The organism is Nonomuraea insulae (assembly GCF_042656245.1).
Map to the genome: position 1 here is coordinate 1 of NZ_JBHSPA010000116.1, position 56,592 is coordinate 56,592.

Sequence of the window (56,592 nt, forward strand, 5' to 3'; positions counted from 1 at the left end):
CTCTGCGCCGATGGTACTGCACTCGGGAGGGTGTGGGAGAGTAGGTCACCGCCGGACAATCTTTTAAGGGCTCCGACGCCATAGAGCGTCGGGGCCCTTTTTTGCGTGCAACGAGGGCCACCCCCAGCAGTCGGGGTGGCCCTCTCTTGCGTTCGGGGACCGGAGGCCAATAATTTTGCGGGATGCGTGAGTGGAGGCCGAAGAGGTCCCACCCGCCGGATGTTGATCGCCGCGACTGGTAAGGAAATCGCGCATCGCCGGCACATCTCCGTCATCTGAACTTGTCCTCGTTCACCTTCACCAATTGGCAAGCCATATAGCGGTCCCAGTTGTCCAGCTCTGTCCAGGACCATTTGAGGAGTCGGAAGCGACCCTTCGGCGCGGACCGTCGTCTGATCTGCCCAGAACGTTGCACTTTGGGCGGAGGGATTGATGGCCAAGAGGCACTCGCCGACTGGCACGATGCCGTTCGGGCGCAGTGCACGGCGCATGACTGACAGGGCGCCTGGACGGTCGCCGCCGATCCAGGTGGTATTGGGGCAGGACACGGTGGCATACGGCGCGGGGGTGTCCTCGTAGGCGCCGAGGACGGCTTCTGCTGGACGAATCCGGTCGATGATACGGAGTTTTCCGGTCGGGTTCTGGCGGCGTTCAGAAAGAGCTTGTTGAGGTGGACGCCCGCTGCTGTTGGATGCCATATTCGGGGCTCGTCGGGAAAGGATTTCGCCTTTTTCTTGGAGAAGTCAGGTGGGTGGCTGTTGGGGGTGTAGTGGCAGATCTCGCCGAGGGGGTTGAGCTTGTCGTCCGTCAGCGGGTTCGGAATTCGGTGGCGGGGCTCGGTGATTTCGTGGAAGCGTAGTGACTTGGTGGGGAGTCTGGTCGGCCGGGCGTTAATGGGCGAATCAATATTCGGGTTGCGTAAGGCTCATGTACGTTCCGCGGCTTGCTAGGGTGGAGGGAGCGGGCCACCCCCACGGGTGGCCTTCGTCGCGTAAGGCCCGTGGGCGGGCGGCGACCAGCCACAGTGGACCGTCGTTGAGAGTCCGCTGGGTGAGCCAACGAAATGGACCAGAAGTGAACAGAGATAACGGATCGGACGGCGAACAGCGCGGGCGCGGCGACCACGAGGACAGGCGCTCGGGCGGAGGCGACAGGAGCGGCGGGTACGGCTCTCGCGGGCGAGACTCCGGTGGCGACCGTCCGTTCCGTTCCGACGACAGGCCACGCTCCGACAATCGCGGCGATAGAGGGCCGCGACGAGACGATGAGCGCGGAGCCCGTCGCGACGGAGATGAGCGCCGGCCGTACCGCGATCGGGATGATCGTGGGCCGCGCCGCGAAGGAGGCGTCGGCGAGCGGCGGGAAGGCGGTTCCGGCCCTCGTCGCGAGGGCGGCTTCCGCGACAACCGTGGTCCTCGGCGCGAGGGTGACGATCGTGGACCTCGTGGTGACGACCGTGGCACGTATCGAGACAGGGATGATCGTGGGCCGCGCCGTGAGGGCGGGTTCCGTGATGACCGGGGTCCTCGCCGTGAGGGTGGGTTCCGCGACGATCGCGGTCCGCGCACGGAAGGTGGCTTCCGCGACGATCGCGGTCCCCGTGGCGCCGGTGGAGCTGGTGCTGATCGCGGGCCGCGCCGTGAGGGCGGTTTCCGTGATGACCGTGGGCCTCGTGGCGCTGGCGGATCCGGTGCTGATCGCGGGCCGCGCCGTGAGGGCGGTTTCCGGGACGATCGTGGCCCTCGTGGCGCCGGTGCGTCTCGGGATGATCGTGGTCCCCGTCGTGAGGGTGGTTTCCGGGACGACCGGGGCCCTCGCCGTGAAGGCGGTCCTGAAGATCGTGGGCCGCGTCGTGAGGGCGGCGGTTTCCGTGATGACCGTGGGCCTCGTGGCGCCGGCGGATCCGGTGCTGATCGTGGTCCCCGTCGTGAGGGCGATGACCGGCGTCCGTTCCGTGATCGGGATGATCGTGGGCCGCACCGCGAAGGTGCCTCAGGTGACCGGCGCGAGGGCGGTTACGGACCCCGACGTGAGGGCGGTTTCCGGGACGATCGTGGGCCGCGCCGTGAGGGCGGTTTCCGCGATGACCGGGGTCCTCGCCGTGAGGGCGGTTTCCGCGACGATCGCGGTCCGCGCACGGAAGGTGGCTTCCGCGACGATCGCGGTCCCCGTGGCGCCGGTGGAGCTGGTGCTGATCGCGGTCCGCGCCGTGAGGGCGGTTTCCGTGATGACCGTGGGCCTCGTGGCGCTGGCGGATCCGGTGCTGATCGCGGTCCCCGTCGTGAGGGCGGTTTCCGTGATGACCGTGGGCCTCGTGGCGCCGGCGGATCCGGTACTGATCGTGGCCCCCGCCGTGAGGGCGGTTTCCGGGACGATCGTGGCCCTCGTGGCGCCGGTGCGTCTCGGGATGATCGTGGTCCCCGTCGTGAGGGTGGTTTCCGGGATGACCGGGGCCCCCGCCGTGAAGGCGGTCCTGAAGATCGTGGGCCGCGTCGTGAGGGCGGCGGTTTCCGGGACGACCGTGGGCCTCGTGGCGCCGGCGGATCCGGTGCTGATCGTGGTCCCCGCCGTGAGGGTGGCTTCCGGGATGACCGCGGCCCGCGTCGAGAAGGCGGGTACGGCGGCCGGCGCGAGGGCGGTTATGGCGACCGGCGTGAAGGTGGCTCCGGTGGCGGCCGCGAGGGTGGGCAGCGAGAGTCCAGGCCGTTCTCCAGGGACAGCCGTGATGAGCGTCCTGCGGCGACCCGTGCCAGGTACGGCAGGAGCGACCGCGACGACGCCGCAGAGGCTCCGCCGCGCGAGAAACTGCCCGAGGTGGCCCCCGACATCACCGTGGACGAGCTCGACAAGGAAGTCCTTGAGGAGCTGCGTTCCCTGCCCGGTGACCTCGCCGACCTGGTCGGACGGCATCTGGTGGCCGCAGAGCGGGCGCTCGAGGACGACGATCCCGACCGGGCACACGAGCACACGAAGGTGGCACGCAGGTTCGCGGCCCGCATCGGGGTCGTACGCGAGGCCGCCGGCATCGTCGCCTACCGCGCTGGACACTTCTCGGAGGCGCTGAGCGACCTGCGGGCGGCCAAGCGGATGACGGGTTCGGAGGCGTACCTACCGGTCATGGCCGACTGCGAACGCGGTCTCGGCCGTCCGGAGCGCGCCATCGACCTCGTACGTGCGCCCGAAGCCGAACGCCTCGACCGCGCCGGGCGCATCGAGCTGACCATCGTCGAGTCCGGCGCCCGCCGCGACCTGGGCCAGCACGACGCCGCCGTCATCACTCTGCAGCGCCTGCCTGAGCTGCGCGACCCGCAGCCCAAGCCGTGGTCGGCGCGACTGGCGTTCGCCTACGCGGACGCTCTGGCCGATGCCGGGCACCAGGAGGCGGCCACGGACTGGTTCGGCAGGGCGATGGCATTCGACGAGGACGGGGAGACTGAGGCCGCCGAACGGTACGCGGAGCTGACCGGAGCCGTCATCGAGGACGTCGAGGAGGACTTCGACGAGGAGTCTGACGAGGCCGACTCCGAGGACGCCGACGTGACGGAACCCGAGGCCGAGACGGTCGGAACCGAGGCTGAGGCGGACGAGGCTGAGGCGGACGAGGCTGAAGCGGACGATGCCGTGGCCCTCGCCGAAGCGGGCGACCTCCTGGATGCGGACGCTGCCGACATTCGGGGTGACGCGGCGGAGCAGGCCGATTCTGCCGAGGATTCGGCGCAGGCCGGTTCTGCTGAGGACTTGGAGCAGGGCACCGTCGGCGACGTACTCGATGAGGAGCAACCGGAGGAAAGCGGCTCCGCGTCTGAGGCCCCGGAGGCGAACACGGAGCACTCCAGTCCTGAGGACGCCGAGGATGCTTCGGAGCAGTCCGGTCCTGAGGACGCCGAGGATGCTTCAGAGCAGCCTGGCACGGCGGATGTCGAGGGCGACTCGGCCTCGGAAGCCGTCCCTTCGCGGGGCGAGACCCGGGAAGCGACGGAGCAGGGCGGCAACGCGCCGAGCATCACGCCGGCGTTCATCGAGCCGAACTTCGGTGACGTCCTCAACGACTCCGGCGATACGGCCACGGAAAGGCCCAAGACGGACGACTAAGCCCGCTGCCCGCCGTACCGGCTCCTCAATATTGAGTGAGGCGGTGCGGCGGGACGGGCCTGGGCCGATCTTCGCGTGCAGTGGCGGATTGAGATCCCTTGGCCTGCATGGACGTTGGCCCAGCGCCGAGAAATCCCTGACGTGTGCTGTCCGTGCAGCGATGCCGACGTGCGCTGTCCGCGCAGCGATTCCTGAGGTGCGCTGTCCGCGCAGCGATGCTGACGTGTGCTTTCGTGCGGCGATGCCGACGTGCGCTGTCCGCGCAGCGATCCCTGAGGCGCGCTCTTCGCGCGGCGATGCCGACAAGTGCGCGCCGGCCAACCTCAGGGATGTCCCTCTGAGGAGGGTGTCCCGCCTGCGAATCCATCCGCCCTCGGGCTCAGGCATGCGAACTGGTGTGGCTCCGATCGTCTGTCCATATCACCACCCGTGTCCGACTGCGCGAGATGGTTCTTCTGATCACCTGCGTCCGGGTATGGGCGACGATTCTTCTGGCCTCCTGCGTCCCAACTGCTGGAGGCAGCTTGTCTCACCTCCCGGGTCCGGCTGTCGGGGGCAGGGCAAACTCACCGGCGCTACGGCCTTCCGAGGCGTGTCGCGCCCATACCGGGGTTGTCAAGTCGCGTGTACGAACCGGATTGTCCGCCGTTTGGACCCAGGGTGCGGCGGCAGACGGCGCGTTGACTGGCCACGGTCGTCAGCCAGGGGCGGAGTGCCGTTGTGGTGTCCACGGTTGTTTGTGGGCGGGTTCGCGCCATGATGCCATGGCCGTCGGCCGGGTGAGAGGGGCGTCAGGGCGGGGGCTGTCGCCGGCAGGACTCGTCGGGCGAGGTCATGGGGAGACGCGGTCCAGCCAGTGTAGGATTCCTGCGACGTTCGACGGGGCGCCGCTCAGCAGTTCGAACTGCTCAGCCGTACCGTCATCGGAGGTCAGCGCGCTGTAGCGCTCCTTGGTGCGGTCTCTGACCATGGCGACGGCGTGGTCCAGGTCCATGCCCTCAGACCGCGCCTGCCGCGTGAGATCCACCCAGACACGGAGCTCCTCCGCAGACCGTTCAAGCGTCTCCTGAACGGCGTCTACCGGCCCATAGTGACTGAACAGCAGCCGCTGCGGCCCAAGGGCCCCGAACAGCGCGATCGAGTCGAGTGCGGTCTTCAGGTCGAAGTCCGGCGGAGGGGTCGCGGGGCGCAGATCGCCCGTCTCGGGCAGGTAGACGCCGGCCGCGTCGCCGACGTACAGGTCGCCGGTGGTGGAGTCGACCAGGCCCACGTGGTGTTTGGCGTGCCCAGGGGAGTAGTGGCTGCTCAGCGTACGTCCGTTGCCGAGGTCGATGGCGCCGGTGTCGCCCAGGGCGACGATGCGTTCCTGCTCGGTGGGGGACAGTTCGCCGAAGAGGGTGTCGAGCTTGTCGCCCCACACCATGCGCGCGCTGGCCATGAGACGTGAGGGCTCGGCGAGGTGGCGGGCGCCTTTCTCGTGTACGACGACCTGCGCGGATGGGAAGAACCTGGCGATGTCCCCCACGCCTCCCGCATGATCGAGATGAATATGGGTGACGACGACCGTCGCCAGGTCCTCGGGGCCGACGCCGAGTGAGGCGATCGCGTCCCGTACCACGGGTGCAGAGGTGGAGGTACCCGTCTCCACCAGGCACGGCCGGTCACTCAGGATCAGGTAGCCAGCCGTGATGCCTGTATATCCGGCCATTTTGGTGTCGATCTCATAGACGTCGCCGCCTAGCGCGGTGATGTTGTCCACAGCCACTCCCGAGCGTCCAGCCGTTATCCCCAGAACGGCGTTCTAGCCGACCTGGCCTCCTCCTCATCGTAGATAGTGATCTCCACCAGAGCACCGATAGGAGGACGACCGTGGATCGAAACGAAGTCTTGCTCGTGGGGAGGCTGTCAGCGTCGGTCGAGGAGCACCCCTTGCCGAGCGGCGACACCGTGACGAAGTGGCGCATCATCGTCCGTCGCCGCCGTAACAGACGTGGCGCGGCTCTTACGGACAGCATTCCGTGCGTCACGTTCAACCCCGAAACGGCCGCCGTGGTCCGCGGCCTCAAACCCCGCGACTACATCGAGGTGACGGGGTCATTCCGCTGCCGCGTCTTCGGCCCGTCGGCCGCCAAGACCTGGCGCTACGAGGTGGAGGTGAGCACCGCCAAGCCGTACGAGGCCGAACTCTCCGAACCCGACGACCCCGTTGACGACATTGGCGGCGTGCAACTCGCTGCCCTGATCCCTCGGCAGGTGTCCTACCTGGCACCGACCGGCTGACGGGCTGGCCGCGGGCTCGTATACCGCTGGGCCTGCCCAGGTATCGACCGGCTGACGGGGCTGGTCGCAGGGGCGTGTACGGCTGGGGCCTGCCCAGGTATCGACTGGCTGATGGGGTTGGCCGCGGGGTCGTGTACGGCTGGGGGTGCCCAGGGCATTGACCGGCTGACGGGGCTGGTCGCAGGGGCGTGTACGGCTGGGATTTCCTCAGGCATCGACCGGCGAAACGTGTCCAAGGGCCGGTGCGGATGTCTGTGCCAGTAGACGTGCGCCGGCATGTCTGAGGGAGGGGCATTGCGTGTCCGTGTACCGCCTCACCGTGTGCTGTGTGCCTGGTCGATGTCTCGTGGACGACTGTTGCAGCGCGCGGGGGCTCAGTCGGTTGCGAACGTGCGCAGCACCAGGCCGGTTCTTGGTTTCGGGCCGAAGGAGGTGGATTTGCGGGGCACTCGTTCACCTCCTTCGGCGACGGCCAGCACGTCCTCGATCGCGAGCGGCTTGAGGATCACCGCGGTGCCGCCAGTGCGGATGGCCAGCCGTACTGCGGCGTCCGTGTCGTGGTGGACGATGCGTACCGTTTCGTCGTTGTCACGCATGTCCCACACCACGGGCAGGACGAACTCTGTGAGGACGGAGGTGTTGAGGGAGTTCCAGCGGTCGGAGTGATCGGCCGGCATGGCGCGGGCTAGTTGCACCGGATCCGGGTCGGTGAGCAGGTGCGAGCCGTTTCCGTCGGCGAGCAGAAAGGCGGGCTCCGCGGCCCTTTCGAGTGCGGCGAGGCCGAGCTCCAAGTCGGTGTAGTCGTGCACCTGCCAGGAACTCTTGGCCCTCGCGGCGGCGTCTGCCGCCGGAAGGCCCTGGATGACGCGGTGGATGGCCTTGAGGTCGGGTGGGTACGCGCTGGTGTCCACGAGCAAGGCCAAGCCGAAGTCCCAAGGTCCTGGGGTGGGTTCGCCCGCCCCTGGGCTGGGATCGTCTGCCTGGACGGGCTCGGTCGCAGCGGCATGGCCGGAGACAGGCGGTTGAGCCCCGACGGGATCGGCGGGGTGTGGTCGATTTTCCGGCGAAGTAGAGGAACTTGCCTGTGGCAGGCGGGCTTGATGCGTGCCGCCAGGGGCGGAGGCTTGGGTGGCGCGTTCCTGGCGTTGGAGGACGCGGTACGTCGCGTACCGGTGGTGGCCGTCGGCGATCAGGGCTTGGCGGGGGTGGAGGTCGGCGTTGATCGCGGTGATCTCGGCTGGGTCCGTGATCGCCCATAGGCGGTGTGTCAGGCCGTCTTCGGTGCGGGCGGAGACGAGGGGGTGGCGGTTCGAGGCGACCTCGTCCACCAGACGGGTGGCCGTGCCGTTCTCGCCTTCGTACAGGAGGAAGATGGGCTCGAGGTTGGCCTGCGTGGTGCTCATGAGTGCCAGGCGGTCCGCTATGGGACCGGGGAAGACGTCCTCGTGGGGCAGGATGATGCGCTGTCCCGGATCGGCCAGGCCCACGTCTCCGATCAGGCCTCGTTGCAGGATGCCTGGGCCGCTCTGCTCATAGACGTACAGGGCCGGTACGTCGTCCGGCACCAGCACGCCAGAGTCCAGCCAGGCCTTCAGCGTGTTCCTGGCGTCGGCGTACCGGGATTGGAGCGGCACTTCGCCGGTGGGGGAGGTGGGGTCCGGGCGGAACTGGGGCGGCGTGTGCGAGCCGGCTGCGATCCGCTCGTGGGAGGGGAGATCTGTGGTGCCGGTGGGTTCGTTGACGATGGTTGGTGTGGTGCCGTCTTCGGCGGCGGTTCCGCTGGGGTCGTACCCGGATGGTGTGGGCGTGGTTGTTCCGTGGGGGTCGTATCCGGGTGGCGGGGGCGTGGTTGTTCCGTGGGGGTCGTATCCGGGTGGCGGGGGCGTAGTTGGCCAGTTGGGGTCGTGTCCGGGCGGTCTGGGCGTGGCGGTTCCGGTGGGGTCGTGTCTGAACGGTGTGGGGGTGATTGTTCCGTTGGGGTCATGTCCGGGTGGCGTGGGCGTGGTCGGCCCGTTGGGGTCATGTCCGGGTGGCGTGGTCGGCCCGTTGGGGACCTGTCGGGGTGGCGTGGGGGTGGTTGGTCTGGTGGGGGTCGCGGGGATTGGGCCGACTGCTCCGCTGGGAGGTGCGGTTGGTGCGTCAGAGCTGTTTTCGGGGCGGCTCTGGAAGGTGGGGTCAGGCGGGTGTTGCGCCGGTGGGCAGGAGTCGCCCCGGGGGGAGCAGGGAAGGATGAGACGTACGACGTTGTACGGGTGAGAGTCCAGGAGGACCTCCACGTCGGCGTCGGAGATCAGGTCGTACGGCGGGGAGGTCACCTTGGCGGGATCCTCGACAGCGAAACGCACGCCTCGGAAGGGCCGTAGCACCAGACCGTCCGGTACCGGCAGTTCAGGAGTCCCCATACCGGGAATGCTGCCATAAATGCTTGCGTCTTCCAGAAGTCGCCCCATGGTTGCAGTCGTGCCCGTTCCGCAGCCGGGCGAGGCAGGGTCGCCGTACAGCGATGGAGGAGTTCTCACGCATGGCTCAGGATGGAAACGTGCATGATGAGACCCCGGGCGCTCCCGGGGGTGATGTTTATGACTGGTTCCAGCGTGGGGTCAAGTTGCTGAAAGAGGGGAGCCCCGCTGCGGCCGCGGCTTTGCTCGAACGGGCCGCCGCCGCCGAACCTGAATCGCGCAGCATTTTGGAGGCGTTGGCTCGGGCGCAGTTCAATTCCCGGCAGTACGCCCAGGCGGCGGCCAGTTTCCGGCAGATCGTGGATGCCAATCCGGCTGAGGATTATGCCTACTTCGGGCTGGGGCTGGCGTTGTGGCGGACCGGGGATGTGGAGGCGGCCCAGGAACCGCTGGCCATCGCGGTGGCCATGCGGCCTGATGAGCGGCATTACGTGTCGGCCTTGAAGAGTGTGCGTGCCACCTTGCGTGCTCGCAGGGAAATGTAGCCGGTGGTTGGTATCGGGGATGTAGCCGGTGGTTGGTGTTCTCGGATGTAGTCGGTGGGTGGGTGTTCGGGATGGTGGGCGGCTTCGCGGGTTCTTTGGGGTGGAGGTGGGATGGTCGCCCTTGGTGGCGCCTGGCGGCTCGCCGTTTGACGGGGCCACCCCGCTGACCACTGGGGGCGCGATGGGCAGTGCCGGTGGATCCTTGCGGCGCGTGGCGGGCACCTTCGGCGGTGTTCGGACGGTGTTCGGGCGGTGTTCCGGTGCTCGGGCGGTGTTCGGCGAGGTGGCCCGCTGACCGTTGTTCCGCGTGGCTGCTCGCGAATCGTCGGCTGGTACGGCGGTGTGCTGATCGTTGTTCGCCGAAGGTTGTTTGGTGCGGCGGTTCGGTGATCGCCGCTTTGGTGGGGGCCTGGCGTGGTGGCTTGGCGTGGCCGCGTGGCCGCGTGGCCGCGTGGCCCGGCCCGGCCTGGCCCGGCCCGGCCTGGCGTGGCCCGGCCTGGCGTGGCCCGGCCTGGCGTGGCCCGGCCTGGCGTGGCCCGGCGTGGCCTGGGGTGGCGTGGCCTGGGGTGGCGTGGGGTGGCGTGGGGTGGCCCGGACTGGCCTGGGGTGGCCGTCTCTGGGTGATGAGGTGGTCGGGTGTTCCTTTCCGGGATCTTCGAGCGAGGCGGTACGTGGAGGGGTGTCAGGCGTCGTGGCGCAGGGCGTTGGCCGTGATGGCGGCCTGGTAGTACGCGGCCAGGCCCGGGGCCGTTGCGTCGATGGAGGTGGTGAAACGGGGGTCCGCGACGTACATGTCCCCGAGGCCGCGGTGGATCTCGTACGTGCACTCGTAGCACCAGCGGGAGATGTGGGCCCGGTGTTCCTCCGCCAGGTCCATGGCCAGGTCGCCGTTCGCGGGGGTGCCCGAGCGCATCGCGTCCGCCATGCGGGCGTTGATCTCGGCGGCCTCCGCCATGAAATGCTGCCAGTCCTGCTTCGTGTACGTCGACGAGCGGCGCATCGCGTCCGTCCACGCCTGGGTGCCGCCCCAGCGCTGCTCCGCCTCCGCCGCGTGTTCGTCCGGGTCGAAGCCACCGAACAGTTCCGTGCGTTCTGCTGCCGTGAGGTTGAGATTCGCGGACATGGTCATCCTTTCCGTAGGCGGGTACGGGGGTGACGCTAAAGTCTCACGCAGCGTGAGAGTCAAACGGGAAGAGGCGCTGTGCTGATCGACGGCTATGACACCCTGCTGCTCGACCTCGACGGCGTGGTGTACCTGGGCGCCCACGCAGTGCCCGGCGCTCCTGCGGCGCTGGAGGAGGCGCGGCGGCATGGCGTGCGGCTGGCGTACGTCACCAACAACGCCTCCCGCACACCGGCCGCCATCGCCGCCCACCTGCGTGAGCTCGGCGCGCCCGCCACGGCCGCCGACGTGGTGACCTCGGCGCAGGCCGCCGCGCGACTGGTCGCCGAGAGGGTGCCGCCCGGGGCGAACGTGCTCGTGGTCGGCGGGTCCGGACTGCGCCTGGCGCTACGGGACCGCGGGCTCCGGCCCGTCTCGACCGCCGCCGAGTCGCCCGCCGCCGTGGTGCAGGGGATCGCTCCCGGGCTGTCGTACGGGCTGCTGTCAGAAGGGGCGCTGGCCGTGCGGCAGGGGGCGTTGTTCGTGGCCTCCAACGGGGACAGCACGATGCCGACCCAGCGCGGGGAGTTGCCCGGAAACGGGGCGATGGTGCGGGTGATCGCTACTGCCACCGGTGTTGAGCCGGTTTACGCGGGTAAGCCTGATCCGCCGTTGCACCGGGAGTCGATGATCCGTACGGAGGCTCGGCGGCCGCTGGTCGTGGGGGATCGGCTCGACACCGACATCGAGGGGGCCACCAACGCCGGGGTCGAGAGCCTGCTGGTACTGACCGGGGTCGCCACGGCGGCCGATGTGTTGACGGCGGAGCCTCGTCATCGGCCCACGTACGTCGGGGAGGACCTGCGGGCGTTGCTGCAGCCGTATCCCGAGGTGCGGGACGGTGCTTGCGGGGGATGGCGGGCTCGGTGGGAGGGCGGGGTGTTGCACCTCGATGGCGATGGCAGCCGGATCGACGGGCTGAGGGCCGCTTGCGACGCCGCCTGGGCGACGGCCGGTTCGGGGCGGGTCGAGGAGGACATGGTCAAGCCGGTGCTGGATCGCGTCGGCTGAGAGGAAGACGTGGTCAAGCCGATGCCCGAACGCTGAGGGGACGTGGTGAGCGGGCGCTCAACGCTGAGGGGACGTGGTGAGCGGGCGCTCAACGCTGAGGGGATGCGGTGAGCGGGCGCTCAACGCTGAGGGGATGCGGTGAGCGGGCGCTTGTTCGCGTCGGGTGAAGGGGTGTGGTCGAGCGGGGCCTCGTTCGCGTTGCCGAAGGGGCGTGGTCGGCGCGGGCTTGATCGCGGTGGCCCGCCGGAGTGCGGGTGCTGGGGCGCGGCTCGGGTGCCGCGCGTCGATGATCGGGCCCATTACGCCCATCGCCTAATGATTAATGTCGGCCATCAAAACATCTAGGCGATGGGAGGGTTCATGGCTCCTCGGGCCGGGCGGGTTCAGATGAGTCTGCGCAGGCGCAGCAGGTCGCCGAAGCTCGCGTCGATCTTCACCCGCCCTCCCAGCAGCGCGCGCGCCAGATCCAGCTCCCCGTCCACCAGCGCGATCAGGTCGTCGCTCACGATCGTGAGCTTGACGTCGGCCGCTTTGCCGTCCGCCGACGGCTCCTGCGTGAACGGGTCCAGCCCCCCGTGGTGCAGCCGGCCGTAGAAGATCACGTCGAGGTCGGACACCCGGGCGCTGACCGTGCGCTCGACCACGTGCTTGGCACGGTCCTCCTCGTCTATCTCGTCGAACTGGGCGACGAGCTTGGCCAGTGCCGCCCGGCACTCCTCGACGCTTGCCATGATGCGCATCCTTTCTTCCCTTTGCGGACGGTAGCGTTCCACATCAGTAGCACCCCCGTATGAGCTTCAACGTGTGACACGCCTGCCAAGGTCCCGGGTGCTCGCGGGAGGCGTTACGGTCGAGTCATGAGTGAGGTGCCGGAGCAGAGCGGCGACGAACGCGTCGACGCCATCGTGGCCGGCCTCGGCCGGCTGGGCGAGCTGCCCGTGAGCGAGCACGTCGCGGTCTTCGACGAGGCGTTCTCCGGGCTCGAGAGCACGCTCGCCGCCGTGGATGAGAGCACGCCCGAGGAGCGGGAGCCCGGTGGGGGCGAGCAGACCGTGGGACCCCGGTGAGCCGCAGGATCCGTCTCGACAGTGAGCTCGTACGCCGCGGCATGGCCAGGTCGCGCGAGCAGGCCGCCCAGCTCATCGAGGACGGCCGGGTCAGCGTCGGCGGCCAGCGGGCCCACAAGCCCGCCACCCAGGTCGACACCGCCTCCGCCATCGTCGTGGCCGCCTCCGAGCACGGGCCCGACTACGTTTCGCGCGGAGCGCACAAGCTGCTCGGCGCGCTGGAGGCGTTCGAGAAGTTGTCCGTGGAGGGCCGCCGCTGCCTCGACGCGGGCGCCTCCACCGGCGGGTTCACCGACGTGCTGCTGCGCCACGGCGCCGCCCACGTGCTGGCCGTGGACGTCGGATACGGGCAGCTCGCCTGGTCGCTGCGCACCGACGAGCGGGTGACGGTCATGGAGCGTGTCAACGTACGCGACCTCACGCCCGACATGGTCGGCGAGCCGCCCACGCTGGTCGTGGGAGACCTGTCGTTCATCTCGCTGCGGCTGGTGCTGCCCGCGCTGGCCGGGGTCGCTTCGCCCATGGCGGATTTCGTGATGCTGGTGAAACCTCAGTTCGAGGTGGGGAAGGACCTGGTCGGGGCGGGCGGTGTCGTCCGCGACCCCGAGCTGCGGGCGCGCTCCGTGCGTGACGCCGCGGCCAAGGCGATGGAGCTGGGGCTGAGCGTGCGCGGCGTGACCGCCAGCCCGCTGCCGGGGCCGTCGGGAAATGTGGAATATCTGCTCTGGCTGGGCAAGGGGGAGGGCGTGCCGCAGGTCGCCGACCTCGACGCCGAGATCGAGCGCGCCGTCGCGGAGGGGCCACAATGAAGAGGACCGTGCTGGTCGCCGTGCACACCGGGCGCGGCGCTGCCATCGAGAGCGCCCGGCTGGTCATCAACCGGCTGGTCGAGGCCGGTATCTGCGTCAGGGTGCTGGACGCGGAGGCCGGTGAGATCGGCTGCGGCTCGGCCGAGGCGGTGCCCGCCGATCCCGGCGCGGCCAAGGACGCCGAGGTCATGATCGTGCTGGGTGGCGACGGGTCGCTGCTGCGCGCCGCCGAGCTGGCCAGGCCCGCCGGAACGCCGCTGCTGGGCGTGAATCTCGGGCATGTCGGGTTCCTGGCCGAGGCCGAGGTCGCGGATCTGGCCGCGGCGGTCGACAACGTCGTGGCGGGCCGCTACGACGTCGAGGAGCGGATGACGATCGATGTTCTCGCCCGGCAGAACGGGCGGGTGCTGGCCGACACCTGGGCGCTCAACGAGGCCACCGTCGAGAAGCAGGAGCGCATGCTGGAGGTGGTCGCCGAGATCGACGGCCGGCCGCTGTCCACGTGGGGGTGCGACGGCGTGATCTGCGCGACCCCGACGGGCTCGACGGCGTACGCGTTCTCCGCCGGCGGACCTGTCGTCTGGCCCGAGGTCGAGGCGCTGCTCATGGTGCCCATCAGCGCCCACGCGCTGTTCGCCAAGCCGCTGGTGGTCTCCCCGCGCTCCACGCTGGCCGTCGAGATCCTGCCGGAAACGCCTGGCGGCGTCCTGTGGTGCGACGGGCGCCGCAGGTTCGAGCTGCCGTCGGGGTCACGGGTCGAGGTGCGCAGAGGCGCCGAGCCCGTGCGGCTGGCCCGGCTGCACGGCGTGGAGAGCAACGGGGCGCCGTTCACCGACAGGTTGGTGGCCAAGTTCGAGCTCCCTGTACAGGGATGGCGCGGGAGGGTGCGACCCTGAGTGAATGGAGGGGAGAGCGCGTAGGATCACGTGAGCATGGTGGGCCGCCCCCAGCGGCCCAGCGCGGGCAACGGCGTCAGACACGGCAGTGAACGGGAGTGGGCAGTGCGACCGAGGGTCGAGGAGGTCCGCATCCAGGGGCTCGGCGTCATCGACGAGGCCGTGCTCGAGCTTTCGCCTGGCTTCAACGTGGTCACCGGCGAGACGGGTGCGGGCAAGACGATGGTCGTCACCGGGCTCGGGCTGCTGTTCGGCGGCCGGGCCGATCCTTCGCGCGTCCGGCCGGGGGCCGATCGGGCCTCCGTCGAGGGCACGCTGGTCATCGAGCCGGGCGGGCGCGTCGCGCAGCAGGTCGAGGATATCGGCGGCGAGGTCGAGGACGGCGAGCTGATCATCTCGCGCACCGTGTCGGCGGAGGGCAGGTCCAGGGCCTGGCTGGGCGGCCGCACAGTGCCCGTGGGCACGCTGACATACCTGGCCGACGACCTGGTGGCGGTGCACGGGCAGATGGACCAGCAGCGGCTGCTGCAGCCTGCCAGGCAGCGGGCCGCGCTCGACCGTTACGCCGGCAACGAACTCGTCAAGCCGCTGAGGGCGTACTCGCAGGCGTACAAACGGCACAAGCAGGTGACGGCGCAGCTCGACGAGCTGACCACCAGGGCCAGGGAGCGGGCGCAGGAGGCCGACCAGCTGCGGTTCGGGCTGGAGGAGGTCGAGAAGGTCGATCCCAAGCCCGGCGAGGACGCCGAGCTGCGCGGTGAGGAGGAGCGGCTCTCGCACGCCGACGCCCTGCGCAGCGCCGCGACGACGGCGCACACGGCGCTGCTCGGCGACCCGATGGAGGCCGCGGGCAGCCCTCAGGACGTGGCCTCGCTGCTGGGGGAGGCGCGCTCGGCCGTGGAGGCGGTGCGCGACTTCGACACCGAGCTCGCCGGCGTGGCCGACCGGCTGGCCGAGGCCGGCTACCTGATCTCGGATGTGGCGACGGATCTGGCGGCGTACGCGGAGTCGGTGGAGGCCGATCCGGCGCGGCTGGCCGCCGTACAGGAACGCCGCTCGGTGCTGACCAGCTTGATACGGAAATATGCCCAGGACAGCGCGGGCGTTCTGGCCTGGGCGCAACAGTCGGCCGCGCGGCTGGCCGAGCTCGAAGGCGACGACGAGCGCATCGGGGACCTGACCCGCGAGCACGAGGAGCTGACCGCCCGGGTCACCGAGCTGGCCGCCAGGCTCACCAAGGTGCGCGAGGCCGCCGCCGAGCGGTTCGGCCAGGCCGTGACCGAGGAGCTGACCGCGCTGGCCATGCCGCACGCCAGGGTCATCGTCCAGCTCTCCCAGAGCGCGGAGTTCGGGCCCGAGGGCCGCGACGAGGTGGAGGTGCGGATGGCGGCGCATCCCGCCGCGCCGCCGCTGCCGCTCAACAAGGGGGCCTCGGGTGGTGAGCTGAGCCGGGTGATGCTCGCGATCGAGGTGGTCTTCGCGGGGGCGGATCCTGTGCCGACGTTCGTGTTCGACGAGGTCGACGCGGGGGTCGGCGGGAAGGCCGCGGTCGAGATCGGGCGCAGGCTGGCCCGGCTGGCCCGCACCGCGCAGGTGATTGTGGTCACACATCTTCCGCAGGTCGCGGCGTTCGCCGATCAGCATCTCGTGGTCGAGAAAGCCAGCGACGGCAGCGTCGTGCGCAGCGGCGTCGTCACGCTCAACCACGAGGGCAGGGTACGCGAGCTCTCCCGCATGCTGGCCGGCTTGGAGGACTCCGAGCTGGGCCGGGCGCATGCGGAAGAACTGCTGGGACTCGCGGCCGCAGACAGGTGATCCTGGGTGACATAGCGGACACGCCGCGTCAAGCGTGGCCTCCGCGCTGTTTCACTCTGGCAGGATGGTCTTGATGAAGGTTCCGGGAAGCAGAATGCCGGGCCTCCGCGGTAGGAAGGTCGGGGACCTTCCCGGTGTAACGGCAGTGGCGAGAATCGACCGGCGTACCAAGAGGCTGACAAAACGCCTCCAGTCCGGGGAAATTGCGATTATCGACCATGTTGACGTTGACCGAGTGAGCGCGGAGGCACTCGTCGCGTGCGGTGCTTCGGCCGTGGTCAATGTCGCCACCGGCATCAGCGGCCGCTACCCCAACCTGGGCCCGCAGATCCTGCTGGACGCGGGCGTGCCGTTCGTCGACAACGCCAATCAGGAGTTGTTCGAGCGCGTCAAGGACGGTGATGTCGTACGCGTCTGTCAGGGCGTCGTCTACCTCGACGACGACGTGGTGGGCAAGGGCGAGGAGCAGACCTCCGAGACCGTCGAGTCCGCCATGGCCGAGGCGCGCGCCGGGCTGGCCGTGCAGATCGAGGCATTCGCGGTCAACACGATGGAATACGTCCGCGGTGAGGGCAAGCTTCTCATCGACGGAGTCGGTGTCCCTGAGATCCGCACCCTCATGGAGGGCAGGCATGCCCTCATCGTGGTGCGCGGATATCACTACAAGGAAGACATCGCCACCCTGCGCCCGTACATCCGCGAATACCGTCCCATTCTCATCGGCGTCGACGGCGGCGCGGACGCGCTGCTGGAGGCCGGTTACCTGCCCGACGTGATCGTCGGCGACTTCGACTCGGTCTCCACCAAGGCTCTGACCTGCGGCGCCGAGCTCGTCGTGCACGCCTACCGCGACGGCAGGGCGCCCGGCCTGGAGCGTGTGCACCAGCTCGGTCGCGAGGCGGTGATCTTCCCCGCCACCGGCACCAGCGAGGACATCGCCATGATCCTGGCCGACGACAAGGGCGCCGAGCTGATCGTCGCGGTCGGCACCCACGGCACGCTGGAGGAGTTCCTCGACAAGGGCCGCCCCGGCATGGCCAGCACCTTCCTCACCCGGCTGATCATCGGCAGCAAGCTCATCGACGCCAAGGGCGTCAGCAGGCTCTACCGCAGTCGCATCAGCACCCCGCAGCTGCTTCTGCTCGTGGTCACCGCACTGGTCACCATGGGAGTCGCGCTCTTTCTCTCGCCACTCGGCCAGACCTGGCTGAACGGCCTGCAAGACGTCTGGAACGCATTTATCTTCTGGCTGGTCGGACTCTTCTCGTGATCGATTTTCGCTACCACCTCGTCTCCATCGTCGCGATCTTCCTTGCCCTCGCGGTGGGAATCGTGCTGGGCACCACGCTGCTGCAGGACCCGGCGCTCAAATCCGCGCAGGAGCTGACCGCGCAGCTCACCAAGACGAAGGAGGATCTACGGGCGGAGATCGACACGCTGCAGGGTCGCGAGGCCGGCAACGACACCTTCATCACCTCCGTGACGCCTGACCTGGTGGCCGCCGAGCTGACGGGCCAGCGGGTGTTGCTGATCGAGACGCCGGGCTCCAGCTCCACCGTGCGCGAGGGCGTCCAGCAGGTGCTCGACCAGGCCGGCGCGGAGATCTCCGGTCGCGTCACGCTGACCGAGAAGTTCTTCGACCCCAAGGGCACGGGCGTGCTCGACGGGCTGGTCAACCAGCTCAAGCCGGCCAACATGGTCTTCCCCGCCACCGCCACGAGCTGGGACAGGGCCTCCACGCTGCTCGCCTCGGCCCTGGTCACGACCGACCAGGCCCAGGGCGGCACCCCCAACCCCGCCACCACCGACATCCTCAGCACGTTCGAGGCGGGCGGGCTGCTCAGCACCGAGGGCGATCCGGCCAAGCGGGCCATGCTGGCGGTGATGTTCGCGCCGGAGAAGCCGTACGAGGGGGAGAGCGCCGAGACCCAGGCGGGCGCGCTCGTCTCCGTGGCCGATGGCTTCGACGTCGGGGGCACGGGCACGGTGCTGGCCGGGACCGCCATCCCCACCGCCCCGGTCGGCGACGCGATCACCGCCGTACGCGACGAGAGTGAGATCTCCAAGCGCGTGTCGACGGTGGATACCGCAGATATGCCTCTGGGCCGGGTCGTGATCGTCTACTCTCTCCGGGAGCAGTTGTCCGGGCGTGCCGGCCAGTACGGCATGGGCAAGGGAGCCTCGAACCCCATGCCCCCGGTGACGTCCCCGACGCCGTCCCCCACCACCGAGTCAGGGAGCTGACATGCCAGCGAGCCGGGCCCGTGGCCTGCTCTACGCCCTCGCCGGTGCCGCGATCGGCGCAGTGGCCGCGCGCACCGCCTACGCGGCGTTCACGCGCAGCAGGCCCGCCGACCTGAGTGGCCGCTGGACCAGGAAGAACCATCGCGGCGAGCCGATCACCCTGCTCGAAGGCCCCGCCTTCGTGGCCGGCTCGGGCGCCGCCGCCGCGCTCACGCCCGGCCTGCCCCCTCGGGTGCGCGCCGCCGCGCTGCTCGCGGGCGTCGGCAGCGGCGCGCTCGGCGCCTACGACGACCTCTACGGCACCGCCTCCTCCAAGGGGTTCAAGGGACACCTCAGCGCGCTCACCCGCGGCGAGGTCACCAGCGGCGCCGTCAAGATCCTCGGCATCGGCGCCACCGGCCTGGGCGCCGCCGCCCTCGTCTCCCAGGGCCCCGTGGACACCCTGGTGAACGGCGCCGCCATCGCCGGCTCCGCGAACCTCGCCAACCTCTTCGACCTGCGTCCAGGCCGCGCCATCAAGGTGAGCCTGCTGACCGGCGGGCCGCTGCTCGCTCTCACGCTGCTGCGCGGCTCGCCCGCGGCGGCCGCGCTGGCCGCCGTCCCGCTGGGCGCCGCCGCCGCGCTGCTGCCCGCCGACCTCGGCGAACGCGCCATGCTCGGCGACGCCGGCGCCAACGCCCTGGGCGCCCTGCTCGGGCTCGCCGCCGTCACCAAGCTCGGCAAGCCCGGCCGGTACGCCCTGCTGGGCACCGTCGTGGCCCTGACGGCGGCGGCGGAGAAGGTCAGCTTCACCAAGGTCATCGCCGGGAACCCGGTGCTCAACCGCATCGACATGCTCGGCCGCCGCCCGGCCGACTCCGTGTGACCCGCCCGTCGGCGCGATTGTCGGTCCGGCCTGCCAGGATGTCTGCGTAAGGTTGGTCGGCTGCGGGGCTGAGGAGGCCGGGTGCGTGTGGTGACGGCGCGGGGCGTCGCGGGTGGCGCGATGCTCATCGGGGCGATCACCGTGCTGGCGCGCGTCGTCGGTTTCGCCAAGCAATACGCCTTCGCCCAGACCGTCGGCACCAACTGCCTGTCCACGGCCTACATGACGGCCAACCACATCCCCAACATCGTGTTCGAGGTGGTCGCAGGGGGCGCGCTGGCGGGGATGGTCGTGCCCGTGCTCGCGGGTCCGGCCGAGCGGGGTTCGCGGGAGCGGGTCGGGTGGATCGGCTCGGCGCTGCTGACCTGGGTGGTCGTCGTGCTCGTCCCGCTGGGCGCGCTCGTCGCCCTGCTGGCCGGGCCGGTCATCGGCCTGTTCTTCGGCGCTTCCCTCTCTGACTGCGACGTCGACGCCGTGTCCGCGGTGGCCACCCGGATGCTGGTCGTCTTCGCGCCCCAGATTCCGCTGTACGGGGTGGCCGTGGTGCTCTACGGCATGTTGCAGGCGTACAAGAGGTTCGCCGGGCCCGCGGTCGCGCCTCTGGTGTCGAGCATCGTGGTCATCGTCGCCTACCTGCTGTTCGTGCCGCTCGGTGGGACGAGCGATCCCGCCACGGTGCCAGGGCCCGCTGAGCTGGCGTTGTCGGTGGGGACGAGTCTGGGTGTGGTGTCGCTGGTGGTGGCAGTGCTCGGGCCCGTGGGGCGGCTGGGGTTGCGGTGGCGGCCGACGTTACGGTTCCCCGACGGGGTGGCGGCGCAGGTGCGCAGGCTCGCCCTGGCGGGCATCGCGGGGCTGCTCGCCCAGCAGGCGGCCATGATCGTGGTGCTGGTGTTGTCGAACAACGCGATCGGCAACGGGGCCATCGTCATCTACAACTACGCGTGGGCGATCTATCTGGTGCCGTACGCGGTGCTGGCCGTACCCATCGCCACCAGCGCGTTTCCCCGGCTGGCCGCGCAGGCGGGCGATCCCGCGGTCTTCGCGGCGCTCGCGGCGCGCACGACCCGGGCCGTGGTGCTGGTGTCGGGGCTGGCCGCGGGGGTGCTGGCCGCCGCGTCCGGCCCCGGCGCCGTGGTGTTCCTCGCGCGCAAGAGCCAGGTTCCCCATGATCAGCTCGCGTTGGCGATCGCGCTGTTCGCGCCTGGTCTGGTGGGATATGGGCTCATCGCGCACCTGACCCGTGTGCTGTACGCGGCGGGCCGGGGGCGGGCGGTGGCCACCGGCACCGTGGCGGGGTGGGGTGTGGTCATGGTCGCCCAGACCGTGTTCGTGCTGGTTCTGCCCGACGAATGGAAGATCGGGGGGATGGCGCTCGGGATGAGCGTGGGCATGAGCGTAGGTGGGGCGATGTTGCTCGGCTCCGTGGTGCGGGCTCGGGGGAGCCTGGCCGTCGCGGGGCTGGGCCGGGCCGGGGGCGCCGCGGTGGCCGGAGGGGTGCTGGGCTACCTCGCGGGGGCCGGGGTGGTGGGGTGGCTCGGGGTGAGCGACATCTGGCCGAATGTGGGAGCCGCCGTGCTGGCCGCGGTCGTGGCGCTGGCCGTGGGGGGCGGGGTCGTGGCGCTGGTGGACCGGGAGGATGCCGGTGCGGTGGCCGGGCTGCTGCGGCGAGGCGGGGGCTCAGGGGTGTGAGTTTGGCTGTGGACTTGAGGAAGGGGTAGGGCGTGCGGGTGGCGTTCGTGCTGGGGACCACGTCCGGTGGCACGGGGCGGCATGTCCTGATGCTGGTGGAGGGGCTCGTCCGGCGGGGGCACAGGGTGCTGGTGGCAGGGCCCCGCAGCGTCGAGGAGCAGTTCTCCTTCGGCGCCGCGGGGGCCAGGTTCGTCGAAGTGGGCGTCTCCGATCGGCCGCATCCGGTCGGCGATCTGCGTGCGGTGGCGGCGATCAGGCGGCTGACCCGGGGCGCCGACGTGGTGCACGCCCACGGGCTGCGGGCCGGGGCGCTGGCGGCGCTGGGGCGGCCGGGGCCCGTGGTGACGTTGCACAACGCGCTGACCGCCGGCGGGTTCGTCGGGGTCGTCTACGGGGTGCTGGAGCGGATCGTGGCGCGGCGGGCGGGGCACGTGCTGGCCGTCTCGCCTGACCTGGCGGAGCGGATGACCGGGCTGGGGGCCCGCGACGTGCGGGCCGCCGTGGTGACGGCGCCCGTGCCGCCACCGGCGAAGCGGACGCCCCAGGAGGTCAGGGACGAGCTGGGAGCCGGGAATCGGCCCATCCTGCTCACGATCGCCAGGCTGGCGCAGCAGAAGGGGCTGGAGACCCTGCTCGACGTCGCGGCCGGGCCGTGGCGGGGGGAGCCGCTGTTCGTGGTGGCGGGGGAAGGTCCGTTGCGCGGGGAGTTGGAGCGCCGGGTCGAGGCCGAGAGGCTTCCTGTCCGGTTGCTGGGGAATCGTAGTGATGTGGCCGATTTGCTTGGGGCGGCTGTGGCGCTGGTGATGCCCAGTCGCTGGGAGGGGCAGCCGCTCACGTTGAGAGAGGCGCTCATGACGGGGACGCCGGCTATTGCCTCCGATGTAGGTGGGATTCCAGAAATCTTGGGGGATGGGGGGATTCTGGTGCCCTACGGGGATGTGGGTGGGTTCCGGGGGGCCGTACAGGAGCTGCTGTCAGCGCCGGGAGCTGCGGAAAGGCTGGCTGCGGCGGCCACGCGGCGGGGGCGGGAGATGCCGGACGGCGATGACGTCGTGGAGAGCGTGCTGGCCGTTTACCGGTCGTGAGAGCCCAGGTTGGTCACCGGATGATTAGGTGCGCTTGGTGCGTTCTCATATACTGCCTGGGTTAGGGAGGGGAGTATCCCTTCGCGACAGCCTCGTCATCACGGTGTAGCCCCACTCCACGGGGCCCCCGGGGCTGCCGGTCCGCAGGTTTTCGCGGGCGGGAGAGACCTCCGGCAATGAATCGTGCATGCCGGAGGGTCTGAGTGAGTGAACCTTTGTGGGCCTGGATCGCCGTCATCGGCGGTCTGCTTGTCGTCCTCGCCATTGACCTCTGGATCGTCGACCGCGGAGAAGCCCGAGAGTTCTCCATGCGGCAGGCGGGATATTGGGTAACGTTCTACGTCATCCTCGCCGCCGCCTTCGGATTGTTGCTCTGGGTCACCACGGGGGGAGACAGAGCAGGCGAGTTCTTCGCCGGATACATCACTGAATACAGCCTCAGTGTCGACAACCTGTTCATCTTCTTCATCATCATGAGCCGGTTCGCCGTGCCCAAGATCTACCAGCACAAGGTTCTGCTCGTCGGCATCCTGCTCGCGCTGGTGATGCGCGGCGCGTTCATCGCGCTGGGCGCCGCGGCGCTCGAGCGGTTCGGCTGGTTGTTCTACGTCTTCGGCGCCTTCCTCGTCTACACGGCGATCAACATCGTCCGCCAGCACCTCAAGGGCGATGAAGAGGAGTTCAACGAGAATCTCGTGCTGCGGTGGGTGCGCCGGGCCTTCCCCACCACCGAGACATATGTCGGCTCCAAGGTCACCGTGAAGATCGACGGTAGGCGCATGGTGACCCCGATGCTCATCGTGATGGTCGCCATCGGCAGCACCGACCTGCTGTTCGCGCTCGACTCGATTCCCGCCATCTTCGGGCTCACCAAGGACCCCTTCATCGTCTTCACGGCCAACGCGTTCGCCCTGATGGGGCTGCGTCAGCTGTACTTCCTCCTGGGCGGCCTGCTGCAGCGGCTCGTCTACATCAGCTATGGTTTGGCGTTCATCCTGGGGTTCATCGGGGTTAAGCTCGTATTGGAGGCGTTGCACTCCAGCCATGTCTCCTGGGCGCCCGAAATTCCCATCTGGGTGTCGCTCTCGGTCATTGGCGCCACCATGGTCATCACCACCGTGGCGAGCCTGATCAAGGCCCGCATCGACGCGCGCAAGGGCGAAGAACCGCACCCGGAGCAGGTCTAGCGAAAAGGGCTTCGAGGCGCTTTGCTTGTGTAGTTGTGCCGTGTAATAGTTGCTGGTTCGGTAACATCACGGCAAAGCGCCCAGTCCAGTCACCACCAAAGGTTGTACGTGTCAGACGATTCTGCTAATCCGAGCCGCATGAGGCTCGCGCGCGGGGTCTCCCCGTGGCTCCTTCCAACGGCGGCCGCGGCGGTGGCCACCGCGCTGCTGACGCGCCGAGACCGGCGATGGGCGCTCGCGGCGGCCCCGCTCAGCGCACTCACCGCGGGCATGCTCTGGTTCTTCCGCGACCCCGACCGCACGCCGGGCGAAGGTCGCATCCTGTCGCCCGCCGACGGCGTGGTGCAGAGCATCGACCCGTGGCCCGATGGCCGTACCAGGGTCGCCATCTTCATGAACCCGCTGAACGTGCACGTCAACCGTGCCCCTCTTGCGGGAAATGTCGCATCCGTGCAGCATGTGACAGGTGGGTTCCTGCCGGCGTTCAACAAGGACAGCGACCAGAACGAGCGCGTGGTGTGGCATTTCGAGACCACGCTGGGCGACATCGAGATGGTGCAGATCGCAGGCGCGGTGGCGCGCAGGATCGTGCCATACCTGACCGCCGGAGCCAAGGTGGAGCAGGCCGAGCGAGTCGGGCTCATCAGGCTCGGTTCCCGGGTTGATCTCTACCTTCCGGAAGGGATATCTCCCGCGGTGTCCGTGGGTGAGAAGACGGTTGCGGGGGTGACCAGAATTGACCGCGGCTGATGCCGGTAGTTGGCAGGCGGATGAGGAAGAGCCTCGTGGTCCCGTGGGCAAGGCGTTCCGCCTGTCCGCCGCGGACTCCCTCTCCCTGGGCAACGCCGTCTGCGGATTCCTCGCGGTGTGCGTGCTGGCCTACTCCGCCATCCAGCAACTCCAGGTCGGTGGCGGGCGGTTCACACCCGCGCCCAGCTATTTCGCCACCGCCATCGTGCTGCTGCTCATCGGCGCGACCTGTGACCTGTTCGACGGGCTCGTGGCGCGGCGGTTCCGTGCCTCCGCGATGGGCGCGGAGCTCGACAACCTGGCCGACGTCATCAGCTTCGGGTTCGCGCCCGCGTTCATGGTCGTGATCTGGGGCGGGTTCACCGACCAGGTGCCCTTCCCCGCGGTGCTCGCCGCCGCGGCGGCCGTGCTGGTCGCCGGCGTCGTACGCCTGGCCAGGTTCGCCTGCGTCAAGACCAAGAGCGGCGACTTCATGGGGCTGCCCATCCCGATGGGCGCCATGACCGTGATCTCCATCGTGCTGCTGTTCCAGCCGAGCGTCTGGTCCCTGGTGGCCGTGCTGGGCGTGGCGTGGCTGATGGTCAGCCGCATCGAGTACCCCAAGCCGAAGGGGCAGCTCGCCGCGGTGGTCCTTGGGTGGATCATGGTGAATGTGGCGTTCCTCGCCTTCTGGGTGGGCTGGCCTGAGGGCGGTGACCTCCCGATCAAGATCGGGGCGACCATGCAGATCTCGCTCGTGGCGGCGATTCCGTTGCGGGTGCTGTTCTACAAGCGGGAGCAGCGTAAGGAAGCCGAGCGCATCGGTCGCTGATGAGTGACTGACGGGATTTTTCGTCTTACTTCGGCTTTGATGGAGCCATGTCGGCCACGCCGCGCGAGCACACGCGCACGTACTACCTCGGCAAGCTGGCCACGGAGCTGGAACAGCGCGGGCTGACCGCCATGTTGCGGTCGTACCCGCCCGCGCTGCGCATCAGCCATCCCGACACGATCATGCTGGCCGAGACCATTGACTGCGTGCCGCTCTCCGAGGGGTGGTTTTTCCGGTGGTCGTGGGGCGAGCTCGTCGGACTGGCCGACGATCCCGCCCTGGCGGCCGAGAGGATCGTGCACGTGCTGGCCGCCCGTCGCTGACCGCACGCCACCCCTGATGCCGGTACCGGTCTCGCGCGCCGGCACGTGTTCCATGCCGGTATGTGTTCCATGCCGGTCCTGGTGCCCATGCCGGTACGTGTCCCATGCCGCTCCTGGTGCCCATGCCGGTATGTGTCCCCATACCCGTCCTGGTCCCGACGCCGGTACGTGTTCCCATACCCCGTCCTGGTCCCCGCGCCGGTACGTGTTTCATGCCGATCCTGGTCCGCGTGCCGGTACGTGTTTCATTCCGGCACGTGATGTGCCGGCGCAGTGAGTGGGCGCTCACTGCGCGGGCGAGGGTGCTTGTCAGTGGGTTCTACCAGCCTCTGGCCTTCCACTCCGCCAGGGACGGGCGTTCCACGCCGAGGGTGGTGTCCTTGCCGTGGCCCGGGTAGACCCAGGTCTCGTCGGGCAGGCGGTCGAAGACGCGCTCCACCACGTCGGTGTAGAGCTGGGTGAAGCGCTCCGGGTCCTTCCAGGTGTTGCCGACGCCGCCGGGGAACAGGGAGTCGCCGGTGAACAGGTGGTGGCCGGCCTGGCCGCCGTCGTACAGGAGGGCGATCGAGCCCGGTGTGTGGCCGCGCAGGTGGATGACCTCCAGGGTTACGGCTCCGACCGTGATCGTGTCGCCGTGCTCGACCGTGCGGTCCACGGGCACGGGGAGGGCGGACGCGTCGAGGGGGTGGGCGATCACCTGGGCGCCGGTCACCTTCGTCACCTGCTCCAGCGCCTGCCAGTGGTCGCCGTGCTGGTGGGTGGTGACGATCTCGCCGACCTGCTGGTCGGCCATCAGCGCCAGCAGACGGTCGGAGTCGGCCGCGGCGTCGATGAGCAGGGCCTCGCCGCTCTCGCGGCAGCGCAGCAGGTAGGCGTTGTTGTCGTAGGGGCCGACGGCGAGCTTGCCGATCGTCAGCGCGGGCAGCTCGCGCACGTCGGCGGGGCCGCCGACCTGGACGTCGCCTGTGTACGTCATGGATAGTCCTTCGGGGGCGTCGTGGGCAGATCAGCGGGGGCCGGCATCGTCAGCCACGGTGGCGGCTCTGGAAGCCTCGTGCCTCCGGGGCCTGGCGTGAACGACTGCCCCACGGGCAACAGACTAACGCCCTCGCCGCCGGACCTGCCGGTGAGCCAGGCAAGCGTGTCGCGTGGCGTGCCCTGAACGGCCGGGCCCAGGCCGAGGCCGCGCCAATGGGCGACGATCCCGGTCGTGGGTGGGGAGAATCGCCCGGCGGGTCCGGCCATGGGTGACTTGTGGATGGGACGAAGGTCCCGGGTGCCGGTCTCGGTGAACCGTGGGTCGCTGGAGCCGGTGGGGCGGGGGTGGTCCGTGTGGGTGAAGTGGGGGCCGGTGACATGAGGGTGATCGGTGCCGGAGGGGCGGGTTTTGTCGGTGGTGCGGGGTTGGTCGGTGGGGCGAAAGGCGGTGGTGGGGTCGGACGGGGTGAGGAGGAGGATGATTTCGCTTACCGTGCTCCGGGCGTGGGGCCAGGAGGCCAGGCAGTCGTGGAGTTCGCGGTGCACGAACGAGTCCGGCCAGTTCGCGGGGCCGTACCCGGAGGCGAGGTCCACGTGGTGGAAGGCGATTTCGCGCAGGCGGCGTACCAGGACGTACCAGGCGGGGTGGGGCGGTGGGCGCATGCCCTCCACCGAGGCACGCCAGGCAGCGGTAGGGAGGTCGCGGACGGCGGTGGCGAAGCGGGCGGCGCCGTCTTCGAGGTCGGCCAGGTGGCGGACGGCCGGGTGGGCGGCGATGGCCTCGATCTCGGCGGCCCTGGTCTCGTAGGAGGCGTATTGCGGGGTGCGGATGCCGGTTCTGGCCCAGATCAGGAGGTTGATGTAGGAGTCGGCGTTCTTGGTGAGATGGGCGAGGACGTGACCCCGGGTCCAGCCGGGCAGCAGGGAGGGGGCGGTGAGGTCGGCGTCGGTGAGGGACGCGGCCGTGGCCAGCAACTGGTTCGTGGCCGAGGTCAGCTCGGCCTGCAGCGCGGGTAGGACGGTCATGTCTGGATATTTCATCATTTAGGGTGTCTGAGTTGAGAAGGGCATAAAACCGCAGGTCAGGAGGTTGAATGTTGAAGGGCTCCTGCCGAGGCAGGAGATGGCCGTAACCTGTGAGGGACGGATTTTCGGGGGCCGTGGATCGGGCTCGCCGAAATTGTCGGAGCCCCCGTCTACCATCCCCCGTGGACCTATCCGCCTTTCGACTTCCGGGATCGCTGTGGCAGACCGCCTGATCGTGCGTGGTGCACGTGAGCACAACCTCAAGGACGTCTCGCTGGACTTGCCGCGAGACTCTCTGATCGTCTTCACCGGCCTGTCCGGCTCGGGCAAGTCGAGCCTGGCCTTCGACACGATCTTCGCTGAGGGGCAGCGGCGTTACGTCGAGTCGTTGTCGGCGTACGCACGCCAGTTCCTCGGCCAGATGGACAAACCCGACGTGGACTTCATCGAAGGCCTCTCGCCGGCGGTCTCCATCGACCAGAAGGCCACCAGCAAGAACCCTCGTTCGACCGTCGGCACGATCACCGAGGTCTACGACTACCTGAGGCTCCTGTGGGCGCGCATCGGCAAGCCGCACTGCCCGGTGTGCGCTCGCCCGATCGCCAGGCAGATGCCGCAGCAGATCGTGGACCGGGTGATGGACCTGGAGGAGGGCACCCGATTCCAGGTGCTCGCGCCGGTCATCAGGGGCCGTAAGGGCGAATACGCGGAGTTGTTCCGCGAGTTGCAGACCAAGGGGTTCGCCAGGGCCAGGGTCGATGGCACCGTCGTACGGCTAGAGGAGCCGCCGACGCTGAAGAAGTACGAGAAGCACGACATCGAGGTCATCGTCGACCGGCTGTCGGTCAAGGATTCGGCGCGGCGCAGGCTCACCGACTCGGTCGAGACGGCGCTGCAGTTGTCCGGCGGCACGATCACGCTCGAGTTCGTCGATCTCCCCGAGGACGACCCCAACCGCGAGCGCTTCTACTCCGAGCACCTCTACTGTCCCTACGACGACCTGTCGTTCGAGGAGATGGAGCCGCGCTCGTTCTCCTTCAACTCGCCGTTCGGCGCCTGTCCTGAGTGCACCGGTCTGGGGACCAAGATGGAGGTGGACCCCGACCTCGTGGTGCCCGACCCCGAGCGCACGCTCGGCGACGGCGCGATCCACCCGTGGTCCGGGGGCCACACCAGCGAATACTTCTCCAGGCTGATCGAGGCGCTCGGCCACACGGTCGGGTTCACGCTCGACACGCCGTGGGAGAAGCTGCAGAAGAAGGCGCAGAAGTCGCTGCTGTACGGCCACGAGGAGCAGGTCCACGTCCGCTACAGCAACCGCTACGGCCGTCAGCGCTCCTACTACACCACCTACGACGGCGTCATCCCGTGGGTGCAGCGCAGGCACGCCGAGGCCGAGAGCGACGCGGCACGTGAGCGCTTCGAGGGCTACATGCGCGAGATCCCGTGCCCGGCCTGCAAGGGGGCCAGGCTCAAGCCGGTCACCCTGGCGGTGACGGTCGCGGGGAAGTCGATCGCCGAGATCGCGGCCATGTCGATCGGCGAGTGCGCCAAGTTCCTGGCCGCGCTCAAGCTGTCCGATCGCGACATGCAGATCGCCGAGCGGGTGGTCAAGGAGATCAACGCCCGGATGGGCTTCCTGCTCGACGTCGGCCTCGACTACCTGACCATGGACCGCGCCGCCGCCACCCTGGCGGGCGGCGAGGCGCAGCGCATCAGGCTGGCCACGCAGATCGGCTCCGGCCTGGTCGGCGTCCTCTACGTGCTCGACGAGCCCTCCATCGGCCTGCACCAGCGCGACAACATGCGCCTGCTCGACACGCTTGTCCGGCTGCGCGATATGGGCAACACGCTGATCGTGGTCGAGCACGATGAGGACACGATCGCGGCCGCCGACTGGGTGGTCGACATCGGGCCGGGCGCCGGCGAGCACGGCGGCCAGGTCGTGGTCTCCGGCACGGTGCAGGACCTCCTCAGCAGCGAGGAGTCGTTGACGGGGGCCTACCTGTCGGGGCGCAGGAGCATCCCGATCCCCGCCAAGCGCCGCAAGCGCGACAAGAAGCGGCAGATCACGGTCAAGGGGGCGCGCGAGCACAACCTCAAGGGCGTCGACATCGAGTTCCCGCTGGGCATGTTCACGGCGGTCACGGGCGTGTCGGGGTCGGGGAAGTCGACGCTGGTCAACGACATCCTGTACAACGCGCTGGCCAAGGAGCTCAACGGGGCGCGCACGGTGCCGGGCCGGCACTCGCGGATCAACGGCATGGACCAGGTGGACAAGGTGGTCCACGTCGATCAGTCGCCGATCGGGCGCACGCCGCGTTCCAACCCGGCCACGTACACCGGTGTCTTCGACCACGTGCGCAAGCTGTTCGCGGCCACGGCCGAGGCGAAGGTGCGCGGCTACCAGCCGGGGCGCTTCAGCTTCAACGTCAAGGGCGGGCGCTGCGAGGCGTGCGCGGGCGACGGCACCATCAAGATCGAGATGAACTTCCTGCCCGACGTCTACGTCCCCTGCGAGGTCTGCCACGGCGCCCGCTACAACCGGGAGACGCTGGAGGTCCACTACAAGGGCAAGACGGTCTCCGAGGTGCTCGACATGCCGATCGAGGAGGCCCTGGGCTTCTTCGAGGCCATCCCGGCGATCAAGCGGCATCTGCAGACGCTCAACGACGTGGGGCTGGGATACGTGCGCCTCGGGCAGCCGGCCACCACGTTGTCCGGCGGTGAGGCGCAGCGGGTCAAGCTGGCCTCCGAGCTGCAGCGGCGGCAGACCGGACGGACGATCTACGTGCTCGACGAGCCGACCACCGGCCTGCACTTCGAGGACATCCGGCGGTTGCTCGGCGTGCTGGGGCGGCTGGTGGACAGCGGTAACACGGTGATCGTCATCGAGCACAACCTCGACGTCATCAAGACCGCCGACTGGGTCATCGACATGGGGCCCGAGGGTGGCTCCCGTGGCGGCACGCTGGTGGCCAACGGCACGCCGGAGGAGATCGCGCTGGTGGACGAGAGCCACACGGGGCGGTTCCTGCGGAAGATCCTGGAGTTCTGACCGAAGCGGAGGCGGTTACGACCGCGCCGCGGAGGTCGCGCGGCGGCGGCGCTTGGCGGCGTCGCCGCGCTCCAGCCACCACTCGGCCAGCAGCAGCGGCAGCACCCAGCCCATCCAGGCGCCCAGCCCCGAGATCGTGGCCACCATCAGCTTCGGGTCGCCGTGGAACGTCGTCTCCAGCTGCGGGGACAGCAGGATCGCGAACAGCACGCTGTAGAGCCGGTTGGTGATGATGGACATCGTCAGGGCGAAGCTGCGCACCATCCACCGGCGGTGATCGACGAACCTGCGCTGCCTGGCCATCCGCCACCCGGTCAGCGTGCAACCGAGCCAGAGCAGCGCCAGCAGCACGTCGCTGACCATCGTGACCGGGCCGAACGGCGTCGCCAGGCCCACGGTCAAGCCCAGCAGGCCGGCCGGGAGGCAGCCGCCGAACACGTACACGCGGCCGATCATGCGGTGCGCCTTCGGATAGCGCCCGCGAAACCACGGCCAGATCTGCAGGCAGCACGTGATCATCGCGATCGAGCCGAACACCACGTGCAGCGAGAGCATCACGAAGTGCGGCGGGAAGAAGTCGGGAGCGGGCACGCGGGACTGGCTCGGGTCCAGAGAAAGGTACGGCGGCAGCGAGAAGGCGATGAACACCACCGCCACCACCATCAGCGGCGCCACCCACGGCCGGCGCCACCATCGGGTACGCGCGGGCAGGGCGGGAGCGACAGCCGGACGTTCCGTCGAAGATGTCATGACCGCAACCCTCGGCTCTTCCGCTGACCGTGCGCCTACCACCCGCTGACCGGACCGAGGGGGTGCGTCAATAAAGTTGAAGCCAGGTAACACCTCCGGGGGGCAAAGGCGACACGGGGGACGGGCGCAGACAACAGTTATGGATCGGGGGGCGGAGCCATGTCCGAAAACGGGGTGGGACGTCGGGAAATGCTCGGCGTGGCGGGGGTCGCGGCGTGCGGGCTGGCGCTGACCGCCTGCGGCACAGGGGGAGCCGAGGCCAAGCCGAGCCTCAAGGGCAAGGTCCTGGCGAAGACGGCCGACGTGCCCGTGGGCGGCGGCAAGCTGATCGAGGACCTGAAGGTCGTGGTGACGCAGCCCACGCAGGGCGTCTACAAGGCCTTCAGCGCGGTCTGCACCCACAAGGGCTGCCAGGTCGGCACCCCCAAGGACAACGTCATCAGGTGCGCCTGCCACGGCAGCGAGTTCGCCGCCGACAGCGGCAAGGCCACCAAGGGACCGGCCTCCGCGCCGCTGGCCTCCTTCCAGGTGAAGGCCGAGGGCGACGGAATCGTGGTCGTCTGAACAGGTATTAGTGCGTAGTCACCCGGATTGGCCTCAGACACGCTGAACCAGCGCGAGGGCGCGGGCCGTAACTGAAGTGAAAGCCAATCTGGGAGGATGCACCATGACGGAAACGACGCGGCGGACGGTTGTGTTCGGTGCAGGGAGCGCCGGGCTCGCGGCCGTACTGACGGCCTGCGCGAGCTACGGGTCGCCGACGACCGAGGCGAGCGCGGAGCCACCGACCGAGGATGAGGCGTCGTCCGCGGCTCCCAAGAAGAAGAAGAGCGCCCCGAAGGCGCTGGCCGACGCCAGCGACATCCCCGAAGGTGGCGGGAAGGTCTTCGAGAAGCAGAAGATCGTGGTGACGCAGCCGACCGCGGGGGAGTTCAAGGCGTTCACGGCGGTCTGCACCCACCAGGGCTGTACGGTCGCCAGCGTCTCGAACCAGACGATCAACTGCCCTTGCCACGGCAGCAAGTTCAACATCACGGACGGCTCCGTGGCCAACGGCCCGGCGAGCGACCCGCTTGAGGAGAAGAAGATCAAGGTGGACGGCGACAAGATCAGGCTCGCTTGACGAACGTCTCATGATTTTCTCACCTGGGTGCGCTTGGGTGAGGCGCATGGGACAAGACCTACAGAGCCGCAGGGCGGTGTTCGCAAGCGCCGGAGCGGGTGGCCTGGCGCTGGCGATCACCGCGTGCAGCGGCGGCACCGACACCGCGCAGACAGCGGGAACCGGCACAGACTCAAGCGCCACGGCATCGAGCGCGCCGCAAGCAGCCGGCGGCGCACTGGCCAAGACCGCTGACATCCCCGTTGGGGGCGGCACGGTCTTCAAGGATCAGAAGATTGTGGTGACACAGCCCACAGAGGGCGAATTCAAGGCGTTCAGCGCGGTCTGTACGCACAAGGGCTGCTCGGTCGGCAGCGTCGAGGGCGGCGCCATCGTGTGCCCGTGCCACGGCAGCAAGTTCGGCGTCGCCGACGGCGCGGTCACGGCGGGCCCGGCCGAGAAGCCGCTGCCGGCCCAGGAGATCAAGGTGGAGGGCGACCAGATCATGCTGGCGTAGCCGGGGTGCGCCCGCCGTACATTCGCGAGGAGTACGGCGGGCAACCTTGTCGGTAGGGGCTACTAGGCTGGTTAACGTGGCTAGATCAGCGGGCAGCACCTTGAGTTTCCGGCCCAAGCCGGGTTCGATTCCCGAGTCCCCGGGGGTCTACCGGTTCAGGGACGCGCACGGCCGCGTGATCTACGTCGGTAAGGCCAAGAGCCTGCGGCAGCGGCTCAATTCATACTTCGCCGACTTCTCGGCCCTGCATCCGCGCACGCAGTCGATGCTGACCACGGCCGCCGACGTCGACTGGACGGTCGTCGGCACCGAGGTGGAGGCGCTGCAGCTCGAATACTCCTGGATCAAGGAGTTCGACCCGCGCTTCAACGTCAAATACCGGGACGACAAGTCCTACCCCTACCTCGCGGTGACCATGGGCGAGGACTTCCCGCGTGTGCAGGTCATGCGCGGCGCCAAGCGCAAGGGCACCCGTTACTTCGGGCCCTACTCCCACGCCTGGGCCATCCGCGAGACCGTCGATCTGCTGCTGAGGGTCTTCCCGGTGCGCACGTGCAGCGCCGGGGTCTTCAAGCGGGCCGGGCAGATCGGCCGGCCCTGCCTGCTCGGCTACATCGACAAGTGCTCGGCGCCCTGCGTCGGCCGGGTCACCCCCGAGGAGCACCGCGACCTGGCCGAGGACTTCTGCGACTTCATGGCCGGCAACACCACCCGCTTCATCAAGCGGCTGGAGAAGGACATGCGCGACGCCGCCGGAGAGCAGGAATACGAGCGGGCGGCCCGGCTGCGCGACGACATCCAGGCGCTGCAGCGGGCGCTGGAGAAGCAGGCCGTCGTGCTCGGCGAGGGCACCGACGCCGACGTCATCGCGCTGGCCGAGGACCCGCTCGAAGCCGCCGTCCAGGTCTTCTACGTACGCGGCGGCCGCATCCGCGGGCAGCGCGGCTGGGTCGTCGACAAGGTCGAGGAGACCAGCCCGGGCGAGCTCGTCGAGCAGTTCCTGCTGCAGATGTACGCAGAGGCCAGCCCCGACTCGATGCCCCGGGAGGTGCTCGTGCCCGTGCTGCCGCCCGACGACGAGGCGGTCGCCGAACTGCTGACCGAGCAGCGCCGCGCCCGCGTCGAGGTGCGCGTGCCGCAGCGCGGCGACAAGAAGTCGCTGATGGAGACCGTCGAGCGCAACGCCAAGGAGTCGCTCGCCCAGCACAAGGTCCGCCGCGCCAGCGATCTGACCACCCGCAGTAAGGCGCTGCAGGAGATCGCCGACGCGCTCGACCTCGACCAGGCGCCGCTGCGCGTCGAGTGCTACGACGTCTCCCACCTTCAGGGCGAGAACGTCGTGGCCTCGATGGTGGTGTTCGAGGACGGCCTGGCGCGCAAGAGCGAATACCGGCGCTTCGCCGTCAAGACCAAGGAGGGCGACGTCGCCTCGATCCACGAGGTGATCATGCGCCGGTTCCGCCGCTATCTGGAGGAACGCTCCGCCACGGGCGAACTGGCGGCCGACGACGACGGCGGATCAGGGCCCATCGACCCTGAGACGGGCAAGCCGCGCAAGTTCGCCTACCCGCCCAACCTCCTCGTGGTCGACGGCGCGGGCCCGCAGGCCGCCGCCGCGCAGCGCGCGCTCGACGAGCTCGGCATCGACGACGTGTCCGTGTGCGGGCTGGCCAAGCGGCTGGAGGAGGTGTGGTTGCCCGGCGATGATCAGCCGGTGATCATGCCTCGTTCAAGTGAGGGTCTCTACCTGCTGCAACGGGTGAGAGACGAGGCACATAGGTTCGCCATCACCTACCATCGTTCCAAGAGGTCAAAGACGGTGAAGGAGAGCGCGCTCGACAGCGTGCCCGGCCTCGGGCCGGCGCGCAGGCAGGCGCTGCTCAAGCACTTCGGCTCCGTGAAGAAGCTGCGCGAGGCCACTGCCGCCGAAATCTGCGAGGTTCCCGGCATCGGCCCGTCCATCGCCGAGGTCATCGTGTCGACGCTGAAGGGAGAGTCACCTTGATCTCGCCAGGATGCCAGGGTGTTCACGCCAAACGGCTGGGGGTGAGGAGATGAGCACCGAGCCGGCGTTCGTCATCGTCACCGGCATGTCCGGGGCGGGTCGCAGCACCGCTGCCAAGGCACTTGAGGATCTGGGCTGGTTCGTCATCGACAACCTGCCGCCCGGGCTGCTGTTCGCGATGGCCGAGGAGGCGGGCAAGGTCAAGCTGGCCGCCGACAAGGTGGCCGCCGTCGTCGACGTGCGCAGCCTGGCCTTCACCACCGATCTGAACGCGGCCATCGAGGAGCTCGAAGGGCGCGGCGTACGCGTTCGGGTGGTGTTCCTCGAGGCCAGCGACGAGGAGCTGGTGCGCAGGTTCGAGAACGTCCGCAGGCCCCACCCCCTCCAGGGCGAGGGGCGGCTCGTCGACGGGATCACCCGCGAGCGGGGGATCCTGCGGGAGGTGCGCGCCAACGCCGACCTGGTGATCGACACCTCCTCGCACAACGTCCACGACCTGCGCAACAAGATCGTCGCCTACTTCGGCGGCGAGGACCGGCCTGGGCTGCGGCTCAACGTGGTGTCGTTCGGGTTCAAGTACGGCCTGCCCGTCGACGCCGACCTGGTGGTCGACTGCCGGTTCCTGCCCAACCCGCACTGGGTGCCCGAGCTGCGGCCGATGAACGGGCTCGACGCCGCGGTCAGCGACTACGTGCTCGGGCAGCCGGGGGCCAAGGAGTTCCTCGACGCCTACGAGGAGGTCCTGCGGGTGGTCGCGGCCGGATATGCGCGCGAGGGCAAGAGCTATGCGACGCTTGCGGTGGGTTGCACCGGTGGCAAGCACCGTAGCGTGGCCATGGCCGAGCAGGTCGCCGCTCGCCTGCGCGACCGCGGGATGGAGGTCCAGGTGAGCCATCGGGATGTGGGGCGGGAGTGACCTATGACGGTTTCGAAGGTGCTCTGCCTTGTTCGCGGGAATCGGATGGTGTGCCGGTAGGTGACGGCTCGCCTTCGAGCCTCGCGCCGGGATCGCACGTCCCGGTCCGTGAGTTCGCCACCGTCCTGGAGGCGCTGGTGAGGGCGGATGGGATCGAGGGCGAGATGCGGGATGCCGCCGGGGGGCCTGACGTGCCTGGAGATGCGGGTGCGCGTGGTGGGGACGCGACGGCGTCCGGCCTGGAGTCTGGCGGAGACGCGACGGTGTCTGGGCTGGGGCGCGGTGGTGATGTGACGGCGTCCGGCCGGGAGCATGGCGGAGGCGCGAGGGCGTCCGGCCGGGAGAGTGGCGGAGGCGCGAGGGCGTCCGGCCGGGAGAGTGGCGGCGGGCGTGGAGATGCGACGACGTGCGGTGGGACGGGCGGGGAGGCTGTGCCGCCGAGGCCGGAGGCTTGTGACGGGGTCGTGGTGAACGGGGCCGAGGGGCACGTGCCGGAGGACGCCGGGACGCAGGAAGAGGACGTTGCTGGTGAGGCGCAGCGGCCCGGGTTCGGTCCGTCGGTGGTGGCGCTGGGCGGCGGCCACGGGCTGTACGCGTCCCTGTCGGCGTTACGGATGGTCACCGACCGGTTGACCGCCGTGGTGACCGTCGCCGACGACGGCGGGTCCAGCGGCCGGTTGCGCCGGGAGCTCGGTGTGCTGCCGCCCGGCGACCTGCGCATGGCGCTGGCCGCGCTGTGCGGCGATGACGAGTGGGGCAGCACCTGGAGCGAGGTGGTGCAGCACCGCTTCCGCAGCGAGGGCGACCTGCACGGGCACGCCGTCGGCAACCTGCTGATCGTGGCGCTGTGGGAACTGCTCGGCGACCCCGTGGCCGGTCTCGACTGGGTCGGGCGGCTGCTGGGCGCGCACGGCCGCGTGCTGCCGATGGCCTCCGTGCCGCTCGACATCGTGGCCGAGGTGGAGCTCGATGGCGTCATCTCCACCGTACGCGGACAGGTGGCCTGCGCCCTGACCCCCGGCCGCGTACAGGCGATCTCCCTCGTGCCCGAGGACCCCCCGGCGCGGCCCGAGGCGGTCACGGCGGTGCTGGAGGCCGACTGGGTGGTGTTCGGGCCCGGTTCGTGGTTCACCAGCGTGCTGCCGCACCTCAAGGTGCCCGAGCTGGCCAGGGCGCTGCACTCCACCAGGGCCAAGCGGCTCGTCACGCTCAACCTGGCCCCCCAGCCGGGCGAGACGGACGACTTCTCCCCCCAGCAACATCTGGAGGTTCTCAGACAACACGCTCCCGATATGTCGATCGACATCGTGCTCGCCGACACCGGTGTGGTGGACGACCCGGACGCTCTGGAGAAGGCCGCCGCCGCGTTCGGCGCCCGGCTCGTCATGGCCGATGTGGCCGCCGCCGACGGCTCCGCGAGGCATGACCCACGACGTCTTGCCTCCGTCCTGGACGAGATTTTCCTCTCGAAGCGTTGATCCTGGTCGGCGTTGCGCGAAGGTGCGAGAGACTCAAAGGAGCCGGTCTGAATGGGGGAGAGGACTAACGCATGGCGATGACAGGTGTGGTGAAAGACGAACTGAGCCGCCTGCCGGTGCTCAAGCCGTGCTGCCGCAAGGCGGAGGTTTCGACGCTGCTGCGGTTCGCCAGCGGCCTGCACCTGGTGGGCGGGAGAATCGTGATCGAGGCCGAACTCGACACCAACGCCACCGCGCGGCGGTTGATCAAGGACATCGGCGAGGTGTTCGGGCACAAGGCGGAGGTGCTCGTGCTCGCGCCCGCCGGGCTGCGCAAGGGCTCGCGCTACGTCGTACGCGTCTACCGCGACGGCGAGGCGCTGGCCCGCCAGACGGGGCTCATCGACAACCACGGCCGTCCCGTACGCGGTCTGCCCCGCCAGGTGGTGGCGGGGGCGGCCTGCGACGCGGAGGCCGCCTGGCGTGGCGCCTTCCTGGCGCACGGTTCGCTGACCGAGCCAGGGCGGTCGATGTCGCTGGAGGTCACCTGCCCGGGGCCTGAGGCGGCGCTGGCGCTGGTGGGCTCGGCGCGGCGGCTGAAGATCCACGCCAAGGCGCGCGAGGTGCGCGGCGTGGACCGGGTCGTGGTGCGCGACGGTGACGCGATCAGCGCGCTGCTCACCCGGCTCGGGGCGCACGACAGCGTCCTGGCCTGGGAGGAACGCAGGATGCGCCGCGAGGTACGTGCCACCGCCAATCGGCTGGCCAACTTCGACGACGCCAACCTGCGGCGTTCCGCGCGGGCCGCGGTGGCGGCGGGGGCACGGGTGCAGCGGGCGCTGGAGATCCTCGGCGACGAGGCTCCCGAGCATCTGGTGGTGGCCGGGCGGCTGCGGGTGGAGCACAAGCAGGCTTCACTGGAGGAGCTGGGGCAGATCGCCGATCCGCCGCTGACCAAGGACGCGATCGCCGGGCGGATCCGGCGGTTGCTGGCTATGGCCGACAAGCGGGCCTGCGATATGGGGATTCCCAACACTGAGGCCAATCTCACAGTGGACATGCTCGCCCCGTGAGCCCCCGTGGGGGGTGAACGGCCTTCGTGGAGGGTCCCCAGCGGGGTGAACGGCCCTTGCGACGGGTGGCGTCGCGGGGTGGCCCTGTGCCGGGTGGCGTCGCGCCGGGTGGCCCTGTGCCGGGTGGCGCCGTGACGGGTGACACGCTGCCGCGCGACCGTGCCGCGCGACGGGGCGCCGTAGCGGGACGCCGTGGCGGGTGGCGCGCTATTGCGCGACCGTGTCGCGGCGGTGAGCGGTGCGGTGCCGCCCGGCGACCGCGCGCAGTGCCGTGTAGTGGCGCGCTGGTGTGTGGTTGAGACCGCACGTGGCTGTCGGCGTGTGCGTCGGACATGGCGCACCGGCGTGTGCGCGTCGAACGTGGCGTGTCAGCGTGTGCACGTCGGACATGGCGCACCGGTGTGCGCAGGGTCGGACGTGGGGGTGTCCGCCGTGTGCGAGGCCGGACGTGGCGCACCGCCATGTGCGCGGGGTTCGGACGTGGGGGGTGTCCGCCGTGTGCGGGGCCGGATGTGGCGCGTTGGCACGTGCGGGGTTGTGCCGTGGGGAGGGTGGCGCCGGGGTCAGTCCTTGGCCGGGTTGCGGGGGGTGAACATGTCGGCCGTGGGCTTCGGGGTGGGCTGCTGCGCGGGCTCGAACGGGGCCCGGTACTCCGGCTCCTGCGACTCCTCGGCGGAGGAGTCGGCGCGCTGTGCCCTGCGTACGCGTACGACCCGGAGGGTGAGCAGGGCGAAGGCGGCCAGGGCGGCGACGGCGATGTACAGCCACGCCGCCCACGTCTCGGCCGGCGGCTCCCGGTACAGCGACAGCGCGTCCTGCAGGCCCGCGTTGAACGTGGGCAGGTTGACGTCCCCCAGGTCGGCGGGGGTGTCGTGGTCGGCGCCCAGCATGATGGAGGAGCCGGTGACCTGGCCGGCCATCACGGCGCCGCCCGCGAACAGGGCCGCGAACGGGAGCAGGACGAGGCTGCCCGGGCGTACGGCGCCGATCGCGAACGCGACCACGACGGCGATGAGGAGCGACAGCGCCAGCGAGATGGGCAGGCCGCCCCCGAACGACATGACCGCCTCCGGCAGGCTCTGCTGGAACAGGACGGCCGCCCCCAGGCCCACCGCGCAGATAAGTGCGGCCAGCAGGCCTACGATGAGTCCGGACAGCAGGCCGGACCGCTTATGTGACATCTCAGCCCCCAGAGAATGCACGAATTTACTCCGACGAGTCGGGCACTTTACTCGAACCTCGCAAAACGTGTCGCCAGAACGCCGATTCGGAGGGCGGTACCTGCAGTGGTCTAAACCAATTTAGGTCCGATAAGGTTCGTGGTTGAGGTTCCAGCCCGCCATCTGTTCGAGGAGATCGGTTCCCGTGAGCATCCGCGTAGGCGTCAACGGCTTCGGCCGCATCGGTCGCAACTTCTGGCGCGCTGTCGCCGCCAGCGGCAAGGACATCGAGATCGTCGCGGTCAACGACCTGACCGACAACGCGACGCTCGCTCACCTGCTGAAGTACGACAGCATCCTCGGCCGCCTGCCCTACGAGGTGAAGGCTTCGAGCGACGAGATCGCCGTCGACGGCAAGGCGATCAAGGTGTTCGCGGAGCGCGACCCGGGCAAGCTGCCCTGGGGCGACCTCGGCGTCGACGTCGTGCTGGAGTCCACGGGCCTGTTCACCGACGCCAACAAGGCCAGGGTGCACGCCGACAACGGCGCGAAGAAGGTCATCATCTCCGCCCCGGCGAAGAACGAGGACTTCACCGTCGTCATGGGCGTCAACGACGGCGACTACGACCCGGCCAGGCACACGATCATCTCCAACGCCTCCTGCACCACCAACTGCCTGGCGCCGATGGCCAAGGTCCTTCACGACACCTTCACGATCGAGAAGGGTCTGATGACCACCATCCACGCCTACACGCAGGACCAGAACCTGCAGGACGGCCCGCACAAGGACCTGCGCCGCGCCCGCGCCGCCGCCCTCAACGTGGTGCCCACCTCCACCGGCGCCGCCAAGGCCATCGGCCTGGTCCTGCCCGAGCTCAAGGGCAAGCTCGACGGCTTCGCCATGCGGGTGCCGATCCCCACCGGCTCGGCCACCGACCTGACCGTCGACGTCAGCCGTGACGTGACCGTCGAGGAGGTCAACGCCGCGGTCAAGGCCGCCGCCGAGGGCCCGCTCAAGGGCATCCTCAGCTACACCGAGGACGAGATCGTCTCCTCCGACATCGTGACCGACCCGTCCTCGTGCGTCTTCGACTCCGGTCTCACCAAGGTCATCGGCAACCAGGTCAAGGTCGTCGGCTGGTACGACAACGAGTGGGGCTACTCCAACCGCATCGCCGACCTGATCGAGCTGGTCGGCCGCGGGCTCTGAGACCCGCAGGAACAGGGAGCATGAGCATGCGCACGCTCGATGATCTCGACGTGAAGGGGCGGCGCGTGCTCGTGCGCGCCGACCTCAACGTCCCCCTCGACGGGGGGGCGATCAGCGACGACGGCCGCATCCGGGCGTCGGTGCCGACCATCAAGACCCTGGTCGGCCGGGGCGCGAAGGTCGTCGTCTGCGCCCACCTGGGCAGGCCGAAGGGCCAGGTCGACCCGAAATACTCGCTCGGGCCCGTGGCCGCGCGGCTCGGCGAGCTGCTCGGCCAGGACGTGGCCTTCGCCACCGACGTGGTCGGCGAGAGCGCCGTGAGCACGGTCGAATCGCTCCAGGACGGCCAGGTGGCCCTGCTGGAGAACCTGCGTTACGAGCCGGGCGAGGAGTCCAAGGACGACGCCGAGCGCGGCGCGTTCGCGGCGAAGCTGGCCGGGCTGGCCGAGCTCTACGTCGGCGACGGCTTCGGCGCGGTGCACCGCAAGCACGCCAGCGTCTACGACGTGCCCAAGCTGCTGCCGCACGCGGCGGGCGGGCTGGTCGAGGCCGAGGTCGAGGTGCTGCGCAGGCTGACCGAGAACACCGAGCGGCCCTACGTGGTGGTGCTGGGCGGCGCCAAGGTCTCCGACAAGCTCGGGGTCATCGCCAGCCTGCTGACCAAGGTCGATCGGCTGCTGATCGGCGGCGGCATGGCCTACACCTTCCTCAAGGCCCAGGGCCACGAGGTCGGCAAGTCGCTGCTCCAGGAGGACCAGCTCGACCAGGTGCGCGGCTTCCTCGACGAGGCCGGGCGGCGGGGCGTCGAGCTGGTGCTGCCCGTCGACGTGCTGGCGGCGGTCACCTTCGCCGCCGACGCCGAGCACGCCGTGGTCGAGGCCACGGCCATCCCGGCCGACCGGGAGGGGCTCGACATCGGGCCGAAGACGCGTGAGCTGTTCGCCACCAAGCTGGCCGACGCCAGGACGGTGTTCTGGAACGGGCCGATGGGCGTGTTCGAGTTCGACGCGTTCTCCGGTGGCACCAGGGCGGTGGCCGAGGCGCTGATCGCCAGGACCCGCGAGGGCGCACTCACCGTGGTGGGCGGCGGCGACTCGGCGGCGGCCGTACGCGGGCTGAAGCTGCCCGAGGACGGTTTCTCCCACATTTCCACCGGTGGCGGGGCCAGCCTCGAATACCTTGAGGGCAAGACCCTCCCCGGACTCGCGGCCCTGGAGGACTGAGTTGACGCAGCGGAAGCCGCTCATCGCCGGCAACTGGAAGATGAACCTCAACCACTTCGAGGCCATCTCGCTGGTCCAGAAGCTGGCCTTCGCACTCAACGACAAAGACTTCGACAAGGTCGAGGTCGCCGTCCTGCCCCCGTTCACCGACCTGCGCAGCGTCCAGACCCTGGTCCACGGCGACAAGCTCAGGATCGTCTACGGCGCCCAGGACCTGTCCCAGCACGACGGCGGCGCCTACACCGGCGAGGTGTCGGGCGCCATGCTGGCCAAGCTGGGCTGCACCTACGTGACGATCGGCCACTCCGAGCGCCGCCAATACCACGGCGAGGACGACGACCTGGTCAACGCCAAGGTGCAGGCCGCCTACCGGCACTCGCTGACCCCCATCCTGTGCGTGGGAGAGGGGTTGCTGGTGCGTCAAGAGGGGGGCCACATCGCGCACTGTTTCGGCCAACTCGACGGAGCCCTGCGCAAAGTCACCGCCGAGCAGGCAAAATCGATAGTGGTGGCCTACGAGCCGGTGTGGGCGATCGGCACCGGCGAGGTGGCCACCCCGGAGGACGCCCAGGAGGTCTGTGGAGCGTTGCGAGTCAGACTCGCTGAGCTCTACGACTCCGAAGTGGCCGCCGGGATCCGTATCCTTTACGGAGGCTCGGTCAAGTCGGGGAACGTGGCAGGGATCATGGCTCAGCCGGATGTCGACGGTGCGCTCGTGGGTGGTGCCAGCATCGACGCCGCGGAGTTTGCGAAGATCTGCCGATTCTCCGATATGCCCGGCAACTGAGCCGTTCTGGGGGTGCGACTTGACATCAGGCCGTACCCTCAAGAGGCAAGTTTGAATCGTCACGCGTATCAGAGCACTGAAGGAACAGGCATACCGTGGAAATCGGAATCTCCATCGCCCTCATCCTGGCGAGCTGTCTCATGATCCTGCTCGTCCTGCTCCACAAGGGCAAGGGTGGTGGCCTGTCTGACATGTTCGGCGGCGGTTTCTCGTCGAACTTCGGTGGTTCCTCGGTGGTGGAGCGCAACCTCGACCGGCTGACCGTCATCACGGGCACGGTCTGGTTCGTCTGCATCATCGCTCTCGGCCTGCTCATGAGGCCCTGAGCACACAAGTTAACGCGTGACAGTGATTCTCCCCCCGTGTCTGTACGCGGGGCGATCGAGCGAGGAGTTCATCCGTGGGTAGTGGCAACGCGATCCGTGGCAGCCGAGTCGGCGCCGGCCCGATGGGGGAGGCCGAGCGTGGCGAGGCGGCTCCGAGAGTGCGGGTAGCGTTCTGGTGCGCCAACATGCACGAGACGCGCCCCAGCTTCGCCAGCGACGCGGCGGTCCCGGAGATGTGGGACTGCCCACGTTGCGGCCTCCCGGCCGGACAGGACGAGGAGGCCCCGCCTGCCCCGCCGAAGAACGAGCCGTACAAGACGCACCTGGCTTACGTGAAGGAGCGCAGGAGCGACAAGGACGGCAAGGCGATCCTCGAGGAGGCACTGGAGCGCCTGCGCAACAACAAGTCCCCCTGGTAGCTCGCGCGAAGCCGAAGGGGCCCGGGGAGTTCCCCCGGGCCCCTTCGGCGTGCTCAGGGCCGTTCGTGGACCGGCTCGCCGTCCACGAACGTCATCCGCACCCCCGTCGTCCAGATCTCGCCGGGCGGGAGCGCGAACGGGTCGCGGTCCAGCACCACCAGGTCGGCTGGGCGGCCCGGCTCGATGAGCCCGGCAGGGGAGCGGTTGATCCAGGCCGAGCCGGCGGTGTACGCGGTCATGGCGGTCGCCAGGTCGATGCGCTGGCCGGGCAGGAACGGGGTCTGCGCGGTCGGGTAGCCCGCGTGCACGGAACCGCCCGGTTCCGTACGGTTGACCGCCACGTGCATGCCCTGCAGCGGGTCGGCGCTCGAGACCGGCCAGTCGCTGCCCGCGCAGCAGCGGGCGCCGTGCGCCAGCAGGTCGGCGAAGGGATATTGCCACGACGAGCGCGGCTCGCCCAGGAACGGCAGCGTCAGCTCGTCCATCTGCGCGTGGTGCGTGGCCCACAGCGGCTGCAGGTTGGCCGTGACGCCCAGGGCGGCGAAGCGCGGCACGTCGGACGGCTCGATGATCTGCAGGTGGGCGATGTGGTGCCGGTTGGCCGGATCGGTGCCCTCGAAGGCGTCCAGGGCCTCGCGCACCGCCCGTTCGCCGATGGCGTGGAAGTGCACCTGGAAGCCGTGCCGATCCAGCTCGCCGACGTATTCGCGCAGCTTGTACGGATCCACGTACGACAACCCCGTGCCCCCGCACAGGCAGTAGGGCTCCAGCGTCGCGGCGGTGAAGTTCTCCGTGATGCCATCCTGCATGATCTTGATCGAGGTGGCGCTGAACCGGTCGAGCCCCTCGGCCGAGGCCCGGCGGGCGATCAGGTCCTCGATCTGCTCCAGCCCCCGCGTCCTGTCCCACCACAGCGCGCCCACCACGCGCGCCCGCAGCAGCCCGGAGCGGGCCGCCGCCACGTAGGTGGGCAACTGGTCGCCGGAGCCCGCGTAGGAGCCCACGATGGCGTCCTGCCAGCCCGTGACGCCCAGCGAGAACAGGTATCGCTGCGCGTCCGCCAGCGCGTCCTGGAGGTCCTGGGCGGTCGGGCGGGGGGTGAGCAGGCCGACGAGGTCCATCGCGCCCTCGTGCAGGACCCCGGTCGGAGCGCCGTCCGCGTCGCGCTCGATGCGGCCGTCGGCGGGGTCGGGGGTGCCGCGGGTGATGCCGGCGCGTTCGAGGGCGCGCGTGTTGACCCAGGCGGCGTGGTGGTCGCGCTGGATCAGATAGGCGGGACGGTCGAGGAAGTCGATCTGCTCGCGGTGCGGAAGGCCACCGGGAAATGCCGACATGTCCCAGCCGCCGCCATCAATCCACTCTTTATCAAGATTCTTTGCGGCATAGTCCGCGATCTTTTCTATGTACGTCTCAAGCCCAAAATCCTCGGACAAATCGCACTTTGCTCGTTCGAGGCCCGCCTGAACCGGATGCATATGCGCGTCCGTGAAACCGGGCACCAGCAGAGCGCCGTTCAGATCGACCGTCTCGTGGACCTGCCGCGCCAGGTCCCTCTCCGATCCCACGGCGGCGATCACGCCGTCCCGCACCAGCACGGCCTCGGCCGTGACGCCCCTCGGGGTGAAGACACGACCGCCTCGGAAGAGCATGTTCATCGGCTCATTGTGTCAGTGACCAGTGATGAGATCGGCGAAGCGGGCCAGGGCCGAGGTGCGCGGCATCGTGCGCTCACGGTGGTCGGCCAGCCGGTAGAGGCGGTACATCGTGTGCACCCCCAGCCAGCGCAGCGGCTCGGGCTCCCACGGGCGCACCCGGCGGCCCACCCACGGCAGCGAGGTCAGCTCGCTCTCCTCGCCGAGGATCAGGTCCCGCAGCGTGCGGCCGGCCAGGTTCGTCGTGGTCACGCCGTGGCCCGTGTAGCCGCCCGCCCAGCCCAGGCCCGTGGCCGGGTCAACGTGCACGGTCGAGCACCAGTCGCGCGGCACCCCCAGCACGCCCGACCAGGCGTGCGCGACCGAGGAGGAGCGGGCGGCGGGGAAGAAGTCGGTCAGCAGCCGCCACAGGGCGTCGACGGTCCACTCGTGCGTGTGGCCGCGGGCGTCGACGCGTGAGCCGTACAGGTAGGGGCGGCCTCGTCCGCCGAAGGCGATGCGGTCGTCGGCGGTGCGCTGGGCGTACATGTAGTAGTGGGCCATGTCCCCCAGCAGTTCCGCGCCGCGCCAGCCGACCTCGTCCCAGAACGACGCGGGGAGCGGCTCGGTGACGATCATGGAGCTGTTCATCGGCAGCCACTGCCTGCGCGAGCCGCGCAGGCGGGCCGTGAAGCCCTCGGTCGCGCGGATCACGTGGCCGGCCGACACCGTCCCGTACGGGGTGAGCGCCCGGTGCGGAGTGATCTCGGTCACCGGGGTGCGCTCGTAGATGGGGACGCCGAGGTCGCGTACGGCCCTGGCCAGCCCCTGGGCCAGTTTGGCGGGCTGGATGCGGGCGCAGTGGGGGCTCCAGGAGGCCGTCAGAGCCCCGGAGACGCGTACGTGGTCCGCTGGGTCCACCAGGTGGAGATCGGGCTCCTCGATGCCCCAGGAGCGGGCCACAGCCACAGTCTCGCGCAGCCGGCCGGCCTGGGCGGGGGTGCGGGCCACGTTCATGACGCCGCCCTTGACCAGGTCGCAGTCGATGGACTCCTTCTCGCAGACCGCGATGACCTCGTCGATCGAGGCGTACATGGCGCGCTGGAGCCGCCGCGCGTCCTCGCCGTAGCGTTCGTGCGAGCCGGCCAGGTCGCCGGTCAGCCAGCCGCCGTTGCGCCCAGAAGCGCCGAATCCGGCGAACTCCTGCTCCAGTACGACCACCTGGAGGGACGGGCGGGCCCGTTTGAGGTAGTACGCGGTCCACAGGCCCGTGTAACCCGCGCCGACGACGGCCACATCGGCCTGGAGGTCGCCGCCGAGCCGGGGACCGGGGGTCGGCAGGCCGGCGGCCCGGTACCAGAAGGAGACATCGCCGTTCACAAACGCAGGCGACAAAGAGGCACTCATAGCGACATATCCTCCTATATCGGGATAAGTCGGTCTACGCAATGTAAACACGTCGTTAGCGGGCGTGTAACAGCAGCCGGGCATGCTGGTGTGCATGGGATTCTTGCGCATCCGCACCACGGTGGACGAGCGACCCGGCCGTCTGGCCTCGCTGGCCGCGGCCCTGGCAGCCAGGGGTGGCAACATCCTCGGCCTGAGCGTACAGTCCGACGCCGACGGCACCGTCGACGAGTTCGTCGCCGACATCCCGGCCCATCCGGAGACGGTGCGCGAGGCTCTCGAGGCGGCCGGCGGCCGCCGCGTCCAGGTGGTGCCCGCCACCGCCCACGAGCTGACCGACGAGCCCACCAGGGCGCTGCTGCTGGCCTCCCGGCTGCGCTCGATGCCGTGGCGGCTGCCGGAGCTGCTGGCCGAGCTGCTGCGCGCGGACGACGCCCGCTGGATCTACGGTGAATCCGTGAGTGATCTTCCCGACCCGACCCTGCTCATCGTGCCGGTCGCGCCCAGGCGCGCGGTCCGGCTGCGCCGCACCGAGCTGGCGTTCACGCTGACCGAGGCGGCCAGGGCGGCCTCGTTCGCCAGGCTCGCCCAGCCCGCCACCGAGCAGAGCGCCGCCGAGCGCGGGGTCAAGCTCGCCGACGGCGCCGAGGTCGCCGTGCGGCCGCTCACCTCGATCTACCGCGAGGCCGTGCGCGACCTGCACGACAGGTGCTCGCCGGAGTCGCGCAGGTTCCGCTACTTCACCTCGATGCCCGCGCTGCCGCCGCGCATGTTCGACAAGCTCTGCGACAGGAGCAGGGGATACTCGCTGGTCGCGGGGTACGACGGCCAGGTCGTCGGGATGGCGAACCTGCTGTTCACCCCCGACCCCGGCATCGCGGAGATGGCCTTCCTGGTCGAGGACCGCTGGCAGGGGCGCGGTCTGGGCACGGCGATGGCCAGGATTCTGGTGCGGGCGGCCCGCGACCTCGGGTACGCCGAGGTCAGGGCCACCATGTTGTCCGACAACGCCCGGATGCGCAGGCTGCTGATCTCCCTGGGCGCCACGCTGGCCTACACCGAGGACCCCGGTGTGGTCGAGGCGCGGCTGCCGGTCGGGACGATGGCCTCAGCCTAGGCCGGCCTCGTCGTCGCCCATCGTGTCCGCGGGCGGCTCCTCGCGCTGGATGCCCAGGTGGCGTTCGATGCGCTCCAGGCTCTCCTGGATCTGCGTGAGCCGCTCGCTCAGCACGGAGCCGCCGGCGAAGAACATCTCGGTGGGGCGTTCCTTGGAGCCGCGGCCCACCCGGTCGAGCACGCGCTGGCGTACGTCGGCCAGGTCCGTGCCCGCGTCCACGAGCGCCTGGGCGGCCAGCCCCTCGCCCTCCCTGATCAGGCCGAGCAGGATGTGCTCGGTGCCGATGTAGTTGTGCCGGAGTTGCAGAGCCTCGCGCAGCGACAGCTCCAGGACCTTCTTGGCCCGCGGCGTGAACGGGATGTGCCCGCCGGGCGACTTGGCGCCGCGGCCCACCTCTCGCTCGACGAACGCGCGTACGTGGCCGAGCTCCACGCCGCAGCTGTCGAGCACCAGTGAGGCCAGGCCCTCACCCTCGTGGATGAGGCCCAGCAATATGTGTTCCGTGCCGATGTAGTTGTGGCTCATCATCCGCGCCTCCTCCTGAGCGAGGACGACGACCCTGCGCGCACGGTCGGTGAAGCGTTCGAACACCGGGAGGCCTCCGTTCGGCTGGGGCTGTCTCCACTATGCGCTAGAAACTCGGGCGAGTGGGGTATTTGTCCTGTGTGGATCTTGACGAGGTGGCGGATCGCCTCTACGCGCTGCCGCCGTCCGAGTTCACCGCCGCACGTGCGGCGGAGGCCGCAGCGGCCAAGGACGCGGGCGACGTGCCCCTTGCGCGCGACATCGCGAAACTACGCAGGCCCACGGTCTCCGCCTGGGCGGTGAACCGGCTCGCCCGCGAGCATCCAGGCGAGCTGGCCGAGCTCCTCGAGGTGGGGGAGCGGCTGCGCGCGGCCTGGCAGGAGCAGGACGCCGGCGAGCTGGCCGGGCTGACCCAGCGCCGCGGCGAGATCGCGGGAAAGGTGGGCAGGCTCGCCAGGCAGGCGGCCGGCCTGTCTCCCGCGGCCGGGACCGAGGTGGACCAGACGCTGGACGCCGCCGTCGTGGACGCCGAGGCCGCCGCGGAGGTGCGCCGCGGCCATCTGGTCAAGCCACTTCAGTACAGCGGTTTCGCGCCCGCGCCCATCGCGCGCGGGCGGCCGCCCGCCAAGAGGAAGACGACTCCCGAGGACGAGGAGGCCGAGGCCAGGAGGCGCGAGGAAGCCGAGGCCAGGAAGGCCAAGGAACGCGAGGAGGCCGAGGCGGCGCACCGGGAGTGGCAGGCGGAGCTGGAGACGGCGCGCAAGGAGCACGACGAGCGCGCGGAGAAGGTGGGGCTGCTGGAGAAGAAGCTGGCCAAGGCGCGCAAGAAGCTCGGCGAAGCCCGGCAGCGGCTGGAGGTCACGCAGCGGGAGGAGCGGCACGCGCGGCAGCGGCTAGGCTAAGGTGTACGAAACGGTTTCGTACACCTGCTGAGGAGTGGCGATGACGAAGTGGACCCCCGCCTCCATTCCCGACCTGACCGGCAAGACGGCGGTCGTGACCGGCGCCAACAGCGGCATCGGCCTGCCCACCGCGCTGGAGCTGGCCCGGCACGGCGCGCACGTCGTCGTCGCGGCACGCGACCAGGGCAAGGGCGAGGAGGCGGTCGCGCGGATCCTGCGGGCCGTGCCGGACGCGCGGGCCGAGTACGGGAGGCTCGACCTGGCGGACCTGGCCTCGGTCAGGCGCTTCGCCGGGACCGTGCGGAAGGTGGACCTGCTGATCAACAACGCCGGCGTCGCCATGCTCCCCAGACGGGAGACCAGGGACGGCTTCGAGATGCAGTTCGGCACCAACCACCTGGGCCACTTCGCGCTCACCGGGCTGCTGCTGCCGCGGCTGGCCGCCAGTCCCGGGGCCCGCGTCGTGACCGTGTCCAGCGACGCGCACGCAGCGGGCAGGATCGACTTCGACGACCTGGGCATGGAACGCCGCTACGGCCGCGTCTCCGGCTATGCGCGCTCCAAGCTCGCCAACCTGCTGTTCACCGGGGAGTTGCAGCGGCGGGCCGCGAAGGCGGGCGTGGACCTGACGAGCGTGGCCACCCACCCAGGGGCCACGGCCACCAGGATCGTCAAGCTGGGGCCGCTCCAGCCGCTCATGGGCCTGATCTTCCAGTCGCCCGAGGCGGGCGCCGTGCCCTCGCTCTACGCCGCCACCTCGCCCGACGTGCGCGGTGGTGAGTTCTTCGGTCCGAAGCTCAAGTTGCTCCAGCCCTCGGAGCGGGCCCGGTCGGAGGAGCTGGCCGCGCGCCTGTGGGAGGTGTCCACGGAGCTGACGGGCGTACGATTCGAGGAGTTCGCCAACCGCTGAAGGACGTGCACGTGGCTCCACTCGACCCTGGGCGTGACAGGGCCATTCTCGACGCCACGATGGAGTTGTTGTCCGAGGTCGGCTACGACCGCATGACGGTCGACCAGATCGCCAAGCGGGCCAGGGCCAGCAAGGCCACCATCTACCGGCGCTGGGCGGGCAAGCCCGAGCTGGTGGTGGACGTCATCTGCCGGCGCTTCGACATGGACGCGCCGCCGGGGGAGGACACCGGGTCGCTGCGCGGCGACCTGTGCTCGACCTTCCGCGGGTTGTGCGAGGCGGTGGAGCGCAAGCACACGGTCGTCATCGGGCTGTCCTCGACGCTGGTGTCCAACCAGGAGCTGGCGCGCACGCTGCGGGCCCACATGCCGGCCAAGAACCACGGCGACGTGGGCGCGCTGCTCGATCGGGCCGTCAAGCGCGGCGAGCTCGCCCGGTCCGTCGATCCCGGGCGGTTGTTCGGGCTGGCCGAGGCGCTGGTGTGGCACCGCATGATCTTCCTGGGGCCGCCGTTCGACGAGGCGTTCGTGCAGGAGTCGGTGGACGGCGTGCTCATGCCGGTGGTCAGCGCCTGGGCGTCCTGAGGCTCACCTGGTCGCCGTGGCCAGGTGGGCGCAGACGGGAAACCCCTCTCGCTCGTACGGCGCCGCCAGCCGCAGGTAGTGGCCCCTGATGCGCTCGACGACCTCGGGCGGCTGACAGCCGATCACCCCGAACCGGGGCCCGCCCGCCCGCACCACGTGCGTCCACCACGCCGCGAGATCCGCCTGGTGTCGCCACCTGACGCTCTCCACGCTCGCCTCCCTGAACCCGGCCCCCGCCATCAGGGCGGTGAAGCGCTGGGGCGTGTCGTGGGAGGCGAAGGGCCGGACCGGGGGATCGTAGGGGACCTGGGCGGCGGCGATGGCCTCGGCGAAGACGTTGGTGGCGGTCATCTCATCCGCCTTCCACCAGGTCAGGGCGATCGTGCCGCCGGGGCGCAGCACGCGGTGCAGCTCGCTGAGCGCCTCAGGCGTGTCAGGCACGTGATTGATGACGAAATTTCCCGCTATCACGTCGAACTGCTCGTCCTCGAACGGCAGCTCGGGGAGCGCGGCCAGCCGGATGGTCGCGTACGGATGCCGCCGGGCGATCAGCTCCAGCATGCCGGGATCGGCGTCCACGGCCGTGACCTCGGCGCCCAAGGCCAGCGCCGCGGCCGTCACCACCCCGGTGCCGCAGCCCACGTCCAGCAGGCGCGGCGCGCGGTTTCTGCCCGCCGAGGCGAGGAGGGGGCCGACGGTGTGGGAGGTGAGGTGGGCGAAGCCGCGATCGTACGCTTCGGCGTTGGTCACGCGGCCCAGCCTAACCCAGCCGCCGAACTTAACATTCTGATGTGAAATTACGGCCTAAAGCCTGTTCTTTCACGAAATGTCGCCCTTATCGTCTCCGCATGACCATCGACGCCTTCATCGACGCACTGCCCAAGGTCGAGCTGCACGTCCACCTCGTGGGCTCGGCCTCGGTCCCGACCGTGCTGGAACTGTCGCGCCGCCACCCCGGCAGCCAGGTCCCCGTCACGGAGCAGGAGCTGCGGCGCTTCTACACCTTCACCGACTTCCCGCACTTCGCCCGGGTCTACCAGGCCGTCAACGCGCTGGTCCGCGAGCCCGAGGACGTGGCGACCCTGGTGCTCGGCCTGGCCCGCGACCTCGCCCCCCAGGGCGCCCGGTACGTGGAGCTGCAGGTCACCCCGTACGCCCACCACGTGGTCGGCATGCCCATGCGCGAGGTCACCGAGGCCCTGGACCTGGCCGCCAGGCGCTCGCTGACCGACCACGGGGTGGAGATGGCCTACATCTTCGACATCCCCGGCGAGTTCGGCGAGGAGGCCGCCAAGGTGACCCTGGAACACGCCCTGCGGGAACCTCCCGCCGCGCTGGTAGGTTTCGGCATCGGCGGAATCGAACAGGAGCGTGCGAAGTTCCGGGACGTGTACCGTTCCGCGTTCTCGGCCGCCCGGGCCGCCGGCCTGCACAGCGTCCCCCACGGCGGGGAGATGAGCGGCCCCGAGACGATCTGGGAGGTCATCGAGGGCTACGGCGCCGAGCGCATCGGCCACGGCATCAACTGCCTGTCGGATCCCCGCCTGGTGGCCCACCTGCGCGAGACCCAGCTCCCGCTGGACGTGTGCCCGACCTCCAACCTGTGCACGGGGCAGATCGGCCGCATCGAGGACCACCCGCTGCCCAGGATGCTGGAGGAGGGCCTGTACGTGACCCTGAACAGCGACGACCCGCCCATGTTCGCCACCACGCTGGCCGAGGAGTACCGGGTGGCGTCGCGGGTGTTCGGGTTCGGGAAGGAGAAACTGGCCCTGCTGGCGCGGAACGGGGTGCGCGCCTCCTACCTGGGGGAGGAGCGCAAGCGGGAGCTGGAAGCGGAGATCGACGCGCTGGTCGGGACCGGCTGAGGCCGGCCCCGTTCACGGAGAGGCCATGCGTCCCAGCTGCGGCGGGATCTTGCTCGCCGCCGCCCGGTCCAGCAGGAACAACGTCCGTCCCCGCCCCCTGGCCCCGGCCGCCGGCACCTGCACGGGGCCGGAGTCGGACAGCGCGAGACGTACCGCGCCGGACTTCTCCTCCCCGGCCGCCACCACCCACACCTCGCGCGAGGACTGGATGGCGGGCAGCGTCAGCGTGATGCGCGTCGGCGGCGGCTTCGGCGAGCCGTGCACCGCCACCACCGGGCGGGTGTCGTAGAGCGCGGGCATACCGGGGAACAGCGAGGCCACATGGGCGTCGGGGCCCATGCCGAGCAACATCACATCGAAGCTCGGCACCGGCCCGTGGTCCTCAGGCCTGGCGGACCTGCGCAGCTCGGCGGCGTAGGCGTCGGCCGACTCCTCGGCCGTCATGCCCGAGTCTGGACCGCGCATGACGTGCACCCGCTCCGGGTCCACGTCCACGTGGTCCAGCAGCGCCTCGCGGGCGCCGGTCTCGTTGCGTTCCTTGTCGCCGGCGGGGACGAACCGCTCGTCGCCCCACCAGATGTCCAGGCGCCGCCAGTCCACGGCGTCCCTGGCGGGGGTGGCGGCGATGGCCGCCAGCGTGGCGGTGCCGACCGTGCCGCCCGTCAGCACGATCGACGCCGACCCCTTGGCCGACTGCGCGTCGACCACCCGGGTGATGATCCGCGCCGCCACGGCCTTGGCCAGGACGTCGGCGTCACGGTGCACGACGATGTTGGGAACGCTCACGGTCATCCCTTGTACGTCCTGGCGAACCGCTTGACCGCGGTCTCGTAGATCTCGTCGGTGTCGAGCCTGCGCAGCTCCTCGGACATCAGCTCCGAGGTCTGCCGTCTGGCCAGGGCCACGTTCCTGTCGGGCTGGCCGGGGCGGGAGAGCGTGGCCAGCCGGGCGTCGGTCCTGGCCACCTTGAGCTCGCCGTCGTCGAGCTGCAGGCGTACCGCGGTCAGGCCGGGGCCCTGCGACTCCGCGACCTTGATCGACGCCCCGAGCCGCTCCGACAACCAGGCGGCCAGCAGCGGCGCGCTCGGATTCGCGGCGGAGGCCTCCACGACGCCCTTGCGCACCTTGCCCACGGGCTGGTCGAACGCGGCGGCCAGCAGGCTGCGCCACGGCGTCAGCCGGGCCCAGGCCAGGTCCGTGTCACCGCGGGCGTAGCCCTTGGCCCGGGTCACCAGCGACTTCACGCCGCCGTCGTCGAAGCCCTTGGCGTCGGTGATGCGCCGCTGCGCCAGCGCCCCGATCGCGTCCTTGGACGGCACGTCGGGGGCCGCGCCCGGCCACCAGGCCACCACGGGCGTGTCGGGCAGCAGCAGCGGGCTGACCACGGAGTCGGCGTGCTGGGTGAGCTCGCCGTACAGGCGCAGTATCACGACCTCGCCGGGCGTGTTCTCGCCGATCCGCAGCTCCGCGTCGAGCCTGATGGCCTCGTCGGGCTCACGGTTGATCACCACGATGATGCGCGAGGGGTGCTCGCGGGCCGCCTCGGTGGCCGCGCGCAGCGCGTCGTACTGGTGGCGCTCCTCGCACACCACCACCAGCGTCAGCACCATGCCGATGGCGGGCGCGCCCATCTGGTGGCGCAGGTGCGTGAACTGGGCGGAGATCTTCCCGGCCGTCGTGTCGGTCAGCATGAACGTCGTCATCTAGAGCCTCCTCCACACGCGGCCGTCGCGGGCCATCATGGCGTCGGCCGACTCCGGCCCCCACGAACCGGACTCGTAGCCCTCCGGCTGGCCCTGCGTGGCCCAGAACTCCTCGATCGGGTCGAGGATCTTCCACGACAGCTCCACCTCCCGCTGGTGCGGGAAGAGCGGCGGATCACCGATCATGACGTCGAGCAGCAGCCGCTCGTACGCCTCCGGCGACGACTCCAGGAACGACTCCCCGTAGGCGAAGTCCATGGAGACGTCGCGCACCTCCATCGCCGTCCCCGGCACCTTCGAGCCGAACCGCACCGTGATGCCCTCGTCCGGCTGGACCCGCACCACCAGGGCGTTCTGGCCCAGGATCTCCGTGTCGTCCTTGCTGAAGGGCAGGTGCGGCGCCCGCTGGAACACCACCGCCACCTCGGTCACGCGCCGGCCCAGGCGCTTGCCGGTGCGCAGGTAGAACGGCACCCCGGCCCAGCGCCGGTTGGCGATCTCCAGCTTGACGGCGGCGTAGGTCTCGGTAGTGGACTCCTGCGAGATGCCGTCCTCCTGCAGGTAGCCGACGACCTTCTCGCCGCCCTGCCAGCCCGCCGAGTATTGCCCGCGCGCGGTGTTGAGCCCCAGGTTGGCCGGCAGCCGCACGGCCTTGAGCACCTTCTCCTTCTCCCGCCGCAGCGCGGAGGCGTCGAAGGAGGTCGGGTCCTCCATCGCGACCAGCGCGAGCAGCTGGAGCAGGTGGTTCTGGATCACGTCGCGGGCCGCGCCGATGCCGTCGTAGTAGCCCGCGCGCCCCCCGATGCCGATGTCCTCGGCCATCGTGATCTGCACGTGGTCGACGAAGCTGCGGTTCCAGATGGGCTCGTAGAGGTTGTTGGCGAACCTCAGCGCCATGATGTTCTGGACGGTCTCCTTGCCCAGGTAGTGGTCGATCCTGAAGATCGAGCTCTCCGGGAAGGCCGAGGTGGTGATCTCGTTCAGCTCGTGGGCCGACCGCAGGTCGTGCCCGAACGGCTTCTCGATGACCACCCGCCGCCAGGAGCCGTCGGGAGCCTCGGACAATCCCGTCCGCTTGAGCTGCTCCACCACGGCGGGGAAGAACTTCGGCGGCACGGACAGGTAGAAAGCGTAGTTTCCGCCCGTGCCCCGGGTCTCGTCGATCTCAGCCAAGGCCATGGCCAGCGCGTCGAACGCCCCGTCGTCGGAGAACTCGCCAGGCACGAAATGGATGCCCTCGCGGAGCTGCTTCCAGACCTCCTCGCGGAAGGGCGTCCTGGCATGCGCCTTGACGGCGTCGTGCGTCAACTGGGCGAAATCCTGGTCCTTCCAATCGCGCCGGGCGAACCCGACCAGCGAGAATCCGGGCGGTAGCAGCCCACGGTTCCCCAGGTCGTAAATCGCCGGCAACAGCTTGCGCTTGGCCAGGTCACCCGTCACGCCGAACAACACCATCACACACGGTCCCGCCACCCGGGGCAGCCGCTTGTCACGCGGATCACGCAACGGGTTGGCGGCCGCGACCTCCAAGGTGGTGGCTGTGCCCGCGACGGCCGCCGCCACGGTGACGGCTTCCTCCGCGGGTGCTGCCGGTTCTGTCATCTCAAGCCTCCTGTGCGGCTGCGAGCAAACGCGCGACTCCAGCCGCGCGGTCGGTCAAATGCAGGCGTACGGCCGGACGCCCGCGGGTCTCCAGCGCCGCCAGGTCGCCGAGCGCCTGGGCGAGCTGGAGCCGGCCCAACGTATAGGAACTCCCGGGCACGGCGACGTCCTCGCCCACCACCCCGGTGATCTGCAGGAACACCCCGTTCTGGGGCCCGCCCTTGTGGTACTGGCCGGTCGAGTGCAGGAACCGCGGCCCCCAGCCGAACGTCACCGGCCGGTCGGTGCGCAGCGCCAGCAGCGCCCGCAACGTCGCCGGGTCGGCCATCATCCAGGCGTCGGTCATCTGCTCGAAGTCGGCCCCTTCGGGCATCGGCGCGTCGAAGGCCGCCAGCCGGTCCAGGTAGGCCATGACCGCCAGGTAGCCGTCGTCGGGGATCGCGCGCAGCAACTCGACGAACAGCCCCGGCAGGTCCTTGGCCGTCGCCGACCCGTACACCTCGACCGGGCCGTCCACGAACGCGGGCGCGCCGGTCGGCAGGTCGGGCAGGTCCAGCAGGGCCGTCGTGCTCTCCTTCGACTCGGCCACGTTGGGCTGGTCGAAGGGGTCGACGTCGAGGAGCAGCGCGGCGATCGCGGTGGCGTACTCCCAGACCAGGAACTGCGCGCCCAGCGGCCCGTCCACGCGCACGTCGCCGCCGTCGGACTCGATCGCCACGACCAGCTCGTCGCCCGTCCCGTTGGGGTAGGCGTTCACGACCGGCAGGATGCCCCTGCCCCGCTTGCCGGTGGACTCGGCCACGAGCTGCTCGATCCAGTCGGGCAGCCCGTTGATGGCCGTGAGCTGGTCTTCGAGCACCAGCTTGTCGCGCCCGGCCAGCGCCGCGCCGCCGAGCGCGGCCCCCAGGTCGAGCCCGGGGTTGCCGGTGTCGCGCGACAGCAGCGGCAGCACCTCTTCCGCGTCGTCGAGCAGCCGCTCCACATCGGCCCCCGCCAGCGCGGCGGGCACCAGCCCGAACGCCGACAGCGCCGAGTAGCGGCCGCCCACGTCGGGGGAGGCGAGCACGAGGTCGTAGCCGGACTCCACCGCCAGGCGCTCCAGCCGGGAGCCCGGGTCGGTGACCACCACGATGCGGGGCGGGAGACCCGCGTCGGCGAAGAGCCGCTCGTAGATCCGCAGCAGGCAGCCGGTCTCCAGGGTCGAGCCGCTCTTGCTGGCCACCACCACGACCGTGGCCTCGAGCTGGTCCGTCAGGGCCCGGCGGACCTGCCCGGGGTCGGTCGTGTCGAGCACGGTGAGCGGCAC

The 56,592-nt window shown here is 69.8% G+C and carries 51 protein-coding genes and 2 pseudogenes (1 of these 53 only partly in view); 36 read left to right on the forward strand and 17 right to left on the reverse strand.

Features of this window, described 5'->3' with window-relative positions:
- The first annotated feature begins 1,189 nt into the window (after window positions 1-1,189).
- Entirely contained in the window at window positions 1,190-3,064 is a 1,875-nt protein-coding gene (locus ACFPZ3_RS64705; protein ID WP_379524327.1) for a hypothetical protein, read from the forward strand.
- Entirely contained in the window at window positions 2,974-4,092 is a 1,119-nt protein-coding gene (locus ACFPZ3_RS64710; protein WP_379524328.1) for a hypothetical protein, read from the forward strand. The genes ACFPZ3_RS64705 and ACFPZ3_RS64710 overlap by 91 nt, the downstream gene beginning before the upstream one ends.
- A gap of 832 nt (window positions 4,093-4,924) precedes the next feature.
- Here ACFPZ3_RS64710 and ACFPZ3_RS64715 read toward each other — a convergent pair.
- Window positions 4,925-5,851, reverse strand: coding sequence for an MBL fold metallo-hydrolase (locus ACFPZ3_RS64715; protein WP_379524329.1), 927 nt, complete (start codon window positions 5,849-5,851; stop codon window positions 4,925-4,927).
- Window positions 5,852-5,961: 110 nt separating this feature from the next.
- Between ACFPZ3_RS64715 and ACFPZ3_RS64720 the strand changes: the two genes are divergently transcribed.
- Complete coding sequence (locus ACFPZ3_RS64720) at window positions 5,962-6,372, forward strand: single-stranded DNA-binding protein (RefSeq protein ID WP_379524330.1); 411 nt, start codon at window positions 5,962-5,964, stop codon at window positions 6,370-6,372.
- Window positions 6,373-6,746: 374 nt separating this feature from the next.
- Here ACFPZ3_RS64720 and ACFPZ3_RS64725 read toward each other — a convergent pair whose 3' ends face one another.
- A complete protein-coding gene (locus ACFPZ3_RS64725; RefSeq protein WP_379524447.1) occupies window positions 6,747-8,006 on the reverse strand; it encodes a DUF1015 family protein in 1,260 nt (419 codons plus the stop codon).
- 597 nt (window positions 8,007-8,603) lie between these two features.
- A pseudogene (locus ACFPZ3_RS64730) lies at window positions 8,604-8,822 on the reverse strand (DUF1015 family protein); the annotation flags it as partial.
- A 53-nt stretch (window positions 8,823-8,875) separates the two neighbouring features.
- Between ACFPZ3_RS64730 and ACFPZ3_RS64735 the strand changes: the two are divergent.
- A complete protein-coding gene (locus ACFPZ3_RS64735) occupies window positions 8,876-9,316 on the forward strand; it encodes a tetratricopeptide repeat protein (RefSeq protein ID WP_379524331.1) in 441 nt (146 codons plus the stop codon).
- Window positions 9,317-9,998: 682 nt separating this feature from the next.
- On the opposite strand, the gene ACFPZ3_RS64740 is transcribed toward ACFPZ3_RS64735, so the two are convergent.
- Window positions 9,999-10,439, reverse strand: coding sequence for a TipAS antibiotic-recognition domain-containing protein (locus ACFPZ3_RS64740; protein WP_379524332.1), 441 nt, complete (start codon window positions 10,437-10,439; stop codon window positions 9,999-10,001).
- Window positions 10,440-10,517: 78 nt separating this feature from the next.
- On the opposite strand from ACFPZ3_RS64740, the gene ACFPZ3_RS64745 reads away from it, so the two are divergent.
- Window positions 10,518-11,489, forward strand: coding sequence for an HAD-IIA family hydrolase (locus ACFPZ3_RS64745; RefSeq protein ID WP_379524333.1), 972 nt, complete (start codon window positions 10,518-10,520; stop codon window positions 11,487-11,489).
- Between the two features lie 383 nt (window positions 11,490-11,872).
- Here the strand turns inward: ACFPZ3_RS64745 and ACFPZ3_RS64750 are convergent, their stop codons facing one another.
- Complete coding sequence (locus ACFPZ3_RS64750; protein WP_379524334.1) at window positions 11,873-12,220, reverse strand: SCP2 sterol-binding domain-containing protein; 348 nt, start codon at window positions 12,218-12,220, stop codon at window positions 11,873-11,875.
- A gap of 126 nt (window positions 12,221-12,346) precedes the next feature.
- Here ACFPZ3_RS64750 and ACFPZ3_RS64755 point away from each other — a divergent pair, with 126 nt between their 5' ends.
- The 13 genes from ACFPZ3_RS64755 (at window position 12,347) to ACFPZ3_RS64815 (ending at window position 25,030) form a co-directional block, all read left to right on the forward strand.
- The gene (locus tag ACFPZ3_RS64755) at window positions 12,347-12,556 is read left to right on the forward strand and encodes a hypothetical protein (RefSeq protein WP_379524335.1); all 210 of its coding nucleotides are present in this window, start codon (window positions 12,347-12,349) and stop codon (window positions 12,554-12,556) included.
- Entirely contained in the window at window positions 12,553-13,365 is an 813-nt protein-coding gene (locus tag ACFPZ3_RS64760; protein WP_379524336.1) for a TlyA family RNA methyltransferase, read from the forward strand. Before ACFPZ3_RS64755 ends, ACFPZ3_RS64760 begins: the two co-directional genes overlap by 4 nt.
- Window positions 13,362-14,261: an NAD kinase gene (locus ACFPZ3_RS64765; protein WP_379524337.1), complete on the forward strand. Its 900-nt coding sequence runs from the start codon at window positions 13,362-13,364 to the stop codon at window positions 14,259-14,261. The genes ACFPZ3_RS64760 and ACFPZ3_RS64765 overlap by 4 nt, the downstream gene beginning before the upstream one ends.
- Window positions 14,262-14,366: 105 nt before the next feature.
- Entirely contained in the window at window positions 14,367-16,076 is a 1,710-nt protein-coding gene (recN, locus tag ACFPZ3_RS64770) for a DNA repair protein RecN (protein ID WP_379524338.1), read from the forward strand.
- Between the two features lie 73 nt (window positions 16,077-16,149).
- On the forward strand, window positions 16,150-17,346 hold the full coding sequence (steA, locus tag ACFPZ3_RS64775) for a putative cytokinetic ring protein SteA (protein ID WP_379524339.1): 1,197 nt from the start codon (window positions 16,150-16,152) through the stop codon (window positions 17,344-17,346).
- A complete protein-coding gene (locus ACFPZ3_RS64780) occupies window positions 17,343-18,320 on the forward strand; it encodes a copper transporter (RefSeq protein WP_379524340.1) in 978 nt (325 codons plus the stop codon). Before steA ends, ACFPZ3_RS64780 begins: the two co-directional genes overlap by 4 nt.
- 1 nt (window position 18,321) lies before the next feature.
- Window positions 18,322-19,185, forward strand: a complete 864-nt coding sequence (locus ACFPZ3_RS64785; RefSeq protein ID WP_379524341.1) for a hypothetical protein — start codon at window positions 18,322-18,324, stop codon at window positions 19,183-19,185.
- An 81-nt stretch (window positions 19,186-19,266) separates the two neighbouring features.
- Window positions 19,267-20,874, forward strand: a complete 1,608-nt coding sequence (gene murJ / locus ACFPZ3_RS64790; RefSeq protein WP_379524342.1) for a murein biosynthesis integral membrane protein MurJ — start codon at window positions 19,267-19,269, stop codon at window positions 20,872-20,874.
- A gap of 32 nt (window positions 20,875-20,906) precedes the next feature.
- The gene (locus ACFPZ3_RS64795) at window positions 20,907-21,959 is read left to right on the forward strand and encodes a glycosyltransferase (RefSeq protein ID WP_379524343.1); all 1,053 of its coding nucleotides are present in this window, start codon (window positions 20,907-20,909) and stop codon (window positions 21,957-21,959) included.
- Window positions 21,960-22,162: 203 nt separating this feature from the next.
- A complete protein-coding gene (locus tag ACFPZ3_RS64800; protein ID WP_379524344.1) occupies window positions 22,163-23,146 on the forward strand; it encodes a TerC family protein in 984 nt (327 codons plus the stop codon).
- A 138-nt stretch (window positions 23,147-23,284) separates the two neighbouring features.
- Complete coding sequence (locus ACFPZ3_RS64805; protein WP_379524345.1) at window positions 23,285-23,896, forward strand: phosphatidylserine decarboxylase; 612 nt, start codon at window positions 23,285-23,287, stop codon at window positions 23,894-23,896.
- Window positions 23,883-24,707 carry a CDP-diacylglycerol--serine O-phosphatidyltransferase gene (gene pssA, locus ACFPZ3_RS64810; RefSeq protein ID WP_379524346.1) on the forward strand — a complete coding sequence of 275 codons (825 nt, stop codon included), beginning with the start codon at window positions 23,883-23,885 and terminating at the stop codon, window positions 24,705-24,707. Before ACFPZ3_RS64805 ends, pssA begins: the two co-directional genes overlap by 14 nt.
- A 47-nt stretch (window positions 24,708-24,754) precedes the next feature.
- Window positions 24,755-25,030: a hypothetical protein gene (locus tag ACFPZ3_RS64815; protein WP_379524347.1), complete on the forward strand. Its 276-nt coding sequence runs from the start codon at window positions 24,755-24,757 to the stop codon at window positions 25,028-25,030.
- 319 nt (window positions 25,031-25,349) lie between these two features.
- Here the strand turns inward: ACFPZ3_RS64815 and ACFPZ3_RS64820 are convergent, their stop codons facing one another.
- On the reverse strand, window positions 25,350-26,006 hold the full coding sequence (locus ACFPZ3_RS64820; RefSeq protein WP_379524348.1) for an MBL fold metallo-hydrolase: 657 nt from the start codon (window positions 26,004-26,006) through the stop codon (window positions 25,350-25,352).
- Window positions 26,003-27,034 carry a maleylpyruvate isomerase family mycothiol-dependent enzyme gene (locus tag ACFPZ3_RS64825; RefSeq protein ID WP_379524349.1) on the reverse strand — a complete coding sequence of 344 codons (1,032 nt, stop codon included), beginning with the start codon at window positions 27,032-27,034 and terminating at the stop codon, window positions 26,003-26,005. The genes ACFPZ3_RS64820 and ACFPZ3_RS64825 overlap by 4 nt, the downstream gene beginning before the upstream one ends.
- A gap of 217 nt (window positions 27,035-27,251) precedes the next feature.
- On the opposite strand from ACFPZ3_RS64825, the gene uvrA reads away from it, so the two are divergent.
- Complete coding sequence (uvrA, locus tag ACFPZ3_RS64830) at window positions 27,252-30,092, forward strand: excinuclease ABC subunit UvrA (protein WP_379524350.1); 2,841 nt, start codon at window positions 27,252-27,254, stop codon at window positions 30,090-30,092.
- 15 nt (window positions 30,093-30,107) lie between these two features.
- Here the strand turns inward: uvrA and ACFPZ3_RS64835 are convergent, their stop codons facing one another.
- On the reverse strand, window positions 30,108-30,842 hold the full coding sequence (locus tag ACFPZ3_RS64835; protein ID WP_379524351.1) for a DUF2306 domain-containing protein: 735 nt from the start codon (window positions 30,840-30,842) through the stop codon (window positions 30,108-30,110).
- Window positions 30,843-31,001: 159 nt separating this feature from the next.
- Between ACFPZ3_RS64835 and ACFPZ3_RS64840 the strand changes: the two genes are divergently transcribed.
- From ACFPZ3_RS64840 to whiA, 7 genes are all read left to right on the forward strand, one after another.
- Window positions 31,002-31,406: a Rieske (2Fe-2S) protein gene (locus tag ACFPZ3_RS64840; RefSeq protein WP_379524352.1), complete on the forward strand. Its 405-nt coding sequence runs from the start codon at window positions 31,002-31,004 to the stop codon at window positions 31,404-31,406.
- A gap of 103 nt (window positions 31,407-31,509) precedes the next feature.
- Window positions 31,510-31,965, forward strand: a complete 456-nt coding sequence (locus ACFPZ3_RS64845; RefSeq protein ID WP_379524353.1) for a Rieske (2Fe-2S) protein — start codon at window positions 31,510-31,512, stop codon at window positions 31,963-31,965.
- A gap of 76 nt (window positions 31,966-32,041) precedes the next feature.
- Window positions 32,042-32,461, forward strand: a complete 420-nt coding sequence (locus ACFPZ3_RS64850; protein ID WP_379524354.1) for a Rieske (2Fe-2S) protein — start codon at window positions 32,042-32,044, stop codon at window positions 32,459-32,461.
- Between the two features lie 100 nt (window positions 32,462-32,561).
- Complete coding sequence (gene uvrC, locus ACFPZ3_RS64855) at window positions 32,562-34,466, forward strand: excinuclease ABC subunit UvrC (RefSeq protein ID WP_379524448.1); 1,905 nt, start codon at window positions 32,562-32,564, stop codon at window positions 34,464-34,466.
- A gap of 49 nt (window positions 34,467-34,515) precedes the next feature.
- Window positions 34,516-35,382, forward strand: coding sequence for an RNase adapter RapZ (rapZ, locus tag ACFPZ3_RS64860; RefSeq protein WP_379524355.1), 867 nt, complete (start codon window positions 34,516-34,518; stop codon window positions 35,380-35,382).
- 560 nt (window positions 35,383-35,942) lie between these two features.
- A complete protein-coding gene (locus ACFPZ3_RS64865; RefSeq protein ID WP_379524449.1) occupies window positions 35,943-36,860 on the forward strand; it encodes a gluconeogenesis factor YvcK family protein in 918 nt (305 codons plus the stop codon).
- A gap of 71 nt (window positions 36,861-36,931) precedes the next feature.
- On the forward strand, window positions 36,932-37,912 hold the full coding sequence (gene whiA, locus ACFPZ3_RS64870) for a DNA-binding protein WhiA (protein WP_379524356.1): 981 nt from the start codon (window positions 36,932-36,934) through the stop codon (window positions 37,910-37,912).
- 563 nt (window positions 37,913-38,475) lie between these two features.
- Here whiA and ACFPZ3_RS64875 read toward each other — a convergent pair.
- Entirely contained in the window at window positions 38,476-39,093 is a 618-nt protein-coding gene (locus tag ACFPZ3_RS64875; protein WP_379524357.1) for a hypothetical protein, read from the reverse strand.
- A gap of 184 nt (window positions 39,094-39,277) precedes the next feature.
- On the opposite strand from ACFPZ3_RS64875, the gene gap reads away from it, so the two are divergent.
- The 5 genes from gap to ACFPZ3_RS64900 all read left to right on the forward strand — a co-directional run bounded on the left by gap (window position 39,278) and on the right by ACFPZ3_RS64900 (window position 43,037).
- Complete coding sequence (gene gap / locus ACFPZ3_RS64880) at window positions 39,278-40,282, forward strand: type I glyceraldehyde-3-phosphate dehydrogenase (RefSeq protein ID WP_379524358.1); 1,005 nt, start codon at window positions 39,278-39,280, stop codon at window positions 40,280-40,282.
- 26 nt (window positions 40,283-40,308) lie between these two features.
- The gene (locus ACFPZ3_RS64885; protein ID WP_379524359.1) at window positions 40,309-41,505 is read left to right on the forward strand and encodes a phosphoglycerate kinase; all 1,197 of its coding nucleotides are present in this window, start codon (window positions 40,309-40,311) and stop codon (window positions 41,503-41,505) included.
- 1 nt (window position 41,506) lies between these two features.
- Entirely contained in the window at window positions 41,507-42,292 is a 786-nt protein-coding gene (tpiA, locus tag ACFPZ3_RS64890; RefSeq protein ID WP_379524360.1) for a triose-phosphate isomerase, read from the forward strand.
- A 95-nt stretch (window positions 42,293-42,387) separates the two neighbouring features.
- On the forward strand, window positions 42,388-42,618 hold the full coding sequence (gene secG / locus ACFPZ3_RS64895) for a preprotein translocase subunit SecG (RefSeq protein ID WP_379524361.1): 231 nt from the start codon (window positions 42,388-42,390) through the stop codon (window positions 42,616-42,618).
- 74 nt (window positions 42,619-42,692) lie between these two features.
- A complete protein-coding gene (locus ACFPZ3_RS64900) occupies window positions 42,693-43,037 on the forward strand; it encodes an RNA polymerase-binding protein RbpA (RefSeq protein ID WP_379524362.1) in 345 nt (114 codons plus the stop codon).
- Window positions 43,038-43,090: 53 nt separating this feature from the next.
- Here the strand turns inward: ACFPZ3_RS64900 and ACFPZ3_RS64905 are convergent, their stop codons facing one another.
- Together ACFPZ3_RS64905 and ACFPZ3_RS64910 are read right to left on the reverse strand one after the other, a co-directional pair.
- Window positions 43,091-44,692 (reverse strand): amidohydrolase, encoded by a 1,602-nt coding sequence (locus tag ACFPZ3_RS64905; protein WP_379524363.1) that lies wholly within the window; start codon window positions 44,690-44,692, stop codon window positions 43,091-43,093.
- Window positions 44,693-44,704: 12 nt separating this feature from the next.
- A complete protein-coding gene (locus ACFPZ3_RS64910; protein WP_379524364.1) occupies window positions 44,705-46,075 on the reverse strand; it encodes an NAD(P)/FAD-dependent oxidoreductase in 1,371 nt (456 codons plus the stop codon).
- 94 nt (window positions 46,076-46,169) lie between these two features.
- On the opposite strand from ACFPZ3_RS64910, the gene ACFPZ3_RS64915 reads away from it, so the two are divergent.
- Window positions 46,170-47,192, forward strand: coding sequence for a GNAT family N-acetyltransferase (locus tag ACFPZ3_RS64915; RefSeq protein WP_379524365.1), 1,023 nt, complete (start codon window positions 46,170-46,172; stop codon window positions 47,190-47,192).
- 54 nt (window positions 47,193-47,246) lie between these two features.
- On the opposite strand, the pseudogene ACFPZ3_RS64920 reads toward ACFPZ3_RS64915, so the two are convergent.
- Window positions 47,247-47,783 (reverse strand): annotated as a pseudogene (locus tag ACFPZ3_RS64920) (Clp protease N-terminal domain-containing protein); the annotation flags it as partial.
- A 74-nt stretch (window positions 47,784-47,857) separates the two neighbouring features.
- Here ACFPZ3_RS64920 and ACFPZ3_RS64925 point away from each other — a divergent pair.
- Genes ACFPZ3_RS64925 through ACFPZ3_RS64935 form a run of 3 tightly spaced genes read left to right on the forward strand, consistent with a single transcriptional unit; the run spans window position 47,858 to window position 50,113 of the window.
- The gene (locus tag ACFPZ3_RS64925; protein WP_379524366.1) at window positions 47,858-48,619 is read left to right on the forward strand and encodes a hypothetical protein; all 762 of its coding nucleotides are present in this window, start codon (window positions 47,858-47,860) and stop codon (window positions 48,617-48,619) included.
- Between the two features lie 40 nt (window positions 48,620-48,659).
- Window positions 48,660-49,529, forward strand: coding sequence for an oxidoreductase (locus ACFPZ3_RS64930; RefSeq protein WP_379524367.1), 870 nt, complete (start codon window positions 48,660-48,662; stop codon window positions 49,527-49,529).
- Window positions 49,530-49,540: 11 nt separating this feature from the next.
- On the forward strand, window positions 49,541-50,113 hold the full coding sequence (locus tag ACFPZ3_RS64935) for a TetR/AcrR family transcriptional regulator (RefSeq protein ID WP_379524368.1): 573 nt from the start codon (window positions 49,541-49,543) through the stop codon (window positions 50,111-50,113).
- Between the two features lie 3 nt (window positions 50,114-50,116).
- Here ACFPZ3_RS64935 and ACFPZ3_RS64940 read toward each other — a convergent pair whose 3' ends face one another.
- Window positions 50,117-50,863: a class I SAM-dependent methyltransferase gene (locus ACFPZ3_RS64940; RefSeq protein ID WP_379524369.1), complete on the reverse strand. Its 747-nt coding sequence runs from the start codon at window positions 50,861-50,863 to the stop codon at window positions 50,117-50,119.
- Between the two features lie 98 nt (window positions 50,864-50,961).
- On the opposite strand from ACFPZ3_RS64940, the gene add reads away from it, so the two are divergent.
- A complete protein-coding gene (add, locus tag ACFPZ3_RS64945; protein ID WP_379524370.1) occupies window positions 50,962-51,981 on the forward strand; it encodes an adenosine deaminase in 1,020 nt (339 codons plus the stop codon).
- Between the two features lie 12 nt (window positions 51,982-51,993).
- Here add and pgl read toward each other — a convergent pair whose 3' ends face one another.
- The 4 genes in view from pgl to ACFPZ3_RS64965 are tightly spaced (at most 2 nt apart) and all read right to left on the reverse strand, a layout consistent with a single transcriptional unit that may run on beyond the window.
- Window positions 51,994-52,767: a 6-phosphogluconolactonase gene (gene pgl / locus ACFPZ3_RS64950; protein WP_379524371.1), complete on the reverse strand. Its 774-nt coding sequence runs from the start codon at window positions 52,765-52,767 to the stop codon at window positions 51,994-51,996.
- A 2-nt stretch (window positions 52,768-52,769) separates the two neighbouring features.
- Window positions 52,770-53,684 carry a glucose-6-phosphate dehydrogenase assembly protein OpcA gene (locus ACFPZ3_RS64955; protein WP_379524372.1) on the reverse strand — a complete coding sequence of 305 codons (915 nt, stop codon included), beginning with the start codon at window positions 53,682-53,684 and terminating at the stop codon, window positions 52,770-52,772.
- Window positions 53,685-55,286: a glucose-6-phosphate dehydrogenase gene (gene zwf / locus ACFPZ3_RS64960; protein WP_379524373.1), complete on the reverse strand. Its 1,602-nt coding sequence runs from the start codon at window positions 55,284-55,286 to the stop codon at window positions 53,685-53,687. It abuts the gene before it with no gap.
- Window position 55,287: 1 nt separating this feature from the next.
- A protein-coding gene (locus tag ACFPZ3_RS64965; RefSeq protein WP_379524450.1) for a glucose-6-phosphate isomerase crosses the window boundary here: on the reverse strand, window positions 55,288-56,592 show its 3' portion. The gene runs 303 nt beyond the window's last position; the window shows 1,305 of its 1,608 coding nt (coding positions 304-1,608); its start codon lies off the right edge, out of view; the stop codon is at window positions 55,288-55,290.

What these genes read in the sequence shown, in the direction of transcription:
- add (WP_379524370.1), top strand. Translation starts at nt 50,962, where the DNA reads ATGACCATCGACGCCTTCATCGACGCACTGCCCAAGGTCGAGCTGCAC.
- ACFPZ3_RS64765 (WP_379524337.1), top strand. Translation starts at nt 13,362, where the DNA reads ATGAAGAGGACCGTGCTGGTCGCCGTGCACACCGGGCGCGGCGCTGCC.
- ACFPZ3_RS64820 (WP_379524348.1), bottom strand. Translation starts at nt 26,006, where the DNA reads ATGACGTACACAGGCGACGTCCAGGTCGGCGGCCCCGCCGACGTGCGC.
- ACFPZ3_RS64785 (WP_379524341.1), top strand. Translation starts at nt 18,322, where the DNA reads ATGCCAGCGAGCCGGGCCCGTGGCCTGCTCTACGCCCTCGCCGGTGCC.
- ACFPZ3_RS64825 (WP_379524349.1), bottom strand. Translation starts at nt 27,034, where the DNA reads ATGACCGTCCTACCCGCGCTGCAGGCCGAGCTGACCTCGGCCACGAAC.
- ACFPZ3_RS64815 (WP_379524347.1), top strand. Translation starts at nt 24,755, where the DNA reads ATGTCGGCCACGCCGCGCGAGCACACGCGCACGTACTACCTCGGCAAG.
- ACFPZ3_RS64735 (WP_379524331.1), top strand. Translation starts at nt 8,876, where the DNA reads ATGGAGGAGTTCTCACGCATGGCTCAGGATGGAAACGTGCATGATGAG.
- ACFPZ3_RS64915 (WP_379524365.1), top strand. Translation starts at nt 46,170, where the DNA reads ATGGGATTCTTGCGCATCCGCACCACGGTGGACGAGCGACCCGGCCGT.
- ACFPZ3_RS64905 (WP_379524363.1), bottom strand. Translation starts at nt 44,692, where the DNA reads ATGAACATGCTCTTCCGAGGCGGTCGTGTCTTCACCCCGAGGGGCGTC.
- rapZ (WP_379524355.1), top strand. Translation starts at nt 34,516, where the DNA reads ATGAGCACCGAGCCGGCGTTCGTCATCGTCACCGGCATGTCCGGGGCG.
- ACFPZ3_RS64835 (WP_379524351.1), bottom strand. Translation starts at nt 30,842, where the DNA reads ATGACATCTTCGACGGAACGTCCGGCTGTCGCTCCCGCCCTGCCCGCG.
- ACFPZ3_RS64930 (WP_379524367.1), top strand. Translation starts at nt 48,660, where the DNA reads ATGACGAAGTGGACCCCCGCCTCCATTCCCGACCTGACCGGCAAGACG.
- ACFPZ3_RS64845 (WP_379524353.1), top strand. Translation starts at nt 31,510, where the DNA reads ATGACGGAAACGACGCGGCGGACGGTTGTGTTCGGTGCAGGGAGCGCC.
- whiA (WP_379524356.1), top strand. Translation starts at nt 36,932, where the DNA reads ATGGCGATGACAGGTGTGGTGAAAGACGAACTGAGCCGCCTGCCGGTG.
- ACFPZ3_RS64805 (WP_379524345.1), top strand. Translation starts at nt 23,285, where the DNA reads ATGAGGCTCGCGCGCGGGGTCTCCCCGTGGCTCCTTCCAACGGCGGCC.
- ACFPZ3_RS64750 (WP_379524334.1), bottom strand. Translation starts at nt 12,220, where the DNA reads ATGGCAAGCGTCGAGGAGTGCCGGGCGGCACTGGCCAAGCTCGTCGCC.
- ACFPZ3_RS64955 (WP_379524372.1), bottom strand. Translation starts at nt 53,684, where the DNA reads ATGACGACGTTCATGCTGACCGACACGACGGCCGGGAAGATCTCCGCC.
- ACFPZ3_RS64755 (WP_379524335.1), top strand. Translation starts at nt 12,347, where the DNA reads ATGAGTGAGGTGCCGGAGCAGAGCGGCGACGAACGCGTCGACGCCATC.
- ACFPZ3_RS64875 (WP_379524357.1), bottom strand. Translation starts at nt 39,093, where the DNA reads ATGTCACATAAGCGGTCCGGCCTGCTGTCCGGACTCATCGTAGGCCTG.
- ACFPZ3_RS64910 (WP_379524364.1), bottom strand. Translation starts at nt 46,075, where the DNA reads ATGAGTGCCTCTTTGTCGCCTGCGTTTGTGAACGGCGATGTCTCCTTC.
- ACFPZ3_RS64840 (WP_379524352.1), top strand. Translation starts at nt 31,002, where the DNA reads ATGTCCGAAAACGGGGTGGGACGTCGGGAAATGCTCGGCGTGGCGGGG.
- ACFPZ3_RS64885 (WP_379524359.1), top strand. Translation starts at nt 40,309, where the DNA reads ATGCGCACGCTCGATGATCTCGACGTGAAGGGGCGGCGCGTGCTCGTG.
- steA (WP_379524339.1), top strand. Translation starts at nt 16,150, where the DNA reads ATGAAGGTTCCGGGAAGCAGAATGCCGGGCCTCCGCGGTAGGAAGGTC.
- zwf (WP_379524373.1), bottom strand. Translation starts at nt 55,286, where the DNA reads ATGACAGAACCGGCAGCACCCGCGGAGGAAGCCGTCACCGTGGCGGCG.
- ACFPZ3_RS64740 (WP_379524332.1), bottom strand. Translation starts at nt 10,439, where the DNA reads ATGTCCGCGAATCTCAACCTCACGGCAGCAGAACGCACGGAACTGTTC.